We start from the raw sequence: 54528 nt of genomic DNA, 5'->3' as shown, positions 1-54528 counted from the left end.
ACGTCGATCATGGGGTTCAGCCACACCCATCTCAGCGGCACCGGCATCGGCGACATGCTCGACGTGCTGGTGGTGCCGACGCGCGGCCCGGTCCAGCTGCTGCCCGGCCCGCTCGACGATCCCGACGCGGGCTATCGCCAGCGCTTCTCCGCCGAACATGCCGAGCCCGGCTATTACCGCGTCGCCCTGGAAAGCGGGGTGCGCGCCGAGCTGACCGTCACCGAACGCACCGGCTATCATCGCTACACCTTCCCGGCGGGCGCGGGGCATATCCTCGTCGACCTGTCGCACCTGATCCTCGACAAGAGCGATGCCGCGCCGCTCGTCACCGATGCGACCCTGACGCTTGATCCCGACGGCACGCTGACCGGCGGCCGCACCGTCCACCGCTGGGCGAAGGGGCGGCGCATCCACTTCGCGATGCAGCTGTCGCGCCGGCCCGACCGGATCGTCTTCTACGGCGACGGCGATGCGCCGCAGCCCGCCGGCACGCGCGCCGTCACCGGCAAGCGGCTCAAAGCCTTCCTCCATTACGACGATGCCGGCGCCGCACCGGTCCTGATCCGCTGCGGCATCTCCGCGGTCGATGTCGCCGGCGCACGCGCCAATCTGGCCGCGGAGGCGAAGACGTGGGATTTCGACGCGGTCCGCGGCGCCGCGCGCACCCGCTGGGCGGGCGAACTCGGTGCGGTCGCGGTCGAGGGCGGCACCACCGACCAGCGCACGATCCTGTCCTCCGCGCTCTACCATGCGTTGCTCGCGCCGACGCTCTTCTCCGACACCGACGGCCGCTACGTCGGGCTCGACCGGCAGGTCCATAGCGTGCCCGCCGGCGATGCCGCCTACAGCACGCTGTCGCTGTGGGACACGTATCGCGCGCTCCACCCGCTGCTGACGATCATCGCGCCCGACCGGGTGCGCAGCCTCGTCGCCGATATCGTCCGCCAGACGCAGCAGAGCCCCTATGGCCCGCCGGTCTGGCCGTTGCAGGGGGCCGAGACGGGCTGCATGATCGGCTGGCACGGCGTCTCCGTCCTCGCCGAGGCGCAGGCCAAGGGCATCCCCGCGGACTATGCCGCCGCCTGGCCCGGAATCGCCAAGCGGTCGTTCGACTTCGCCGCGCCCGACCTCGACAACAGCAAGGGCCGCAACCTCTACGACGCGAAGGGCTATGTCCCCGCCGACGCCTGGTTCGAAAGCGTCAGCCGGACGCAGGAATATGCCTATGACGACTGGGCCTCGGCCCATCTCGCCCGCGCCGCGGGCAAGGGCGCGGAGGCCGACCGCCTGCTGAAACGCTCGGGCAACTGGCGCAACGTCATCGACGGCGCGGCCGGCTTCGCCAAACCGAAGTTCGCCGACGGCCGCTGGTGGAGCCCCTACGACCCGATCCAGCTCGGCCATATGCCAAAGCCCTGGTGGCGCGACTATACCGAGGCGAACGGCTGGCAGGCGACCTTCCTCAACCAGCACGACGTCTACGGCCTCATCGCGCACATGGGCGGCGATCGGGCGTTCGAGGCACGGCTGGACGCGCTGTTCACCGCGCCCTCGACGCTCCCCGCCAACGCCCCGCCCGACATCAGCGGGCTGGTCGGCCAATATGCGCACGGCAACGAACCCAACCACCACGTCGCCTATCTCTACGCCTACACCGGCGCGGCGTGGAAGACGCAGGCGATGGTCCGCCGCCTGCTGACCGAGATGTACAAAAACGATCCCGACGGCATCATCGGCAACGACGATTGCGGCCAGATGAGCGCGTGGTTCGTGCTGTCGTCGCTCGGATTCTACCCGGTCGATCCGGTCGAGGCGGTCTATGTGTTCGGATCGCCGCTGTTCGAACGCGCGACGATCGCTTTGCCCGCCGGCCGGCGCCTGACGATCGAGGCCCCCGGCAACCGCGCCGACACGCCCTACGTCCGCAGCGTCCTGCGCAACGGCAAGCCCTGGACGAAGAACTGGATCAGCCACGCCGACCTGATGCGCGGCGGCACCCTCACCTTCACGATGAGCGCGACCCCGGTGAAGAGCTTCGGCGCGGCCAAAGCGGACCGCCCGCCCTCGCACGGCCGCGGCGCGTGACGATCCGCTGCACAGACCCGTCGCACCGGCCCTCACCCGTCCGCGGCTCCGCCGCTCCCTCCCGCATCCGGTCGGCCATGCCCCCGGCATGGCCTGAACAGCACGGGGTGCTGTTCACCGGATGCGCCCGACGGGAGAGGGAGAAGACGCCGAAGGCGGCGCAGGGTGAGGACAGGTCCGTGCCCTCGGCTTTGCCGTCCCCACTATCCCCCCGCCACCGCCGGACGAGCGGACCGCCCGCCCTCGCACGGCCACGGCGCGCGACGATCCGCTGCGCGAACACATCGCACCTGCCCTCCGCCTTGTTGTCACCTTTATCCCCCGGCCGTCGCCGGGCAAGTCGATGGAACCACCGATGACCGACCTCACCCGCCGCACCCTGATCGCCTCCGGCCTCGCCGCCGGCGCCACGCCCGCGCTGGCGATCACGCCGGCCACGCCGCCAAAACCGTGGGGCGCCACCCCCTCGAAGCGCCAGCTCGCCTGGCATATGCGCGAACGCTACGCCTTCGTGCATTTCTCGATCAACACCTTCACCGATCGCGAATGGGGCTATGGCGACGAGAGCCCGACGCTGTTCGACCCCACCGATTTCTCCGCCGACCAGATCGTAGCCGCGGCGAAGGCGGGCGGCATGACCGGCATCGTGCTGACCGCCAAGCATCACGACGGCTTCTGCCTGTGGCCGACGATGCTGACCGACCATTGCATCCGCAACAGCCCGTACAAACAGGGCAAAGGCGATATCGTCCGCGAGATGGAGCAGGCGACGCGCCGCGCCGGCATGGCGTTCGGCCTGTACCTGTCGCCCTGGGACCGCAACCATCCCGAATACGGCCGCCCGGCCTATATCGATTACTATCGCAAGCAGGTGGTCGAGCTCTGCACGCGCTATGGCGAATTGTTCGAATTCTGGTTCGACGGCGCCAATGGCGGCGACGGCTATTATGGCGGCGCGCGCGAGACGCGGACGATCGACGCGCCGAAATATTACGACTGGCCCTCGATCATCGCGCTCGTCCACCAGCATCAGCCGATGGCCTGCACCTTCGATCCGCTCGGCGCGGAGATCCGCTGGGTCGGCAACGAGGACGGCATCGCCGGCGATCCGTGCTGGCCGACGATGCCCGACCATCCCTATGTCCAGTCGGAGGGGAACAGCGGCGTCCGCGGCGCGCCGCTCTGGTGGCCCGCCGAAACCAACACCTCGATCCGCCCCGGCTGGTTCTACCACCCGGACGAGGACGCCAAGGTGAAGAGCCCGGCGCGCCTGATCCGCTTCTTCGACGAATCGGTGGCGCGCGGCACCAACATGCACCTCAACCTGCCGCCCGATCGCCGCGGCCGCATCCCCGATCATGACGTCGCCGTGCTCACAAGCTTCGGTGACGCGATCCGTGCCAGCTTCGCCACCGATCTGGCGCAGGGCGCGGTCGCCAGCGCCACCGCGACGCGCGACGGCGCCAGCACGCCCGCAAAGGTGCTCGACGGCAATCGCGACACCTATTGGTCGACGCCCGACGGCGTCACCACGCCGACGCTGACGCTCGACCTGCCGCCCGACCGCCGCTTCGACCTCATCCGCATCCGCGAATATCTCCCGCTCGGCGTCCGCGTCACCCGCTTCGCGATCGAGGCGGAGGTCGCCGGCCGCTGGCAGCGGCTCGCCGAAAAGGAATGTATCGGTGCGCAACGCATCATCCGCCTCGACGCGCCGGTCGCCGCGCGCCGCATCCGGCTGGTGATCCTCGACGCCCCCGCCTGCCCCGCGATCAGCGAGGTCGCGCTGTTCCGCAGCGTCGCGCCCGTCGCCGTCGCCGCGCCGCGCAGCACCGACGCCGCAATCCTGTCGCCGCGCGACTGGACGGTGGTCGCCGCCAGCGCCCCCGGGGCCGAGGCGCTGCTCGACGGCGACGGTTCGTCGGTGTGGAGCCAGCCCGCGCCGGCCACGACGCCCGCGTCGGTCACGCTCGACCTCGGCAAGGCGCAGACGGTGGCCGGCTTCAGCCTCACGCCATGGCGCCATCCGGATAAGCAAAGCGCCCCGCCGCGCGGCTATCGCGCCGAAACCAGTCTCGACGGCAAGACATGGACGCCGGCCGCAGAAGGCGAGTTCCAGAACATCGCCTATGCGCTGGCGACGCAGCGGATCCCGTTCACCGCACCCCGCCCGATGCGCTACCTGCGCCTGACCTTCGCGGCGACCGCGGTGCCGGCGGCGAAGCTGGCGATCGCCGACATCGGCGCCTTCGTGCGGTGACGCATGCCGCCGTCACCCCGGCAAACCACCGGGGTGACGGCGCGGACGGCTCAGATCCCCTCGGGAAACACGGCGCGCCCGCCTGTCTCCAGCTCGCGCGTCAGGTCGGCGAGGCACCGTTCGACCAGCGCCGCATCCGGGCTGCGTACGACGAAATTCGCGCCCGTCCGCCCTTCGCGGAAGAAGGGGTAGGAGCCGATCGACACGCCCTCGTGGCTCTTCTCGGCATCGCGCAGCAGGTCGGCGACCTCGCTCTCGGCGACCCAGCAGCCGATCGTGCCGGAGACGACCGGGCGTCCGCCCTCCAGCGTGCCGGTCAGCGCGTCGAGCATGCCCGCGGTGATGTGCGGCACCCCCGCCATGATGAAGATGTTGCCGATGCGGATACCCGGCGCGCCCGACACGCGATTGGGGATCAGCCCCGCACCCGCCGGCACCCGCGCCATCCGCGCCCGCGCTTCGGTCAGCCCGCCGCGCGTCGCATAATACCGCTCCAGCACCGCCATCGCCTCGGGATGATGCTCCACTCCGACGCCCAGCGCCGCGGCGATCGCGTCCACGGTGATGTCGTCGTGGGTCGGCCCGATGCCGCCGGTGGTGAACAGATAATCGTTGCGCGCGCGCAGGATGTTGACCGCCTCCGCGATCGCATCGGGACGGTCCGGCACCACCCGCACCTCGGCGAGGCGGATGCCCTGGACGTTGAGCCAGCTCGCAAGCTGCGCGATGTTCTTGTCCTGCGTCCGGCCCGACAGGATCTCGTCGCCGATCACGATCAGCGCGGCGGTCCAGATACGGTCGTGATCGATGCCCTGCTCCATGCCCCTGCCATAGCCTCGCAAAATCGGCGCCGCCATGCTATATCGCCGCCATGACCGAATACGTGACCGTCACCTCAGACGCGCCGGAAGGGCGCACCGGCGCCATCAAGCTGCACGGCCCCGCGGCCTTCGCGGGCATGCACAAGGCCGGCCGGCTCGCCGCCGAGACGCTCGACATGCTGACCCCGCACATGGTGCCGGGCGTCACCACCGCAGAGCTCGACCGGCTGATCTACGACTTCATCACCGCCGCGGGCGGCGTGCCGGCGACGCTCGGCTATCGCGGCTACACCCATTCGACCTGCATCTCGATCAACCATGTCGTCTGCCACGGCATTCCCAGCGAAAAGACGCTGAAGTCGGGCGATATCGTCAATGTCGACGTCACCCCGATCGTCGACGGCTGGCATGGCGATTCGAGCCGCATGTACCTGATCGGCGACGTGCCGCTGAAGGCGCGGCGGCTGGTCGAGGTGACCTATGAATGTCTGATGCTCGGCATCGAGCAGGCGAAGCCCGGCGCGCACATGGGCGACGTCGCCAACGCGATCCAGCGCCACGCCGAAAAGCATCGCTACGGCGTCGTCCGCGATTTCTGCGGCCACGGCCTCGGCCGGCTGTTCCACGACGCGCCGGAGGTCGTCCATGTCGGCAAGCCCGGCACCGGTCCGGAACTGCGCCCCGGCATGATCTTCACGATCGAACCGATGATTAACATCGGCCGCCCCGACGTGAAGCTGCTCGACGACGGCTGGACCGCGGTGACGCGCGACCGCTCGCTGTCGGCGCAGTTCGAACATTCGATCGGCATCACCGACGATGGCGCGGAGATTTTCACGCTCTCCCCCGCGGGTTATCACCAGCCGCCCTATTCGTAAGGGACATTCGGCCGTCGCTGGGGCGTTCACCCCTGCGATACAGCCGAAGGACCTGATTGCATGACGGACGACAGAGACGCGCGCGGCCGTGCCGTGCCGAGCGGCCGGCTGTCGCGGCTGGGCGCGTTCGGGCGGCTCGCCGCGGGCGTCGGCGGCGGGGTGGTCGCGGAGGGCGCGCGCCGGCTTGCCGCGGGAGAGCGGCCGCGGATGGGCGACATGCTGCTCACCCCCGCCAATGCGATGCGCGTCGCCGACCAGCTCGCGCATCTGCGAGGCGCGGCGATGAAGCTCGGCCAGATGATCTCGATGGACGCCGGCGACATGCTCCCGCCCGAACTGTCCGCGATCCTCGCGCGGCTGCGCAACCAGGCGCATCACATGCCGCCGCAGCAGCTCGACAAGGTGCTCACCGTGGAATGGGGCCGCGACTGGCGCCGCCGTTTCGCGCATTTCCAGGCGCATCCGATCGCCGCCGCCTCGATCGGCCAGGTCCATCGCGCGCGCCTGCCCGACGGCCGCGAACTGGCGATCAAGGTGCAATATCCCGGCGTCAAGCAGAGCATCGACGCGGACGTCGACAATGTCGCGACGTTGCTCCGCGTCTCCGGCCTGTTGCCGAAGGAACTCGACGTCGCCCCCCTGCTCGGCGAGGCGAAGCGGCAGCTGCACGAGGAGGCCGACTATATCCGCGAGGGTGGCATGATGACCCGCTATCGCGACCGACTCGCAAACGAGCCCGGATTCGTCGTCCCCGAACTGCACGCCGATCTCACGACACCCCGTGTGCTCGCGATGACCTATGTCGCTGGCGAACCGATCGAAATGCTGGAGCACGCCGACCAATCCATCCGCGACACCGCCACGCAAAACCTCATCGGCCTCACCCTCCGCGAACTCCTCGACTGGCAGCTGATGCAGACCGATCCGAATTTCGCCAATTACCGCTGGCAGCCGGAGACGGCGCGCATCGTCCTGCTCGATTTCGGCGCCGCGCGCGACATTCCGGCGGCCACCGCCGACGGCTATCGCACCCTGCTCGCGGCCGGCCTGTCGGGGGATCGCGATGCGGTGCGCGCGGCGGCGATCGGTGCCGGCTTCCTCGGCGCCGCCGCCGCGCAGGCGCACCGGCCGCTGGTCGATGCGATGATCGACGTCATTCTCGACAACCTCAATCGCCCCGGCCCGTTCGACTTCGGCGACCGCGCCTTCGTCGGCGTGGTACGCGAACAGGGGATGGAGATGGCGCGCGATCGGTCGACCTGGCACCTGCCGCCGGCCGACACGCTGTTCGTCCAGCGCAAGATCAGCGGCACCGCCCTGCTCGCCGCCCGGTTGAAGGCGCGCGTCGACATCCGTGCGATGGTGGAGGAGCGTATCCAGATAGTCGGTGTGAAGCAGGCCCGGCGCGCGCCCTAACGGCGCGCGCGGCGTACTTCCGACTGACGCGCCGCCGCGATCGTATCGACCACCAGTTCGTAGAAGGCGGGCGAATAGCCGACCGCGAGGAACGCCTTCACTTCGGCCGATGCAATCGAATAGCCGCGCTTCCAGCTCAGCACCGCGATCCGACGCAGCGCCTCCAGCTTGGGATCGGCGAGCTGCGGGCTGATCCGCACGCCGAACACGAGGCCCAGCCAGCGCGACAGGCGACCCGGCTGGCGCAGCGTCGCCAGACCGTCCTGCCGGGCGATCCCGATCACCGACCGTTCCAGTTCCGTCAGCACCGGCCGTTCCTCCTCCATCTCCACGACACGGGGCGTCACCGGCGCGGGCGCCGGACGGGTCGGTGCGGTCGCCCGCGCATAGCCGGCGTTGCCGGGCTCGGCGAAAGCAAGAAAGGCCATGGCGTCACTCCCTTTTCGGACCGCAGGCGGGCGTGCCGCATCCGTCGGATGCCGCGCCCTGCCACAGGTGTGTTGCTACCCTTTTGCCGCCGATGACCGGCATGCGTCCGGATGTTCCCAAAAGCCGTGGCCGATTGCGGCTGCCAGCTTCTATACTGGGCGGTATAGAAGCAGTGACAGCCCTCGTCAACGGCTTTTGTACCGGTCGGTAACGAAAAGTGCGACGCGCCCGATCAGGCCTTGGTCAGCGCGGTCTTCGTCGCAGCCGTGCAGCGGTAGCGCGCGACGCTGCGCTCCTCATAGGCCGGCACCAGCACCGTCGACACGGTGCGGAAATCCGCCGTCGCCGCCTGCCGATCGAGCGTCAGCAGCACGTACCCCTTGTGGTCCTGATCGCAGAACAGCACCTCGTCGTTCGCCTGCTCGATCAGCGCGCCGATGCCGGGCAGCAGCGATCCATAGGACGGGCTGGTCACCGCGGTCGCGCCGAACTCCACCGCGACCGCCGTCTTGCGATCGTCGTGGAGCACGTTGGCCCAGGCGGCATGGCTGTCGCCGGACAGGACGATCGGCTGCGACCCCGCCCGCCGGAACGCCTGATACAGGCGCTCGCGCGCCGGCGGATAGCCGTCCCAGCTGTCGAAGTTGAACGGCAGCCCGGCGCGATAGGAGGCGATCGACGCCGTCAGCCGGTCGCGCCACATCGGCGGCAGCTTCGCCATCGTATCGGCGAAGCGCGCCGCGCCGAGCTGCCGTTCGATATCCGGCCCGGCGACCCTGGCCATCACCACCTGATTGCCGAGCACCTGCCACGGCTTGCCCGCCTTCACCGACGTCGCCAGCACGCCCTCCAGCCACACCTGCTGCTGCGCGCCGAGCAATTCCCGCTGCGGCAGCGCGCGTTCCGCCATCATCCGCGCATAATCGGCCGGCGCGATCCCAGCGCCCTTGGCCGCGACCTGCTGCGACCGCGCAAGCAGCCGCGTTTCCACCATCGCCAGCGTGGCAAGGTCGCCGAATTCGAACGACCGGTTGATCGCCTCCCACGGCTTGCCGGGCAGCGGATCGCGGATCGGCATCCATTCGAAATAGGCCTGCATCGCCGCCGCCTTGCGCGCCTTCCAGTCGCCCTCCTTCGCGGGATCGTGGTTTTCCGCGCCGCCGATCCAGCCGTCGTTGGCGACCTCGTGATCGTCCCAGACGCAGATGAATGCGGCGCGGGCGTGCGCCGCCTGCATGTTCGTGTCGCGCTTCACCTGCGCGTGGCGGGCGCGATAATCGGCGAGCGTCACGATCTCATGCGCCGGCTCGACGATCCGGCCGATCTTGGTCGCGATATCCGCGCCATAGCCGTCGGCACCATATTCGTAGATGTAATCACCGAGGTGCAGCACCGCATCGAGCCGCGGATGTTTCGCGATCGCGTCATACACGTTGAACAGCCCGCCGCCGTACAATTGGCAGGAGACGACGGCGAAGGTCAGGTCGGGGGTCGCCCCCACCGGCAGCGTCCGGAACCGCCCGACGGGGGACCGCCGGCCGCCCGGCCCCTCGAACCAATAATGATAGTCGGTTCCCGGCTTCAACCCGGTCGGCGTCGCCTTGGCGGTGAAGTCGCGCGCCGACCGCGCGGTCGCCCTGCCGCTCGCCACCGCTTTGCCATCCGCCTCCAGCGCGACATGCCAGGTCAGCGGCACGTCGCCTGCCGCCGCCGCATCCGCCGGCGTCGCCCGCGTCCACAGCACCGCGCCGTCCGCCGCCGGATCGCCGCTCGCGACGCCATGGTCGAAACGGACCGCCGCCCCGCCCTGTGCGAGGATGGTGCCGGGTAGGCCGAGCGCCGCGCCCGAACCGAACAGCCCGAGCGTCTGGCGGCGATTGATCGTCATCGTGGCATCCCCTGCATCCTCTGCTTCGCGGTTAGGATCGACGTGTGACTTTTCAAAGACTTGGCCGTGACACTGGCAAGACGAAGTCGTCACGCTGCCGTCATCACGGCATTCTACGGGGTCCGACAGCTAAATAACGGGGGAATAACGATGAAGCCTTTTGTCACGCGCCTGGCGCTCGCCGGGCTCGCCGCCACCTGCTCGACGACGGCGGTGGCGCAGGCGACCGTGCAGGCCGCGGCGCCGCTGGCTGCGGCGGAGGAGGCGAACGAGATTATCGTGACCGCCCAGAAGCGCGAACAGCGGATCGAGGACGTGCCGGTCACGGTCACCGCGCTCACCGGCGCGCGCATGGCGCAGATCGGCGTCTCCGAACTGGACGAGGTCGCCGCCTTCATCCCCGGTCTGCAAGTGCAGGAGCAGAGCGCCAACAACCCCGGCCTCGTCATCCGCGGCATCACCTCGGACTCCGGCTCGGCGCAACAGGGCGCGCGCGTCACCCTCTATTACAACGGCGTCGACATCAGCCGCTCGCGCGGCGCGTGGCAGGACCTCTACGACCTCGAACGGATCGAGGTGGTGAAGGGGCCGCAGGCGACGCTGTTCGGCACCGCCGCCGCGGTCGGCGCGATCAGCCTCGTCTCCGCCCGCCCGGTCGCCGGCACGCATGTCGGACTCGACGCCAGCTACGGCAATTACGACCGCACGCAGGTGTCGGGCTTCATCAACGCCGGCAACGACACGCTCGCCGGTCGCATCGCCTTCGCCTACAAATATCGCGACGGCTATGTCCGCAATATCGCCGGCGATCCGAACGTCCCCAACCAGAATCAGGGCCGGGTCGATCAGGACGATCTCAACGGGCAGGATCAGCGCGGCATCCGCGGCTCGCTGCGCTGGCGGCCGAGCGACACGGTCACCGCCGACCTCGTCCTCACCTATGACGGCCAGCGCAATCCCGGCACCGCGTTCAAGAGCCGCGCCTTCGCCCCCACCGGCGGCCAGACCGGCGACTACGGCTATGCCGAACTGTCGGGCTCGCCCTTTTCGCAAAGCGTGCTCGGCAAGCGCAAGCTCGGCCTCGACCGCAACGTCTACGACGCCAACTTTACCCTGACCGCCGAGCTGTCGCCGGGCGTCACCTTCACCACCGTCAACGGCTACCGCCGCTTCGACGCGCTCGAGACCTTCGACGCCGACGGCGGCCCTGCCTGGTATCTGGAATTCGCCGAGGATGCGAAGGGCGACCAGTGGAGCCACGAGAGCCGCTTCGCCTTCGAAGGCCGCAAATATCGCGCGGCCTTCGGCTGGAACGCCTTTTTCGAGAACGGCTATCAGCGCGTGCCCTTCTCGACCGAGGAGGGCACGTATCTCGCCTGTTCGGTGACGGCCGCCTATGCACCCATCCGGCAGAACCTGAACCGCGCCGGCGTGCCGACCGGCCCCGCCTGCATCGCCGCCGACGGCACCATCCCCGCGACCCGCGCCACCGCGCTACTGACCGGCGGACGTGCGACCGTCATCCCCTATGCCGCCGAATTCGCCAATTACGGCAACAACGACACCTATTCGGTCTTCGCCGACGCGACGTGGATCCCGACGCCTGCGCTGGAACTGACCGCCGGCGCCCGCATCCTGATCGAGGATCGCCAGTCCGGCTATACCTCCACCCAGCCCGATTCGCAGATCCTCGCCGGGCTCGGCATCTTCACCAGCCTGCTCGGCACCGCCAACACCAAAGGCGTGCGCTACGAGGCGGAGGAAAGCTTCATGGCGATCCTCCCCCGCTTCAACGCGCTGGTGAAGCTCAACGACGACGTCAACGTCTATGCCACGATCAGCAACGGCCGCCGCTCGCCGGTGGTCCAGCTCGCCGCCAGCCGCATCGTCCCGACCAGCGTCGCAAACGCCGGATCGATCCCCAACCGTCAGGTGATCGCAGAGGAAAAGGTGTGGAACTACGAGGGCGGCATCAAGGGGCGCGTCGGTCCGTTCAGCGGCGCGGCGTCGGTCTTCTACCAGACCTATGACGGTTTTCAGGTGTCGATCACCCAGAATGGCGTGACGACCACGCAAAGCGCCGGATCGGCGAACAACCTCGGCGTCGAACTGGAGGGCAATCTGCGGCTCGCCAACGTCCTGTCGCTGTTCGGCACCTTCGCCTATATCGATGGCGGCATCGGCAAGGATGCGAGCAACGGCGTGTTCGCGGGCAACCGGTTCCGGCTGCAGCCCGCCTATACCGCATCGGGCGGCGCCACGCTGCGGCTGCCGGTCACCGATCGCGCGACGCTCTATGCGACGCCCAGCGTCACCTATCGGTCGAGGGTGTTCTTCGAGCTGCCCAACAGCGCCGCGATTTCGCAGGGCGGCTATACGCTGGTCAATGTGCGGGCCGGCGTGGACATCGACAATGGCCGCTACACGATCGGGGGGTTTGCGCGAAACCTCACCGACAAGCGCTATCTGATCGATGCAGGCAATACCGGCGGCGGCTTCGGCGTGCCGACCTATATCGCCGGTGAGCCGCGCTTCTATGGCGCCGAGGTGGGCTTCCGCTTCTGACCGGCGCCGTGTCCGGGCGGCCTGAGCGCCGTCCGGACATGGACCTTGTCTGCGATCAGGCCGCCGGCGGTGCGAGCAGCTCCGGCTGGAGCAGGCGATGCAGATGCACGACGACGAACTTCATTTCGGCATCGTCGACCGTGCGCTGCGCATTGGCGCGCCACGCTTTTTCCGCACTGGCGTAATCGGCGAAGATGCCGACGACCTCCAGCTTCGAAGGATCGGCGAATTCGAGGGTACGGGGGTCGTTGACGCGACCGCCGAAGACGAGGTGCAGCTTGCTCATACGCGGTTCCCGGGTGAGAGGTTCAAGGCGCCGCGTTAGCGTGTTGCGCTGCAATATTGAACCCCGGAAGACGGGGAGCCGCCGATCATCGGCCGCTCCCCGCATGCCTCATGCCTTGTTGGCCGCGCCCTTGGCCGCGGCCGACCCCGCGCTGGTCGCCGCTTTGGCAATGCCCTGGAACAGCGACTTTACCTGATCCTTTGCCGCATCCTTCGACAGGCCGGCATTCTGCAGTTCGCTGTTGCCCGCCTCGCGCGCCGCCTGGAAGGCACTGCGCGCACGTTCGCTGAGGGAGCGGCCGACCGGAGCGAGCAATTCCTTTTCCTTGGCGGAGCGCGGGATCAGCGCCCCGGCCAGCGCGCCGATCGCGATGCCGCCCGCGACGATCGCCAGCGGATTGGATTCGATCGCGTCCGCGGTGCGGCGTGCCGCATCGCCGGCTGCATGCTTGGCGTCGTCGAGACGGTCCTGGGTATGGGCGTTCATATCTCTGGTCCTTTTACAGGTTAGTCTTGCGGGCCGAGGCCGGGTTCGTGATCGCGATGGCCGGGCTTGTGCTTGGGCTTGCGGCGGAACAGGCTGGCGATCCGATGCCGCGCGAGGAACAGCCCGGCGACCGCGGTGGCGCCGGCGACCGCACCGGGATTGCGAATCGCGGTATCAAGGCTCGCCTGCGCGGCCGCGCCGCCCTTGTCGGCAACGTCACGCGCGGCCTGCAGCGCCAGCGTCTTGGGGTTGAGCCTCACCTGCAACCGGCTCACCGTCAACGACAGCCGCTCGCGTGCCGCTGCCGCTTCCAGCTCTGCCGTCGCCAACCGGGTGGCGGGATCGAGCGCGCTCATTGCGGCGCCCCCGGGGACAGCCGCCCCTTGCCGATGATCGCCAGCACCGCGGCGATCGCCAGCGTGCCGATCACCACCGCGGCCGTCGCCAGCCCCGGACCGATCAAGGTCGCAAGGCTGAGGATCAGCCCGACCAGCAGCGCGATCAGCGCCGCCAGCCCCAATGTGCCGGCGATGACGAAGAAGATCGCGGCATTCTTGTAGGCGCTCATGCGTTCGCCGATGCGCGCCTTGACCAATGCCACCTCGGCACTGGCCAGTCCCCGCGCATCGTCGACGAGTTGCGAGACGAGGGCGCCGATGCCCTCGTCGTCCGTCACCGGCTCGATCACCGCCATGGGCCGGTCAGGCCTTGTCGCCGTCGATGCCGGACTGGACGAGGCGGGCGACCGCAAAGCCCAGCGCGGCCGCGACGCCGACCGCGACGCCGGGGCTCTTGCGGACGAACTCGCGCGCTTCGTCCAGCAGCTGGTCGACGTCCTTGGTCTTGATCTGGTCGGAAAAGCCCGACACGAGGCCGGCTGCCGAGCGGGCATATTCGCCATATTGCGCACCCAGCCGCTCGTCGACCTGACCCGCCGCATCGGTAATCATCTGCGACAGCTGGTCGAGCCCGCCGACGGCGCGCTCCTTGCCGGTATCGGCGAGGGTACGGATCTTGTCGGTCGCCTGGCTGCCGTATTTGGACGAATAGTCCTTCACGGTCTGCTTCACCTGCTCGGTCTTGCCGCCGGTCGCCGGGTCGAATTCGACGCCGGCATTTTTCAGCGGCTCGGCCGGCGTGAAATCGGTGGTGGCTGGCGGTGGCGTGATGTCGCCATCGGTGATCGGTTTCAGGTCGTTATCGGCCATGACGCGCCCTTTTCGGTTGTTCGACACCCTCAACCCCGGCCGACCGAGCGCGGTTCCCTGACGGCTCAGGAGATTGCCGCACCGCATCGGGCAGGGTAGAGGCGCCCTCACAGCCCCAAGACGTAGGAGCATCGTTACGTGACCGCAATCATCGACATCCATGGCCGCCAGATCCTCGACAGCCGCGGCAATCCCACCGTGGAGGTCGACGTGTTGCTGGAGGACGGCAGCTTCGGTCGCGCCGCGGTGCCGTCGGGCGCCTCGACGGGCGCGCATGAGGCGGTCGAGAAGCGCGACGGCGACAAGAGCCGCTGGGGCGGCAAGGGCGTCGACGACGCGATCGAGGCGGTGAACGGCGAACTGGTCGAGGCGCTGATCGGCCTCGATGCCGAGGATCAGGCCGACCTCGACCGCACGATGATCGAACTCGACGGCACGGAGAACAAGGGGCGCCTCGGTGCGAACGCGATCCTCGGCGTCAGCCTCGCCGCCGCCAAGGCCGCCGCGGAAGCGCGCGGGATGCCATTGTACAAATATGTCGGCGGCGTATCGGCGCACGTCCTGCCGGTGCCGATGATGAACATCATCAACGGCGGCGAACATGCCGACAATCCGATCGATTTCCAGGAATTCATGATCGTCCCCGTCGGCGCCGAGAACATCGTCGAGGCGGTGCGCTGCGGTTCGGAGATCTTCCACACGCTCAAGAAGGCGCTGCACGACAAGAGCCTGGCGACCGGCGTCGGCGACGAGGGCGGCTTCGCGCCGAACATCGCCAGCACCGAAGAGGCGCTCGGCTTCATCATGCAGAGCATCGAGAAGGCGGGCTACACGCCGGGCGAGGACGTGATGCTGGCGCTCGATTGCGCCGCGACCGAATTCTACAAGGACGGCCGCTACAACATCTCGGGCGAGGGCAAGGTGCTGGAGAGCGGCGCGATGGCCGAATATCTCGCCGACCTGACCCGCCGCTACCCGATCTTCTCGATCGAGGACGGCATGAGCGAGGACGATTGGGAGGGCTGGAAGGCGCTGACCGACCTGATCGGCGACAAGGTCCAGCTGGTCGGCGACGATCTGTTCGTCACCAACCCCAAGCGGCTGAAGCGCGGCATCGACGGCGGCTACGCCAATTCGCTGCTGGTCAAGGTCAACCAGATCGGCACGCTGACCGAGACGCTAGAAGCGGTGAACATGGCGCAGCGCGCGCGCTACACCGCGGTGATGAGCCACCGGTCGGGCGAGACCGAGGATGCGACGATCGCCGACCTCGCGGTCGCGACCAATTGCGGGCAGATCAAGACGGGGTCGCTGGCCCGGTCGGACCGGCTCGCCAAGTACAACCAGCTGATCCGTATCGAGGAAGAGCTGGGCGACGCGGCACGCTATGCCGGCCGCGACGTTCTGAAGGCTTGATCCGAAACGCGCGGCGGGCGAGGATGGCGGGCATGGCACGGGTAGCGAAGACATCGGCGTTTCGCAGGACGATGCGTCGGGCTGCCCTGCCCGCGCTCGGCCTGACGATCATGGCGTTCTTCGGTGCCTATGCGGTGCTCGGCCCGAACGGCATCCTCGCCTATGGCGATTACAAGAAGCAGCTGGTGCGCCGCGAAAAGCAGTTCGCGGCGCTGGACCAGAAGCGTGCGGTGCTGAAGAACCGGGTGGCGCTGCTCGACCCGGATCATGCCAATCCGGACATGGTCGACGAAATGGTCCGCAAGGAACTCAACGTCGCCCATCCGGACGAGGTCATCGTACCGCTGAAGTGACGCCCCGACCGCCCCGGAACCGGTTCCGGGGCGAGCCCAGCGTGCCGTCGGATCAGATGAATTCGATCTTCGACACCACGTAATACCGGTCGCCCGCCGGCACCGACACCTCGACGTCCTCGTCGACCTTGCGGCCGATCAGCGCCCGGCCCAGCGGCGAGTTGTACGAAATCCGCCCGGTCTTGGCATCCGCCTCGGTCTGGCCGACGATCTGATACTTCACCGGCTTGTCGTCATCGTCGAGCAAGGTCACGGTCGCGCCGAACACGACCTTGTCGCCCGACAGGTCGCGCGGGTCGATGATCTGCGCGCGGGACAGTTTGTCCTCGATATCGCTGATCGTCGCCTCGTTCTGGCCCTGCTGTTCCTTCGCCGCATGATATTCGGCGTTTTCCGACAGGTCGCCGTGCGCGCGTGCTTCCTCGATCGCATCCACGATCAGGGGACGCTCCGCTTTCAGACGCTTCAGGTCCGCGGTGAGCTTCTCATAGCCCTCCTGGAGCATCGGCATCTTTTCGACGGTCGCCATATCTACGTCCCCAATTCTCGCTACCCGTGCGGACCGACCCGGCCCGCCCGCACACATGTCATTATGTCGGGATCAGTTGTGCGACTGCGAATAGTAGGATTGCAACGGCCTGACTTCAAGATGCGTCACCCCGATTGCCGCCGCCGCCTGCACGCTGGCGGGCGCCGTGGTGAAATACGGGATCTTCTGCGCCAGCGCCGCCTGACGGATCGGCTTCGAATCCTTCAGACTTTGCCAGCCTTCGGTGGTGTTGAAGATGAGCGTGACCTCACCGTCCATGATCCGGTCGAGGATGTGCGGCCGGCCCTGCGCGACCTTGTTGACCTTTTCGACCGCAAGGCCGGCGAGTTCGAGGTAATCCGCCGTTCCGCCGGTCGCCAGCACCGTAAAGCCATGCGCCAGCAGCGACTTCACCGCGGGGACGATATGCGGCTTGTCGCCGTCCTTGACGCTGACGAAGGCGGTGCCGCCGGTCGGCAGGACGGTGCCGGCCCCCAGCTGCGACTTGGCGAAGGCGGTGGTGAAATCGGGATCGATTCCCATTACTTCCCCGGTGCTCTTCATCTCCGGCGACAGGACCGGATCGATGCCGGGGAAGCGGTTGAACGGGAACACCGCTTCCTTGACCGCATAATAATCGATGTGGCGGTCGATCGGCGGCAGGTCGCGCAGCATCTCGCCCGCCATGACGCGGGATGCGATCTTGGCGATGGGTACGCCGATCGCCTTGGCGACGAACGGCACCGTCCGCGATGCGCGCGGGTTGACCTCGATGAGATAGACTTCGCCGTCCTTGACCGCGAACTGGATGTTCATCAGACCCTTGACCGACAGGGCATGCGCCAGCGCGATCGTCTGCCGCTCGATCTCGGCGATCGTCTCGGCGCTGAGCGAATAGGGCGGGATCGAACAGGCGCTGTCGCCCGAATGGACACCCGCCTCCTCGATATGCTGCAGCAGGCCGGCGACGACGACGTCCTCGCCATCGCAGATCGCATCGACGTCGACCTCGATCGCGTCGCGCAGATACTGGTCGATCAGCACCGGGCTGTCGCCCGACACCTGCACCGCGGTCTGGATGTAATCGTCGAGCTGCTGGAGCGAATCGACGATCTCCATCGCCCGCCCGCCGAGTACGTAGCTCGGCCGCATCAGCACCGGATAGCCGATCCGCTCCGCCGCGGCGACCGCCTCGTCGCGGCTGCGCGCGAGGCCGTTGGCCGGCTGCTTGAGGCGCAGCTTGTTGACCAGGGCGGCGAACCGCTCGCGATCCTCCGCCAGGTCGATCGCATCGGGGCTGGTGCCGAGGATCGGAATCCCCGCCTTTTCCAGCGCGCGCGCCAGATTGAGCGGCGTCTGCCCGCCGAACTGGACGATCACGCCGACCAGTTCGCCGCGCGATTGCTCGACATGCAGGATCTCCAGCACATCCTCCGCGGTCAGCGGCTCGAAATACAGCCGGTCCGACGTATCGTAATCGGTGCTCACCGTCTCCGGATTGCAATTGACCATGATCGTCTCATAGCCGACGTCCGCCAGCGCGAAACACGCGTGGCAGCAGCAATAATCGAACTCGATCCCCTGCCCGATCCGGTTCGGCCCGCCGCCCAGGATCACCACCTTGCGGCGGTCGGAGGGCATGCTCTCGTCCTCGGGTTCGCCGAAGGACGGCGCCTCGTAGGTCGAATACATGTACGGCGTCTTGGCATCGAATTCGGCGGCGCAGGTGTCGATGCGCTTGAAGACGGGGCGCACGCCGAGCCGGTGGCGCAGCGCGCGCACCTCATCCTCGGTGACGCCGCCGGTCATCGCCACGACCGCGTCGTGGATCAGGCCCGATCCGCGTGCGATGCCGCGCTCCATGCCGCGCAGGTTCGCCGATTTCAGCGCCAGATAGGCGAGCCGCTTGTCGCTGAACCCCATCGACTTGAGCCGGCGCAGGCCCGCGGCCTCGATCGGCAGGCCGTTCTTGCAGACCTCCTCCTCGGCCGCGACGATCTCCGCCAGCCGCTCGAGGAACCAGGGGTCGAACTTCGCGATGCCGTGGATCTCGGCGACGGTGAAGCCCTCGCGCAGCGCCTGCGCGGCGACCAGCAGCCGGTCCGGCGTCGCCACCGCGAGCGCCGCCTCGATCTCCGCCCGCGGCGCACCGACCAGCCGGTCGACCGCGTTGAAGCCGGACAGGCCCGTCTCCAGCCCGCGCAGCGCCTTCTGCATGCTCTCGTGGATATTGCGGCCGATCGCCATGACTTCGCCGACGCTCTTCATCGCCGTGCCGAGCACCGCCTCGGCGCCCTTGAACTTCTCGAAGGCGAAGCGCGGAATCTTGGTGACGACGTAATCGATCGTCGGCTCGAACGACGCCGGCGTCGCGCCGGTGATGTCGTTGGTGATCTCGTCGAGCGTATAGCCGACCGCCAGCTTCGCCGCGACCTTGGCGATCGGGAAGCCGGTCGCCTTCGACGCCAGCGCCGAGGACCGCGACACGCGCGGGTTCATCTCGATGACGACGAGGCGGCCATCCTTCGGATTGACCGCGAACTGCACGTTGGAACCGCCGGTTTCGACGCCGATTTCCCGGAGTACCGCGATCGATGCGTTGCGCATGATCTGATATTCCTTGTCGGTCAGCGTCAGCGCCGGCGCGACGGTGATCGAATCGCCGGTGTGGACGCCCATCGGATCGACGTTCTCGATCGAACAGATGATGATGCAATTGTCCTTGCGGTCGCGCACCACCTCCATCTCATACTCCTTCCAGCCGAGGAGCGATTCTTCGATCAGCACCTCGGTGGTCGGCGACGCGTCGAGGCCCTTGCGGACCATGTCGACGAATTCGGAGCGGTTGTAGACGATGCCGCCGCCCGACCCGCCCATGGTGAAGCTCGGCCGGATGATCGCGGGCAGGCCGGTGATCTCCAGCCCCGCCATCGCCTCCTCGATCGTATGCGCGATCGCGGAGCGGGCGCTTTCCAGCCCGATCTTCGTCATCGCATCCTTGAACTTCAGCCGGTCCTCGGCCTTGTCGATCGCCTCGGCATCCGCGCCGATCATCGTGACGCCGAACTTCTCCAGCGTGCCGTCGTGGAACAGCGCCAGCGCGGTGTTGAGCGCGGTCTGCCCGCCCATCGTCGGCAGGACGGCGTCGGGCCGCTCCTTCTCGATGATCCTGGCGACCACCGCGGGCGTGATCGGCTCGACATAGGTCGCGTCGGCCAGCTCGGGATCGGTCATGATCGTGGCGGGATTGGAGTTGACGAGGACGATGCGATAGCCCTCCTCCTTCAACGCCTTGATCGCCTGCGTGCCCGAATAATCGAACTCGCACGCCTGCCCGATGACGATCGGCCCCGCGCCGATCACGAGGATGGAGGAGATGTCGGTGCGTTTTGGCACTATCAGCTCGCCTTAAATAGCTTGATTAAACCCTCGATGCCTTGGCTGAGGGTGACGAAAACAGAAAGTTTTTGAAGCAATCCCCAGACAATTTCGCTTTCGGGTTCCGGAGCTTCCGTCAAAATTAAAGCCGCGGCGACGAGAGCTTTTGCCTGAGAAGCTTCGCGATTATTTACAGTTGCCGCAGATATCTCGCGCTCTGCTCGATAGAGAAGACTGACCACTTGAGCCTTAGTCTTTGCATCAAGCTTGAATCCCACGGGCATACCAGTCCATAGATTCGAATCGATGGGGAGATTCTTTAGCGACTTAATAGCACCCTGCAATCCGCCACTAATTGCCTGCTCAGCAACTTGAGAAGCTCTCGCACGAGTATAGTTAACCATCTCGGGACCGATCGCCAAAATATCATCGACGCTAAGAAATGTTATATCTTTATTATCAAGCTGACCATGCTCAGAGTGATCGATAATTACACCATCAAGAGTATCGTTCTCGACATCGTGTTCGACAACAATACCATCTTTAATCATGTTATGAATAATGCGTCCGATTTGCTTTTTATCGGCTTCTGAACGATCAAAAGATCGTTCATATTTAACAATTATTGAAGCTTGGCTCTGCACGTCTGCAGTATTCAGAAATAAAGCTACCAGTCTATCCGCTAGCGTTTGATCGTCAATCACCGCAGCGATCCTACAAACCGCTCGAACAGATACAGACTATCCTGCGGCCCCGGCGACGCTTCCGGATGGTACTGCACGGAAAACGCCGACCGATCGGTCAGTTCCAGCCCCGCGTTCGATCCGTCGAACAGCGACACATGCGTTTCGCGCACGTTCGCCGGCAGCGAGTCCCGCTCGACCGCGAAGCCGTGGTTCATGCTGGTGATCTCGACCGCGCCGTCGCTCAGCCGCTTGACCGGGTGGTTGGCGCCGCGATGGCCCTGGAACATCTTGGTCGTCGTCGCGCCGACCGCCAGCCCGAGCAGCTGGTGGCCGAGGCAGATGCCGAACAGCGGCTTGCCCGTATCCAGCAGCTGGCGGATCACCGGCACCGCATATGCGCCGGTCGCGGCGGGATCGCCGGGGCCGTTGGAGAGGAAGATGCCGTCCGGCGCCTGCGCCATGACCTCGTCGAACGTCGCTTCGGCGGGCAGCACCGTCACCTTCGCACCGGCCTGCACCAGATTGCGGAAGATGTTGTGCTTGCTGCCGTAATCGATCGCGACGACATGCGGGCGACCGGCGCCTTCGCCTGCGCCATAACCGAAGCCGAGCCGCCACGGGCCACCTTCGCGCGTCTCGCCCCAGGCATAATGCGTCTGGGTGGATACCTCTTTGGCGAGGTCCATGCCCTCCAGCCCGGGCCACGCCTGCGCCATGGCGAGCAGCGCGTCGAGATCGAACTCGCCCGCCGCCGAATGCGCGACGACGCCGTTGGGCGCCCCGCCCGACCGGATGCGGCGGGTCAGCGCCCGGGTGTCGATCCCCGACAGGCCGATGCGGTTGTGCCGCTGCATCCAGCCGTCGAGCCGCTCGACGGCACGGAAGTTCGACGGCGCGGTCACGTCCTCGCGCACGATCATGCCGAGCGCATGCGGCGCGTCCGCCTCGATATCGTCGGGGTTGGCACCGACATTGCCGATATGCGGGAAGGTGAAGGTGATGATCTGCCCCGCGAACGACGGGTCGGTCATGATCTCCTGATAGCCGGTCATCGCGGTGTGGAAGCACACCTCGCCCACCGCCGCGCCTTCCGCGCCGAAGCCGCGGCCCCAGGCCACCTCCCCGCTCGCGAGAACCAGAACACCCGTCGCGCCGTCAGGCTTTGCGGGCATGGCAATGGGCTTGGCGTCGGCCATGGCTTGGCGGGCACTCCTGAAGGTTTCGTCTATGTCGCTAAGCCGCGCCCGCTAGACCCCCGCCCCCCTCAGGTCAACCGGTTCACGGCGGGCGCGTGTTCCGCTAGGGCAATCCGCTTCACCGTCTTCTTCGAGAGCTTCCCCATGATTCGCGACGACATCAAGGCCGCCCAGGTCACCGCCATGAAGGCCGGCGACAAGGAAGCCCGCAACGCGATCGGCCTGATCCAGGCCGCAATCAAGAACCGCGACATCGAATTGCGCACCGGCACCGCCCCCGCCGACGACGATGCGGTGGTGGTCGAGGTGCTGCAGAAGATGGTCAAGCAGCGCCGCGAATCGATCACCATGTACGAAACCGGCGGCCGGCAGGAACTGGCCGACGCGGAACGCGCGGAGGTCGCCGTGATCGAACGCTTCCTCCCCGCGCAGATGAGCGAGGCGGATACCGTCGCGGCGATCGAGGCGATCAAGGCGGAGCTGGGCGCGAGCGGCATGAAGGACATGGGCCGCGTGATGGCGGAACTGAAGGCGCGCCACGCGGCGAGCCTCGACATGAGCAAGGCGAGCGGACTGGTGAAGGCGTCGCTGGCGTAATTTCTCACGCGAAGGCGCGAAGACGCGAAGAAGGTTTTGGGCGCGCGGAGGCGCGGAGGACGCGGAGATGCTGCGCTACCGGCTGGCGCTGCCAGCACCCTTTGAGCTCCGTCATTCCGGCGAAAGCCGGAACCCACGGCATCGATGCGGTCGAATGTGCGGATCGACGTCACCGTCAGCGCGGCCATGGGTCCCGACGTTCGTCGGGATGACGGACCGGGCGATCCAAATGCTTCGTCCGCCACACTTCTCCGCGTCCTCCGCGCCTCCGCGCGCCCAAAAATCTTTTCGCGTCTTCGCGCCTTCGCGCGAACCAAAGCTTGCCCGGGTCGTCGCGTGAACGAGATCACCGTCGAGCCCTCGCGTGACCGAAAAACCTTTGCCCCCACACGCCGATCAAAGCATGTTACAATAGCCCCATGAGTCTCTCGCCCCAATTTCTGGACGAACTCCGCGCCCGCACCTCGCTGTCGGCGCTGATCGGCAAGACGACGAAGCTGCAGAAGGCCGGGCGCGAGATGCGCGGTTGCTGCCCGTTCCACAACGAAAAGACGCCGAGCTTCTACGTCAACGACGACAAGGGCTTCTATCACTGTTTCGGCTGCTCGGCGCATGGCGATGCGATCAAGTGGATGACCGACCAGCGCGGCCTGCCCTTCATCGATGCGGTGAAGGAACTCGCGCAGGCCGCCGGGATGGACATGCCCGCGCAGGACCGCGCCTCGGCCGCCAAGGCGGAGCGCGCCAAGGGCCTGCACGACGCGATGGCCGACGCCGCGACATGGTTCACCGAACAGCTGAACGGTATCGGCGGCGCGGAAGCGCGCGCGGTGCTGGTCAAGCGCGGCATCACGCCAGACACCGCCCGCACCTTCGGCATGGGCTTTTCCCCCGACAGCCGCGGCAAGCTCAAGACCGCGCTGAAGGACTATGGCGATCCCGCACTGGTCGAATGCGGCCTGCTGATCCAGGTCGAGGGTCCAAATGGACCTAGGGACCCGTACGACCGGTTCCGCGGCCGGCTGATGATCCCGATCCGCGACGCGCGCGGGCGGACGATCGCCTTCGGTGGGCGCGTGATCGGCGAGGGCGAGCCGAAATATCTCAACTCCCCCGACACGCCGCTCTTCGACAAGGGCCGCACACTCTACAATCTCGACCGCGCCGCCCCCGCCGCGCGCAAGGCGGCGCGCGTGCTGGTGGTCGAGGGCTATATGGACGTCATCGCCCTGGCGCAGGCCGGCATCCACGAAGCCGTCGCCCCGCTCGGCACCGCGCTGACCGAGGCGCAGCTGGAGCGCCTGTGGCGGATGGTCGACGTGCCGATCCTCTGCTTCGACGGCGACAGCGCCGGGCAGAAGGCCGCGTTGCGGGCGGCGGCGCGGGCGATGCCCTTGCTCGGCAACGGCCGCAGCCTGTCCTTTATCACGCTGCCGCAGGGGCAGGATCCCGACGATCTGGTCAAGGCGGGCGGCGCGCAGGCGATGGAGGCGCTGCTCCAGCAGCCGCAGCCGCTGGTCGACCGCCTGTGGCAGAGCGAGGTCGCCGCCGGGCCGCTCGACACGCCCGAACAGCGTGCCGGGCTCAAGCAACGGCTCGCCGAACTCGCCGCGACGATCGCCGACGCCTCGGTCCGCAAGGAATATGAGAGCGATTTCAAGAACCGCTTCTACGAACATTTCGCGCCCAAGCGCCGGGCCTTCACCCCGAACGCACCCCGCCCGCAGGGCAAGCGCGGCAGCGACGGCCAGTGGAAACAGCCGATCGCCCCGCCGACCGAGGATGTGAAGGCGTTCCACGCCGCCGGCATCGACCGGGTGCTGGCGAAGGCGATCCTCGCCGGCCTGATCCGCCACCCGGTCGAGATCGCCCGGCATATGGAGGTGCTCGGCAGCCTGAAGCTGGTCGGCGGACCGCTCGGCCGCCTGTTCGAGGCGGTGGTCGACGTCGCGCTCGAGGATCAGGCGCTTGATAGCGTCGGCTTGCGCACCATATTGGCGCGGAGCGGGTTCGATTCAGTCGCGAGCGATTTGCTGAGAGCCGATACGATGCCCTATTCGTTCACGCAGAGCGGCGGTGATCCGGACCGCGCCCGAGCCGACCTCGACGAGGCGATCGCCATCATGGTGGCGCGACCGGAGGTCGATCTGGCGTTGGGCGAGGCGACCGCTTCGATGCAGACGCACTTCACCGACGAGGCGTTCGAACGGCAGGTGGCATTGGTGAAAGAGAAACAGGCGTTGGAGCTTCGGCTTGCAAATTTGGTGCAGTCGAACGAAGACGCCCGAGCGTTGGGATCCGAGGGCAATTGATGGCTAAAGTTAACGGTAACGGTGGCGATGAGGGTGGCGACGTGACCGACGCGCCGCTGATCGACCTCAATGACGCCGATATCAAGAAGCTGGTCGCCCGCGCCAAGAAGCGCGGCTACATCACCTACGACCAGCTCAACGAGGCGCTGCCGCAGGACCAGATGTCGTCCGACCAGCTCGAGGATATCATGTCCGCGCTCAACGAGATGGGCGTGAACATCGTCGAGAACGAGGAAGCCGGCGAGGACGGCGACGAGAAGGAGCAGGCGGAGGACGACGAGCCGGAGGCCGTCGAGGTCGACGCCGACGGCACCGCCGCGCCTGCGCTCGAGACCAAGAAGAAGGAAACCGTCGATCGCACCGACGATCCGGTCCGCATGTACCTGCGCGAGATGGGGGCGGTCGAGCTGCTGTCGCGCGAGGGCGAGATCGCCATCGCCAAGCGGATCGAGGCCGGCCGGGACACGATGATCCTCGGCCTGTGCGAATCGCCGATCACCTTCAACGCGATCATCGACTGGTCGACGCAGCTCAACGAAGGCACGATGCAGCTGCGCGAGATCCTCGATCTCGATGCGATGCTGTCGAAGGGGCCGTCGGCCGAGCAGGTCGAGGGCGCCGAGGACGACGATTCGGCGGAGATCAGCGAAAAGACCGCCGGCGCGAGCTTCAAGGACGAGCCCGAGCCCGAGGAAGCGTCGGCCGACGAGGACGACGAATCGGGTGAGCCGCGTGCGCCGCGTCCGTCCGACGACGAGGACGAGGACAATACGCTCAGCCTCGCGCAGATGGAGGAGACGCTCAAGCCGCAGGCGCTGGAGCGGTTCGCCAACATCACCGCGCTGTACAAGAAGTTCAGCAAGATCCAGCAGTCGCGCCTCGATGCGATGACCGCGGGCGGCGAGCTGTCGGCGGCGGACGAGCGCAAGTATCACAAGCTGCGCGAGGAGCTGACCGCCGAGGTCGAGAGCGTCCAGTTCCACAACGCCAAGATCGAATATCTGGTCGACCAGCTCTATGCCTACAACCGGCGCCTGACCGCGCTGGGCGGCCAGATGCTGCGCCTCGCCGAGCGTCACAAGGTCAGCCGCAAGGACTTCCTCGACCGCTATGTCGGCCACGAACTGGACGACACCTGGCTGCAGTCGATCGGCAAGCTCGACAAGAAGTGGACGGCCTTCGCCACCAACGAGGGCGAGGCGGTCGATCGCATCCGCGGCGAGATCAACGAGATCTCGCAGCAGACCGGCATGGCGCTCCCCGAGTTCCGCCGCATCGTCAACATGGTGCAGAAGGCGGAGCGCGAGGCGCGGATCGCCAAGAAGGAGATGGTCGAGGCGAACCTGCGCCTCGTGATTTCGATCGCCAAGAAGTACACCAACCGCGGGCTGCAGTTCCTGGATCTGATCCAGGAGGGCAACATCGGCCTGATGAAGGCGGTGGACAAGTTCGAATACCGCCGCGGCTACAAGTTCAGCACCTATGCGACGTGGTGGATCCGGCAGGCGATCACGCGCTCGATCGCGGATCAGGCGCGGACGATCCGCATCCCGGTCCATATGATCGAGACGATCAACAAGCTGGTCCGCACCAGCCGCCAGTTCCTCCACGAGCAGGGCCGCGAGCCCACGCCCGAGGAAATGGCGGAGCGCCTCTCGATGCCGCTCGAGAAGGTCCGCAAGGTGATGAAGATCGCCAAGGAGCCGATCAGCCTCGAAACGCCGATCGGCGACGAGGAGGACAGCCACCTCGGCGATTTCATCGAGGACAAGAATGCGGTCATCCCGGTGGATGCGGCGATCCAGGCGAACCTCAAGGAGACGGTCACCCGCGTCCTTGCGAGCCTGACCCCGCGCGAGGAGCGCGTGCTGCGCATGCGGTTCGGCATAGGCATGAACACCGATCACACGCTGGAGGAAGTCGGCCAGCAATTCTCGGTCACCCGGGAACGCATCCGTCAGATCGAGGCGAAGGCGCTGCGCAAGCTCAAGCACCCGAGCCGCAGCCGCAAGATGCGCTCGTTCCTCGACCAGTAACCGGCACGGGCGGGAGGATGCTCCCGCCCCTGTCAGCGTACCTCTATACCTGTCACGCGATCAGTCGGGGATCTGCCCGAACGGCAGCAGCCTTGCCGCGAGCGCCTTGGTCGCCGCCGCATTCCCCGCCTGGATCGAGGCGAGCATCAGCCCCGCCGCCTTGCGCATCGCCCGGTCGAACATCGTCGGAGCCGCGGCCCGGCTGGCGAGTTCGGCAAGCGCCCTGCCCTTCGGATCACCCGCATCCTGTTCCAGCCGCAGCAGCGCCGCGACGCCGGGATAGATCGCCCGATCGCCACCCGCTGCGACCGCACGGTCCAGCGCCGACAGGCCGGCGCTCTTCTGGGCGCCCAGCGCGGCGCGGCCGATCATGCCGCCCAGCTTGAACACCGCCCCCATATGCCACGCTCCCAGCCCGAGCTGCGGTTCGGGATCGCGCGGCGCCCGCGCCGCAAGCGTCTCGAACATCCTGCGCGCGGCGATGGCATCGGCGCGGCTGCCGTTGATCTTGGCGCGATAGCTGCGCGCGGTCGCCTGCATCAGCAGCGCCTCGCGATCCTCCGGAGCCCGTGCCAGCGCCGCCGCAGCGAGCCGCTCGGCCTCGGCGATACCCTGCAGCGCCGCCGCCTTGCTGCGGGCGGCGAAGGACGCCTGGGTCAGGATATCGCGCGCGCTCTGTGCCGACGCAGGGGCCGCGGCGATGCCGATCGTAATCGCGACCATCGTCGCCAGCCTGACGTTCTTCAAAGCAGCATCGGCCCATTCTCCCGGGTCCGATGACAGCATATCGCCGGCGGGTCCGCAACGCCGAGGACCGACGAACCGCCTGATTCACATCAGCACGCAACCACGAAAAAGGGCGCGGGAGGTATCCCCCCCGCGCCCTTTCGACTGTCCGGAGACCGGCCGGGATTACTCCGCGGCGACGGTGCCCTTGGCAGGACGCGTGTCGCGGCGCTCGGCGATACGCGCCGACTTGCCGGTGCGGCCACGCAGATAATAGAGCTTAGCACGACGGACGGCGCCCTTGCGGACGACCTCGATCGAATCGATGTTCGGCGAATAGAGCGGGAAGACGCGCTCGACGCCCTCGCCGAAGCTGATCTTGCGGACGGTGAACGACGAGCCCATGCCCTTGTTCGACCGCGCGATGCACACGCCTTCGTAGTTCTGGACTCGGGTACGCTCGCCTTCGACGACCTTCACACCGACCTTCAGCGTGTCGCCGGGACGGAATTCGGGAATCGCGCGCTTGGCGGTCAGCTTTTCGATCTGCTCGGCTTCGAGCTGCTGGATCAGGTTCATGACTTCGTGTCCTTCGTTCGCCGCGCGCCAGAGGGAGGATGGACCCGAACGCCCTCATGGCGCTCCCAAAGGTCCGGCCTCCGTAGCCGTGTATCGGTCTCGGCCTGTTGCTTGCGCCAGGCCGCGATCCTCGCATGATCCCCCGATCGCAGCACTTCGGGGATCGTGCGCCCTTCCCATTCATATGGTCGGGTATATTGCGGATATTCGAGCAGCCCCGTTTCGAAGCTCTCGTCCACACCGCTTGAAGCCGCGCCCATTACGCCGGGGAGCAGCCGAATGCAAGCGTCGAGCAGCACCAGGGCGCCCATCTCGCCCCCCGACAGGATATAGTCGCCGATCGACACTTCCTCGATACGGCGGCCATCGAAGATGCGCTCGTCGAACCCCTCGAACCGCCCGCACAGGATGATCGCGCCGGGCCCCGCCGCAATCTCGCGAACCCGGGCCTGGCTGAGCGGGCGGCCGCGCGGGGTCATGGCCAGGATCGGCCGGTCGTCGGCGACACTGTCGATCGCCGCGGCGAGCACGTCGGCCCGCAGCACCATCCCGGCGCCGCCGCCGGCGGGCGTGTCGTCGACCGAGCGGTGCCGGTCGGTGGCGAAGTCGCGGATCTGGACCGGATCGCAGCGCCAGCCCCCCTCGCGCAGCGCCCGCCCCGCGAGCGACACGCCGAGCGGGCCGGGAAACATCTCCGGATACAGCGTCAGAATGGTGGCGGCGAAGGTCATCGGGTCCAGTTTTCCACGCGCAGGCCGGGGATGTCGGCGAAGTCGGCTTCGTTGTTGGTGACGAGAATGGCCCCTTGCGCCATGGCGTGCGCGGCAATCAATCGATCGAAGCTGCCCCGGCGAAAGGGAAGCCGGGCATACATCCGGGCGGCGAGATGATCGAACGGCGCGATGTCGAACGTGCGCGACAATTGGTCCAGCACGACGAGTGGCGGTCTTTTCCCGTTCCAGCTCCCCAGCGCGATCTCCGCGAACACGATCGACGAAATGCCAATATCGCTGGGATCATGCGCGGTAACGTGTTCCAACAGGACGTCGGGCGTTCCGCCCAACATCGCGATCAGCACGTTGGTGTCCAGCATGAACCTCAACGCGGACCGCCCTCGGCGCGTGGCGTCCCCTCGGCAGGGTCCCAAGCGCGGGGCGCATCGTCGAACAGACGTTCTTCGGGCGTCAGCGGCTCGATCCCCGGACACGATCCCCAGATGCCGGTCAAATCGATCGTCCGTCGATCAGGAGCGGGCTCGAACGCGAATTTGCCCTGCTCCTCGCGCAGCACCATCTCGTCGCCGTCCTTCAGCCCCAGCGCCTTCGGCAGACGCAGCGCGACGGAATTGCCTGACTTGAACACCTTGGCGCGATATTCGTTACCCATGACTGCCTCCGTATAGACGGGATGTATATACATGAAATTCGCGGTGCAAGGCTGATGGACGATTGCATCATCATCGGCGCGGGGCCGGCGGGGCTGACCGCGGCGATCTATCTGGCGCGCTTCCATCTTTCGATCCGGCTGTTCGACAGCGGGTCGAGTCGCGCGGCGATGATCCCGTGTACGCGCAACCATGCCGGCTATCCCGAGGGCATCGCGGGCAAGGCGCTGCTCGGCCTGATGCAGGCGCAGGCGGCGCAATATGGCGCGCATCGCGAGGAGCAGCGGGTCACCGGAATCGAACCCGACGGCGAGAACTTCCGGATCGTCACCGATACCGGCAGCTACATGGCGCGGACGGTGCTGCTGGCGACCGGGGTGGTCAATCACCGGCCCAACATCCTGCCCGAGGTGCACGACCCGGCGCTGGAAAGCGGGCTGATCCGCTATTGCCCGATCTGCGACGGCTATGAGGTGACGGACAGGCGCGTCGGCGTCGTGGGAACGGGCGATCACGGCACGCGGGAGGCGCTGTTCCTGCGGGGCTATACGCGCGACGTGACGCTGATCTCGCCCGAGGCGGAGCATCTGCTGGACGATGCCTGTGCCGCGAAGCTCGACGCGGCGGGGATCGTGCGGGTGCAGGGGCCGTGCGGCGGCTGGGCGATCGAGGGCGACCAGTTGGCGCTGGATACGGCGCGGGGGCGGATGCGGTTCGACAGCGTCTATCCGGCTCTGGGATCGCGGATACGGTCGCATCTGGCGGTCGCGGCGGGTGCGCGGGCGAGCGACGAAGGGTGCCTCGAGGTGGACGATCACCAGCGCACCAGCGTGCCGGGGCTGTTCGCGGCGGGCGACGTGGTCAAGGGGCTCGACCAGATCAGCCATGCGATGGGCGAGGCGGGCGTCGCCGCGACGACGATCCGCAATCTGTTGAGCGAACGCCAGCCGATCCGGCGCTGAGCTCAGTCGACGAAGTCGGCGTTCACCACCAGCCGGTCGGCATCCCATTCGGGAACCGCGTCGGCGTTCATCGGGATCATGAACCGCTTGCCGTCGGGAAGCTCGATCTCGATGACGTCGCCCGCACCGAAATTCTCGATAAGGACGACGCGACCGAGATCGTCGCCAGCGGTCGACACGGCGGGAAGACCCATCAAATCGGCGTGGTAATATTCCCCCTCGCCGAGCGGCGGCAGCGCCGAGCGCGGAACGGTCAGTTCGGTGCCGCGCATCGCCTCGGCCGCATTGCGATCCGCGATCTCGGCGAAACGGGCGATCGTGCCGTTGTTGCCGGCCTGCGACGCCTTCAGCGTCAGCGTGCCGTGGTTGAAGCTCTTGTAGCTGCCGAAATCCTCGGCAAAGACCTTGAGGCGCACCTGGCCGTGAATGCCGTGCGCGCCGATCACCACGGCCAGCGTGACGGCGGGTTCGCCTGCGGCTGCCTTAGCGGCCGGCGTGCTCGGGCGATCCGTCGCCTCCTGTGGGGGCATCGTCGTCACCTTCCGCGGGTTCGGTGCTGGAGACGCCCTGATTGGTGGCGTCGTCGGTCGTACCGTCCTCGTCGGGCGCGGTACGGGGGTCGGGTTCGGTGACCATGGTGCGTCAACTCCTTCGTCTGGAAGGGGTCAACGCACCATGACCGGTTCCGATGCTTAGGCCTCGGTGGTCTCGGCGGTCGCCTCGTCGGCCGGAGCCTCCTCGACGGCGGCCGGAGCGGCGGCGGCGGCCGCAGCGGCCTCTTCCTGCGCCTTCAGCTTCTCGGCACGCTCCTCGGCGCGCTCGGTCGCCTTCTCGCCCGGCTTGCCCTTGTTCGGGTTCGAACGGGCGGCACGCTCACGCACGCCGGCGACGTCGAGGAAGCGGGCGACGCGGTCGGTCGGCTGCGCGCCGTTCTGCAGCCAGTACTTCGCACGCTCGGCGTCGAGCACGATGCGGTTCTCCGCGTCCTTGGCGAGCAGCGGATTGTAGTTGCCGATCTTCTCGATGAACTTGCCGTCGCGGGGCGAACGCGCATCGGCGACGACGATGCGGTAATAGGGACGCTTCTTGGAGCCGCCACGCGACAGACGAATGCTGAGAGCCATGTGATATTCCTTCGTTCTAAGTCGTTTAAGTTGGGTTGTTACTTTTTCTTGAGAAGATTTTCGAAGCCGGGCGGCAGCTTGGGCATGCCGTCCTGACCGCCGCCGAGGCCGGGCAGACCCTTGGGCAGGCCGCCGCCGGCCTTGTCCATCATGTCGCCGAGGCCGGCGCCGCCGAGCGCATTGCCGAGGCCGCCCATGCCGCCTTTGCCGAGCATCGCCATCATGCCCTTCAAGCCGCCCATCTTCTTGATCTTCTTCATGGCGGTGGACATTTCCTGATGCATCTTCAGGAGCTTGTTGATCTCCTGCACCGTGGTGCCGGAGCCCTTGGCGATGCGGATCTTGCGCTTGGCGTTGATAAGCTCGGGCTTGGCGCGCTCCTTGACGGTCATCGAACCGATCATCGCGTCCATGTGGATCAGCATCTTGTCGCCGCCCGCGGTCGCGAGCGCACCCTGCGCCTTCTTCATCCCCGGCATCATGCCCGCGAGCGCGCCGAGGCCGCCCATGCGGCGCATCTGCGCGAGCTGGCCGCGCAGGTCGTTCATGTCGAACTGCCCCTTGGCGAGCCGCGCGGTCATCCGCTCGGCGTCTTCCTGCTGGATCGATTCCGCCGCGCGCTCGACGAGGCTGACGACGTCGCCCATGCCAAGGATGCGGCCGGCGACGCGGCTGGGGTGGAAGGCTTCGAGCGCGTCGAGCTTTTCGCCGACGCCAGCGAACTTGATCGGCTTCCCCGTCACGGCGCGCATCGACAGCGCCGCGCCGCCGCGCGCGTCGCCGTCCATCCGGGTCAGCACCACGCCGGTCAGCGGCACCTGATCCGAGAAGTTCTGCGCGACGTTGACCGCGTCCTGGCCGGTCAGCGCATCGACGACGAGCAGGATCTCCTGCGGCGTCGCGATCTCGGCGACCGCCTTCATCTCGTCCATCAGCGCCTGATCGACGTGGAGGCGGCCGGCGGTGTCGAGCATCAGGACGTCATAGCCCTGCAGCTTCGCCGCCTGCAGCGCGCGGCGGGCGATGTCGACCGGCTGCTGGCCGGCGATGATCGGCAGCGTCGCGACCTCGATCTGCGTACCCAGCGTCGCGAGCTGTTCCTGCGCGTTCGGGCGGTTGACGTCGAGCGACGCCATCAGCACCTTCTTGCGCTCGCGCGCGACGAGGCGCTTGGCGATCTTGGCGGTGGTGGTGGTCTTGCCCGAGCCCTGCAGGCCGACCATCATTACCACCGCGGGCGGCGTCACCGCCAGCTCCAGCTCCGATTCGTCGGCGCCGAGCATCTCGACCAGCGCGTCGTTGACGATCTTGACGACCTGCTGCCCCGGCGTGACCGAGCGGAGCACGTTCTGGCCGACCGCCTGTTCGGTGACCTTGTCGACGAAGCTGCGCGCGACGGGCAGCGCGACGTCGGCCTCGAGCAGCGCGACGCGCACTTCGCGCATCGCGGTCCGCACGTCGGCTTCGGTCAGCGCGCCACGGCCGCGAAGGCGGTCGAATACGCCGCCAAGCCGGTCGCTCAGACTGTCGAACATCGCCTCAAGACCCTCATCATACCCGCAACGCAAAAGACGCCGGCGGGCGAAACCTCGCCGGCCAGCGTGCACCCGTGGGCGCGCCATCGATCGCATTCCGTGGTGGAACGTTCGGAGCGCTTAGGGGAAATCGGCCGCGGACGCAAGGTCAGCTGTCGGCGGGGCGCCTCCAGGCCAGTTTCGTCATCCCCGCGGAGGCGGAGATCTATAGTCGCGACGCTCACCGAACGAGCCGCACGGCCAGCCAATATGGATTCCCGCCTTCGCGGGAATGACAAGCAGAGAGGACGGCGTGGGCAAACCTCGCCCCCTTGCCCCAACGTCACCCCGCACTTCATCCGATTACCAGCCGGCATCCGGTCGCGCGAGATAGGCCTGCTCCGCCTCGGTCGATTGCCGCCCGAGCGCTGCGTTGCGGCTGGGGAAACGGCCATATTGCGCAATTACGTCGCGGTGATCGCGGGCGAAGGCGATATTCTCATCGATGCCGAGCGCCTCGAACTTGGCGACGGACAGGTCCTGCATCGCCATGTCCTCCGCGTGCATCAGCGGCATGTAGAGGAAGACCCGGCGATCGGGCGGGTAGCGATCCTCCCAGCCGCGCTCGATCGCCGACAGGGTCAGTTCGACCGCGAGGCCGTCGGCGGCGAAGGCTTCGGGCGTGCCGCGGTGGATGTTGCGCGAGAACTGGTCGAGCAGGATGATCGCGGCGAGCACGGTGTCGGGATCGTCGCGCCAGCCCTCCGCCCGGCCGCGCAACACGCCGTCGCGCACCGCGCCGAAACGATCCGCGATCGTCCGGTCGAGCGCCTCGTCCCTGGCGAAATGCTGTTCGGTGGTCATCCCGAACCAAAAGTCGAGGACGGCGGCGGACATGTCATGGACTTGACCGTGTCGGTCGATTAGATCGCGCGGCATGCATGCTCCTGCGCCAGAGGTGATTTCCCTCGGCTGCCGTCTCAACATCGCCGAGAGCGAAACGATCCGCGCGCTGATCGCGGGACGGGATACGGTCGTAGTCAATTCCTGCGCGGTCACCAACGCCGCGGTGAAGGCGACGCGCAGCGCGATCCGGCGGGCGCGGCGCGACCGGCCGGGCGCCGAGCTGGTCGTCACCGGCTGTGCCGCGCAGATCGATCCGCAGGGCTTCGCCGCGATGCCCGAGGTGGACCGGGTGATCGGCAATGGCGACAAGCTGTCGCCTGCCGCCTGGGCCAGCGCCGAGCCGGTCGTGGTCGGCGACATCATGCAGCTGCGCGACACCGCGCCGCACCTCGCGGCAAGCTTCGGCAGCCACGCGCGCGCGTTCGTCGAGGTGCAGAACGGCTGCGACCATCGCTGCACCTTCTGCGCGATTCCCTTCGGGCGCGGCCCGAGCCGGTCGGTGCCGGCCGGCGCGGTGGTCGACCGGATTGCCGGGCTGGTCGATGCCGGGCATCACGAGGTGGTGCTGACCGGGGTCGACCTGACCAGCTACGGCCACGATCTGCCCGGCGCGCCGACGCTGGGGCTGCTGGTCGAGCGCATCCTGCGCCATGTGCCCGCGTTGCGGCGGTTGCGGCTGTCGTCGCTCGATTCGATCGAGATCGACGACCGATTGTTCGCGATCGTCACCGGCGACGCCCGGGTGATGCCGCACCTCCATCTGTCGTTTCAGGCGGGCAGCGACCTGATCCTCAAGCGGATGAAGCGGCGTCACAGCCGCGCACAGGCGGTCGACGTGGTGCGGCGGTTGCAGGCGGCGCGGCCCGATATCGCGATCGGCGCGGACCTGATCGCGGGCTTCCCGACCGAGGACGAGGCGATGTTCGCCGATACGCTCGCGCTGATCGACGATGCGGACATCGTCCATGCGCACATCTTTCCCTATTCGCCGCGCGCCGGTACGCCGGCGGCGCGGATGCCGCAGGTCGACGGTGCGGCGATCCGGTCGCGGGCCGGGCGGCTGCGCGCGGCGGCGGCGGCGCGCAGGGCGGCATGGCTGGCGCGGCAGGTCGGCCGCGTGCAGGACGTGCTGCTCGAACGGCCCGGCGACCGCGGCCATGCGGGGAATTTCGCGGAGGTGCGCCTGTCCACCCCCGCATCGTCCGCCACGCTTAACCATGCCCGTCCGGGCGACATCGTCGGCGTCCGCATCACGGCCGCGACAGACACCTATCTCATCGGAACAACGGTATGAGCACCACCCCCACCTGGCACGAACGGCTGCTCGGCGGCTTCAGGAAGACGTCGGACCGGCTGGTCGGCAATCTCGCCGGCCTCGGCGGCGCGCGGCTGGACGAGGAGACGCTGGACGAGATCGAGGAGGCGCTGATCGCGTCCGATCTGGGCCCGGACACCGCGGGCAAGATCCGCACGCGCCTGGCCGAGGGGACGTTCGAACGCAACATGGAGGAGCTGGGCATCCGGCTCGTCGTCGCGGAAGAGGTCGAGAAGGCGCTGGCGCGCGTCGCGACGCCGCTGGAGGTCACCGCCTTTCCACGGCCGCAGGTGATCCTGGTGATCGGCGTCAACGGATCGGGCAAGACAACGACGATCGCCAAGCTCGCGCATCTGCTGATGGAGCAGGATTACGGGGTGATGCTGGCGGCGGGCGACACGTTCCGCGCCGCGGCGATCGGCCAGCTGCGCACCTGGGCGGACCGGGTCGGCGTGCCGATCGTCACCGGGCCGGAGGGCGGCGACGCCGCCGGCGTGGTGTGGGACGCGGTCAAGAAGGCGACCGAGACGGGCATCGACGTGCTGATCGTCGACACCGCCGGCCGCCTGCAGAACAAGCGCGAGCTGATGGACGAGCTCGCCAAGATCCGCCGCGTGCTCGGGCGGATCAACCCGGCGAGCCCGCATGACGTGGTGCTCGTGCTCGACGCGACCACCGGCCAGAACGCGCTGAGCCAGATCGAGGTGTTCAAGGAGGTCGCCGGCGTCACCGGGCTGGTGATGACCAAGCTCGACGGCACCGCGCGCGGCGGCGTGCTGGTCGCGGCGGCGGAGAAATACGGCCTGCCGATCCATGCGATCGGCGTCGGCGAGGGCATGACCGACCTGCGCCCGTTCGATGCCAACGAGGTCGCGCGGATCATCGCCGGAGTCGATGCGGGGGGGCGGAAGTGAACGCCCCGGGCCAGTCGCCGTCGTCCCCCGGCCTGCGGATGGGGGTCGAATACGGGCCGCTGCTCGTGTTCTTCGCGGTCAATTTCCTGTTCCCCGCGACCCTCGCGATGCGATTGGTGGCATCGGGCACGGGCTTCCTGTCCGACCTCGACCGGGCGGGGGCGCTGGTCATCGCGAAGGTGATCGTCGCGACCACCGCCTTCGTCGTCGCGACGGTGATCGCGATGGTCGTGTCGAAGACGCGGCTCGGCCATATCTCGCCGATGCTGTGGATTTCCGGGGGGTTCGTCGTCGTGTTCGGCGGGCTGACCGTCTATTTCCATGATCCCCGGTTCATCCAGATGAAGCCCAGCTTCGTCTACGGCATGTTCGCCGCGGTGCTGGGGTTCGGGCTGCTGACCGGGCGGCCGCTGCTGCAGGGGCTGCTCGGCACCGCCTACCCGGGGCTGACCGCCGACGGGTGGCGCAAGCTGACGCGCAACTGGGCGCTGTTCTTCCTTGCCATGGCGGCGCTCAACGAGGCGGTGTGGCGCAACACCAACTGGGATTTCTGGGTCGGGTTCAAGCTGTGGGGGGCGATCCCGCTGACCCTGCTGTTCGCCTTCGCCAACATCCCGATGCTGCTGCGGCACGGGTTGAGCGTGGGCGACGCGCCGGACGTACCGGTGGAATAGCCTCACCATTGAGAGCGTAGCGAAGCGATCTAGAGCCGGACCAAGACGCTCTGGATGGCTTCGCTACGCTCGCAATGACGATGAAAGGCGACGAATGAGGGGGCGACACGTCGCCATGCCGCCCCTCCCAAACCTTATGCCGCGTCGAAACGCTTGCCGGCTTCGTCCCAGTTCACGACGTCCCACCACGCCTTCAGATAACCGGGGCGGTCGTTCATGTAGGTCAGGTAATAAGCGTGCTCCCACACGTCGTTACCGAGGATCGGCGTGCCCGGCTCCTTGGCGTCGTCCATCAGGGGATTGTCCTGATTCGGCGTCGAGGTGACCTTGAGCGCGCCGCCGGCATCCTTGATGACCCAGGCCCAGCCCGAGCCGAACTGGCCGGCGCCCTTGGTGTTGAAATCGTCCTTCAGCTTGTCGAGGCCGCCATAGGCGTCGATCGCGTCCTTGAGCGCGCCCGACGGCTGGGTCGAGCCCTTCGGCCCCATGATCTTCCAGAAGAAATCGTGGTTCCAGAAGCCGCCGCCGTTGTTGCGGACCAGCGGCGGCAGCGTCGAGATCATGCCGAGGATGTCCTCGATCGACTTGCCTTCCAGCTTGGGATCGGCGGCGACGCCCTCGTTGAGCTTGGCGGTATAGGCGGCGTGATGCTTGTCGTGATGGAAGGTCATCGTCTCCTTGGAGATGACCGGCTCCAGCGCGTCATAGGCGTACGGCAGCGGCGGAAGTTCGAATGCCATGGAAAAGGCTCCTTTCGAGAAGGTGGGACGATGTCGTCCCCGCGTTAACGCGAAACGCGGCCTAACGCTCCCCGCCCGTTACGCAAGCGTCATGAGTTTCCGGCGTTGATGAGGTCGTGGCGGCGCAGCGCGTGGCGGAGCTGGTCGTAACTGAGCCCCAGCGCCTCCGCGGTCGAGCGCTGGTTGAAGCGATGCTCGGCGAGCGCCCGCGCCAGCAGCTCGCGTTCGAACCGGGCGACGCGCGACTTGAAATCCGACGGGCCGGTGTCGCAGGCGACGACGGGATCGTCCTCGACCTGCCGCGGTTCGGCGGGCGCGGATGCGGAGGCGGGCGCATCCGCTTTGGGACGGGCGGGACCGCCCCCTGCCCCGCCGGTCGGCCGGAACGGCGAGGCGAAGGGATCGATCTCGATCGAATCGACCGGCCCGTCGCCCTCCCAGCGATAGACGGCGCGCTCGACGACGTTGCGCAATTCGCGGACGTTGCCGGGCCAGCGATGGGTCAGCAACTGATCGACCGCGCGCGGGCCGAAGCCGGGCCAGCGCTCCCAGCCGATCTCCGACGCCATCCGTCGGCCGAAATGATCTGCGAGCACCGCGATATCGCCGGACCGCGCGCGCAGGGGCGGCAATGTCACCACCTCGAACGAGAGCCGGTCGAGCAGGTCGGCGCGGAATTCGTGCGCGTCGACCTTGTCGGGCAGATGCTCGTTGGTCGCCGCGACGATGCGGACGTCGACGCGCAGCGGCCGCGACGAGCCGATGCGGTTGATCTCGCCATATTCGACCGCGCGCAGCAGCCGGTCCTGCGCCGCCATCGACAGCGTCCCGAGTTCGTCGAGGAACAGCGTGCCGCCGTCCGCCTCCTCGAACCGGCCGGCGCGCGATTTGGTCGCGCCGGTGAAGGCGCCCGCCTCATGCCCGAACAATTCCGCCTCGATCAGCGATTCGGGCAGCGCCGCGCAATTCATCACGACCAGCGGCTGGTCCCAGCGCGGCGACAGGCGGTGGAGGCGCTCGGCGACCAGCTCCTTGCCGGTGCCGCGCTCGCCGATGACCAGCACCGGCCGGTCGAGCGCCGCGGCGCGGCTGGCGCGTTCCAGCGCATCCAGAAAGGCCCCCGACTGGCCGATAACCTGTGTCGTCCGCTGCATCGCCAACTTCTGGCGTAAAATGCCAAGGTTACGCAAGCGTTCATCCGTGGTTCATGCGGATAATACACCGGGAAATGGCTGATTTCCGCCATTCTCGGAATTGGCACGACCCATGCAATGCTACTGGCATACCGCCGCACGGTGGTGACAAGGTTCAGTATTCAGGAGGTTTCCATGTTCAATTCCGAGATCGGTCGCAAGTTCGCCGCCATCGTCTGCACGGCCCTGTTCAGCGCGCTCTGCGTCGCTGGCGCGGTGGGTCCGGCGACCGGCGTGAACGACGCGACCGTCGTCAAGGCCGCCCGCCTCACGGCATAAGCGGCCCCAAACCGGGGCGGGCCGATTTCCCTCGCTCCGCCCCGGCCATGTTACCAGGAGCACAGATCACGATGGGCATTTTCTCCCGCACCCGCGATATCGTCGCCGCCAACTTCGCCGACCTGCTCGAAAAGGCGGAAGACCCGGCGAAGATGATCCGCATGATTATCCTCGAGATGGAGGAGACGCTGGTCGAGGTCCGCGCCAGTGCGGCGCGCACGATCGCCGACCAGAAGGAGATGCGCCGCCACATCAACAAGCTCGACCAGCTCCAGGCGAACTGGATGGAAAAGGCCGAACTGGCGCTGAGCAAGGACCGCGAGGATCTCGCCAAGGCCGCGCTCGGCGAGAAGCAGAAGGCCGCCGACATGGCCGAGCAGCTGATGATCGAGGTGAAGGTGCTCGACGATGCGCTGCGCGCGTCGGAAGAGGATATCGCCAAGCTCCAGAAGAAGCTGTCCGAGGCGCGCGCCAAGCAGTCGAACGTGCAGACCCGGCTGGAGAGCGCGAACAACCGCTACCGCCTGCGCGAGATGTACGCCGGTCCGAAGACGCACGAGGCGTTCAGCCGCTTCGACATCCTCGAACGCCGCGTCGACGATGCCGAGGGCCGCGCCGAGGCGCTGGGACTGGGCGTGCCGAAGACGCTGGAGGAAGAGATCGCCGAGCTGCGGCAGGGCGACAAGGTCGACGCCGAACTCGCCGCGCTGAAGGCGCGTCTGGGCCGCGGCACCGGCGGGGAGGGTTGAGATGAACTTCGAAGGAGTCCTGGCAATCTTCCTCGCGCTGATCGGCCTGCCCTGGTTGATCTTCCATTATGTCACCAAGTGGAAGCAGGCGCCCAAGATCACCGACGAGGACGAGAAGCTGCTCGACGAGATGTTCAATCTCGCCCGCCGCCTCGAGGAACGCGTCAACACCGTCGAGCGGATCGTCGCCGCCGACAACCCCGACTTCAAGCCGAGCCTGAGCGCTCAGCCGACCACCTATCAGCTCGACCGGAGGAATTGAGATGGCCGCCCGCACCAAATTCTACCTCGACAAGCAGGATGCCAAGTGGATGGGCGTCTGCGCCGGCATCGCCGACTATACCGGCTTCGACATCACGCTCGTCCGGGTCGCGATGATCGTGCTGACGCTGGCGACGTCGGGCTGGGTCTTCGTCGCCTATCTCGCCGCCGGCTGGCTGGCGCCGAAGAAGCCAGTCGGCCTGTACGAGACGCAGGAGGACGCGAAGTTCTGGCAGGGCATGCGCTCGAACCCGAAGCGCTCGACCGCCGAAGTGCGCAGCAAGTTCCGCGACATCGACCGCCGGCTCGCCGACATCGAGCTGCATTACACCAGCCGCAACAACCGGCTGGCCGAGGAAATCGACAGCCTGCGCTGAGCCGGGGACGCTCGCGAGGGGCCAGAGGGAGAGATACGATGGATATGGGTTGGATGGTGCCGGTGGGGATCGTCGGCGCGGTATCGGCGCGCCACGCCTTCACCACCTGGGTCAAGGCCAAGCATGGCTACCCGCTCGATGACGAAGGCCGCCGCAACCGCCGCCGCCACTGGCGCGGCATGGCGCAGGACGGCGACGGGATCGAGGCGGAGCGCAAGATCATGCTGCTCACCAACGAGAACGACAAGCTGACCGGACAGGTCAGCCGCCTGGAGGAACGGATCGCCGTCCTCGAACGCATCGCCACCGATCCCGCCGAGCGCACCGCCCGCGAGATCGAAGCGCTCCGCGACCGGTAAGGGAACAGCATCATGTCTCCGGAAGGCACCTTCCTCATCCTCGCCCTCGTCCTCATCTCGACGGGTGGCTGGCTCATCAACAACTGGATCCGCGCCCGCCACGGCTATGCGCCGAGCGACGACTGGGGGATGACGGTGAAGCGTAATCCTGACGACCAGCGCACGATGCAGCTGCTCGCCAGCGAAAACGATCGCCTGACCGGGCAGGTCAGCCGCCTCGAGGAGCGGATCGCCACCCTCGAACGCATCGCCACCGATCCCGCCGAGCGTACCGCCCGCGAGATCGAATCACTCCGCGACCGCTAAGGAATACGCAGGATGGGACCCGACCACTTCTTTTCCATGTTCGCCGGCGCGCTGATAACGCTCGCGATCCAATGGTATGCCCGCCGCAAGGTGCGGCAGGCGACCACCGCCCCCGATCTCGCCGCGCGGCACGACATCGAACTGCTCGATGCCGAGAACGCCCGCCGGGTCGGCCAGATCGACCGGTTGCAGGAGCGGCTCGCCACGATCGAGAGCATCGTGACCGACCGATCGCACCGGCTGGGTCATGAGATCGAACAGCTGCGCGCAGGCTGACCGCCCCTTTTTTTCGAAAGCCACGATCATGTCCCCACTCATCATCCCGGTTCTGGCTCTGTTGATCCCGATCGTCGCGATCATCGGCGGGATCGTCGTCAAGCCCTGGTTCGCGCTCCAGCAGCGACGGATGGACATCGAGGCGACCAAGGTCGCCGAGAAGGCGGCGCAATATGCCACCCAGACCGAACGGCTGGAGGAGCGCGTCCGCGTCCTCGAACGCATCGTCACCGACCGCGGCGTCGATCTGGCGCAGGAAATCGACGCCCTGCGCGACGCCCGTCACGACGGACGCAGCACCGCGCCGTCGCGGCTTCCCATCAACTGACCCCTGCCGGAAGGAGGCAGACCATGTTCGATCCCAACGTCTATCTGACCGTATCGCTGTCGTCGCTGGCCGGGCTGGCGATGGTCACCACCGCAGGCCTGTCGGGCTGGCGCGGCTGGCTGGCGCTCAAGCACCAGCAGCTCGACCAGACCGCCGACCCCTTGCCCAACGTCGCCTCGGCCGGATCGCGGATCGAGATCGCCGACCTCAAGGAGCGGATCAAGAAGCTGGAGGCGATCGCGGCGGGCGTCGACCTCTGACGCCGGCGGGCGACCCGATGCGGTTGCCCCCGCCCCGCCCCGGCTGTACCGCGCGAGGCATGACCAGCATCGCCGACGTCCACGACGAATACGACTTCCTCGAACCCGACGATCGCTATCGCCTGCTGATCGATCTGGGCCGCGCGCTGGAGCCGATGCCCGACGCGCTGAAGACCGAGGCGACGCTGGTGCGGGGCTGTTCGGCGTCGGTGTGGGTCTACCCGACCCGCCGCGACGACGGCACGCTCCACTTCCTCGCCGACAGCAATGCGGCGATCACCAAGGGGATCATCGCGCTCGTCCTGCTGACCGTGCAGGACCGCGCGCCGGCGGCGATCGCCGCGACGGACATTGAGGGCGCGCTGGCGCCGTTCGATCTGGGCAAGCAGCTGAGTTCGAACCGGACGCAGGGCATCCCCAACATGATCGCGCTGATCCGCGAGACGGCGGCACGCTACGTCTGAGGCCGATCGGCGGCGTCGCCGTGATCGTTTCCCGCGACCTCATGGCGTCATTCCCCACGCAGGCGGGGTCCATGCACGCCAAGGTCGCTGGAGCGGGATGACATCAAACTGATCCGTCATTGCGAGCGCAGCGAAGCAATCCAGGGCGTCCTGGTACGGCTCTGGATTGCTTCGCTGCGCTCGCAATGACGAACATTCAGATCAATCTCATGTCATCCGATTCGAATGGCGCCGCAACGGCAACGGCAACGTCTACGGATCCCCGCCTGCGCGGCGATGACGGACCCGCTTCGCCGCACCGGCGACGACGCATACGACGTGTCAGCGCGGCTCGTCGGCCACGACAGGCGTGCGCTCCAGCCGGGCGGCGAGTTCGACGATATCGGCCTCGCGCGGCACGACCAGCCATTCGCCGGGGCGGCGGCCGTCGACCAGCGCGACGCCGGCACGCGGACAGATACCGAGGCAGCGCGTCTCGACCACGCCGAGCGTCGCCTTGCGGCCCTTCTTCAGCCCGAGGATCTTGCGCAACAGCTTGGCGAGCGGGGTGCGGCCCTTCTTGCCAAACCCGCCGTCGAGCTTCTTCGAACATTTGCCGCAGACCAGCACCGCACCCTGCCAGTCGCTGCGGACCCGCTTCAGCTGGGGCGCCACTCGCGGCGCTCCTCGGCGGATCGCAGCACCTCATAGGCGGCCTGCACGGTCTGGAAGCGCACTGCGGCATCGGCGTCGCCGGGGCGGACGTCGGGATGGTTTTCCTTGGCCATGCGCCGCCAAGCCGCTTTCACCGCATCGAAATGGGCGTCGCTCTCCAGCCCCAGCGCCTCCAGCGCGCGCATCTCGTCGCGCGAGCGGCTGCCGTCGCCCGATCCGCCCCAGGCATAATGGCTGGCATTGGCATAGCCCTTGGCGGTGCTGCTCTCCGACGCCTCGCGCTGCGCCGCCTCTTCCGCCGACAGGCCCTCGAAATAATTCCAGCCGCGATTGTACTCGGCGGCATGGGTTTCGCAGAAATACCAGCGATCGGGGCTGTTCGGCGATTTGGGCGCGGGACAATTGCCGGGCGCGTCGCAACCGTGGCGGTCGCACAATCGCACCGTCGTCGCGTCGCGGCTGGAGCCATAGCCTCGCCAGCGGGGGAAACCCCAGTCGTTCGAACGGATCGTGCTGCGCGCCATCGCCGCTCACATAAGCGTTGAACGGCGGCGTGCAACGTCCATTGCGCGAGGCGGAAAGTCGTCAGAGGGTCTATAAGCCGGGTTCTGTCCACTCCCGAAGGAGATGGGCGACCATTCCTCTAGGACGACGCTTGCGCGCCGCCTCAAGCAACCAACCCGGGCGACGAGCTGGAACGAAGCCCATGTGCCGCCCCTATTCGGTCTTGCTCCCGGTGGGGTTTGCCGTGCCGCCCCTGTTGCCAGGCGCGCGGTGCGCTCTTACCGCACCCTTTCACCGTGACCGGTCCGAAGACCGGCCGTCTGCTCTCTGTGGCACTGTCCCTGGGGTCGCCCCCGCCGGGCGTTACCCGGCACCGTCGTTCCGCGGAGCCCGGACTTTCCTCGCGCGCCCGAAAGCGCCCGCGGCCGCCCGACCCTCTGACCGGGGCGCCCTAGCGCGGGAATGCGCGCGAGGAAAGCGTGACATCGAACTGATCCGTCATTGCGAGCGCAGCGAAGCAATGACGACCATTCGGATCAATCTGATGTCATCCGATCCTAGCCGTCCCCTTGCGGCCGTGGCAGCAGCAGCGCGAGCAGGATCATCCGGCATTCGGCATCGATCTCGCCATCGATCAGTTCGGGGCGGAAGCGGCGCTGGAACGCCATGATCGCCGCCATCGCGTCGGTGACGTCATAGCCGAAGCGTTCGAGCGCGAGCAGGAAGCCGCCCTGCGTCCACATCGGGTCCATCAGGTTGCGCGTCGGCCGCGGCAGCGCGAGCCGCAGTTTCGCCAGCCGCGCCCAGGGGAACAGCTCGCCGGGATCGCGCTTGCGCGTCGGCGCGATGTCGGAATGGCCGACGATATTGCCGCGGGTGATGCCGTGGCGTTCCTTGATCGCGGCGACCAGCGGGACGAGCGCGTCGATCTGTTCGTCGGTGAACGGGCGATAGCCCCATTCGTGGCCGGGATTGACGATCTCGATCCCGACGCTCGCCGAATTGACGTCGGCGACGCCGCGCCAGTGCGAACGGCCGGCATGCCAGGCGCGCTTGTCCTCGGCGACCAGCCGGCACACCGTGCCGTCCTCCTCGACGAGATAATGGGCGGAGACCTTCGCCTCCGGATCGCGCAGCCGTGCAAGCGCGGACGGGCCGTCCTGCATGCCGGTATAATGCAGCACGATCATGCTGATCGGCAGCGTCCGCTCGTCGAAGTTCGGCGAGGGCGTGTCGAGGATGGTCATGCCCGTGTTCTAGCCGAGCCGCGCGCCCGACGTAAGGGGCGTCAGGCGGCGGCGCGGCGCGCGGAACCGGTCGGTCCGACGCGTTCGTACAGGCCGCGCAGGCGGCGGCTCGGCTCGAAGGCGCGGGTCTGGCCGATCACCGTCTCGCCCGCGCCCAGCACCAGCGTCCCGCCCGGCCGGATCACGTCGGCGAAGCGGGCGAACACGTCCGCCTTGGTCGCGGTGGACAGATAGAGCAGCACGTTGCGGCACAGGACGACGTCGAACTTGCCCGAGGGCGGGCGGTCGGCGACGAGATTGTTGCGACGGACCGTCACCAGCCGGGTGAGGTCGGGCCGGGCGACCCAGTCGCTGCCGTCCGCCTCGAACCAGCGCATCATGCGGCGGATCGGCAGGCCGCGCTGGATTTCGAACTGAGTGTAGCGGCCGGCCTTCGCGCGGGCGACCGCGGCGTCCGAGACGTCGGTGGCGACGATCTCCGGCATCGGCCTGCCCGTGGTCTGGCCCGTGTTCTGGCCCGCGTCCTCTCGTTCGGCGAACAGCATCGCGAGCGACAGCGGCTCCTGCCCGGTCGAGCAGCCGGCGCACCAGATCCGGGCGCGACGGCCGTCGGCCTCCGCCGCGGCGACCGCCTCGACCACCATGTCGAAGATCGGGGCGTCGCGGAAGAAGGAGGTTTCCTGGTTGACGAGCGCATCGACGATCTGGTCGCCGATCTTCTGGTCCTGCCCGTCGAGCAGCATGGTGATGAGCTGGTCGAGCGTCTGCAGATTATGGTCGCGCAGCAGCGGTTTCAGCGCGGTGTCGATCCGCCACGAGCGATAGCTGGTGATCTGCTGGCCGGTGCGCGCTTCCAGCAGCGCACTGAACACGCTCAGCGCGACCTGCGAAACCGGCGCCGACAGCGGTTGCTGGGCGGCGCTCACGGTCGCTGCCTCGTCGCGGCGAGACGGCCGATCGCGGCCGGCGACAGGATCGCGTCGGCGCAGCCCGTGTCCGCCACCGCACCCGGCATGCCCCAGACCACCGAACTCGCCTGATCCTGCACCACCACGCATCCCCCCGCCCGATGGACGTATCCGGCGCCATCTGCGCCATCGCGGCCCATGCCGCTCAAGACGATCGCGAGCATCCGCGACCCGAACACGCTCGCCAGCGAGGCGAACATCGGATCGACCGACGGCATGCAGCCGCTGCCGCTCGGATCGCCGCTCAGCCGGATCGCCGCGCCCCCGTCGGGCAGGGCGACGCAGCGCATGTGCGCATCGCCGGGCGCGACGACGATCCGCCCGGGGCGCAGCCGCGTGTGATCGGCCGCGACGTCGCACGGCCGGCTTGCGATTACCGCGAGCTGTGCCGCGAAATAGGGCATGAACGAGGCCGGCAGATGCTGGGTGACGAGGATCGGCAGGCGGAATTCGGACGGGATCGCGCGCAGCAGCTGGCTGAGCGCGTGAATGCCGCCGGTCGACGCGCCGATCGCGACGACGTCGAATTCCTCGCCGACGACGACCGGTCGCGACGGCGCCACAGTGGGCACGCGCGATACGGTGGCCGCGGCCGACGCGCGCGGCACCGCCGGGTCGGCGAGACGGACGAGCTTGTCGACCAGCGCCGCGCCGAAGCCGCCCAGCCGTTCGCCGCTGGCGGGCTTGAACAGGGTATCGGCCGCGCCGAGCGCGAGCGCCTGCACCGTGGTGCTCGCCCCCTCGCTCGCCTGGCCGGAGACGATCAGCACCCGCGCCCCCTGCCCCGCCGCGATCAGATCGGGCAGTGCGGTGATGCCGTCGATGCCGGGCATCTCGATGTCGAGCAGGATGAACTGGACGCGGTTGTGCGCCAGAAACGCCAGCGCGCCGGTCGCCGTGCTGACGCTCGCCGCCACCACGAAACGGTCGGTCGCCGCGACGATCCGTTCCATCACCGCGCGCGCCACCGCCGAATCATCGACGATGAGGACGCGCGCCGATCCGGTTTCGGGGGGGACAAACGTATGCGCGGCAAGGGCCATCGCCGGACCTCCCGCGTCAGGCCATGCCGACGATCTGAAGTTTCGATTCCAGCGTGTCGCGATCGAAGGGCTTCATCACATATTCGTCCGCCCCGGCCTCGATCGCCGCACGGATATAGGCCATGCCGTTCTCGGTCGTGCAGAACACCACCTTCGGCCGCGACGCGATGGTCGAATCGCGCAGCGCGCGCAGGAAATCCATCCCGCTCATCACCGGCATGTTCCAGTCGAGCAGGATCACGTCGGGTGCCGACGCCATGCAGGCGTCCAGCGCCTCGCGCCCGTCGCACGCCTCCGTCACCGTAAAGTCGAGCGTTTCCAGGATGTGACGGGCGACCTTTCGGATCACTTTCGAATCGTCGACGACGAGGCAGGTCTTCATGGATAGGCCTTTTTACGAGCGGAGATCGCCGGAAGGGGAGTATGGCAGCGAAGCGTAAGCGTCGCGTTAAGCCGCGAGCGGTTGCGGCGATGCGCCCGCGGTCGCCACCGTCTGCGGCACCAGCGCGGCGAGATCGACGATCAGCAGCGGTTCGCCGTCCCGCTCGACCAGACCGACGCCGACCGACGCCCAGCCGCGATCGAGCGCGAGGCCGGACGACAGCGGCTGGCGTTCGAACGTCGCGACATCCTCCAGCGCATCGACGAGGATCGCATAGGGATGGCCATCGACGCGGGTGATGACCGCACGTCGGGCACCGTCGGGCGTGGCGTCGAGGCCCAGCGCGGTGCCGGTGTCGATCACGGTCACGACCCGGCTGCGCAGCGCGACGAGGCCGCGGACCGCCGCCTCGGCACGCGGCACCGCGACGATCTGCGCGATATCGACCACCGAATCGACCTGACCGGTTTCGATCGCGACGCCGCGGCCGGCGATCTGCGCGATGAGGAATAATTCCATCTCAGCGCCCTCCCACGGCGCACGCCAGCGCTTCGAGCAAGGCGGCGCGATCGTAGCGATAGATGCTGGCGCCGCCCGCCGGATCGATCGGATCGCGGCGCAGGCGCACGACATGGCGCGCGATACCCGGGGTGATCGCGTCGGCGTCCATGGTCAGCACGACGTCCGCTGGCGCATCGCGCGGCGGCTGGGTGACGCAGCGATAGCCGGACGCCTCCAGCATCGGCCGCAGGAAGGTTTCCATCCATCCGCTGCCGTCGACGTGCAGCCAGCACAGCCGGTCGCGCGCCTGCGGCTGCCATTCGGCGGAGAAGAGCGCGTGCGCGTCGAGCAGTTCGACCTGTTCGCCATCGATGATGACCACGCCCGCGATCGGCCCCGATCCGCGCGCCGGCGCGATCTCCGCGGGCAGCTGGACGATCTCGATCGGTTCGTCGATCGCATAGGCGATCTCGGTGGTGCCGTCGGTCAGGCGCAGCACCGGCACTTCGGTCCGATCGCCGATCGGCGCGGCGGAATGGAGCGGCACCAGCGCGCCGCCGATCGCGAGCCGCCACTGGCCCGCGGTCAGGCGGATGGCGTCGGTCGACACCGGTTCGACGCGGTCGATCGCGGCGAGCGGCAGGGCGCGGCGCTGGCCGTCCAGATCCTCGAAGAGCAGCGCGGGGATCGCCTCGACGCGGTCCCCGGCGACCTCCTCGTCCTCACTCGCGATGATGCGGGTGAAGCGCAGCCCGGCGATCGTGGCGATCCCCGATCCGTCGAGCAGCAGCATCGGCAGCCCGGAATCGGGCAGGGTCTGGCCGGCATAGACGCCGGTCGCCATCACCGACGGGGCGGCGGGCTTCACCACCAGTTCCTCGGTATCGATGACGTCGTCGATCGCCAGCGCATATTCGCCGTCGCGGGTCGAGATAATCGCCAGCGTCCGGTTCGCCTCGCCGTCGGGCGTGCCGATGCCGAGCAGCCGGCCGAGCGACACGAGCGGCAGGCGCCGGCCGCGCACCGTCGCCACCGCCGCATCGCCGATCGTGTCGATCCGCACCGATTCGCCGCGCACGCGCAGGATCTCGTCGACCGACTGGCGTGCGATCGCGAAGCGCTGGTCGCCGACGCCGACGACGATCGTCGACATGATCGACAGCGTCAGCGGCACGTAGATGACGATCGTCAGCCCGCGCCCGGGCTGGTTCGACAGATGGATCCGCCCGCCGATATGCTCGATATTGGCGCGCACAACGTCCATGCCCACACCACGCCCCGAAATGGCCGTCACCGTGTCGCGGCTCGACAGGCCGGGATGGAAGATCAGGTCGAGCCGCGCGGTCTCATCCATCGCGGCAAGGTCGGCCTCCGGCACCAATTTCTGCTGGCGCGCCTTGATCACCAGCCGCTCGACATCGATGCCGCGGCCGTCGTCGGCGATCTCGATCAGGATCTGGTTGCCCGACTGGCGGGCGGAGACGATCAGCCGCCCCGCCTCGCGCTTGCCCGCCGCCTTGCGATCCGCCGGCGCCTCGATCCCGTGGTCGACGGCGTTGCGGATGATATGGACGAGCGGATCGCGCATCAGCTCGATCATCTCGCGGTCGAGTTCGACGTCCGATCCGTCGATGCTGAGCGCGACCTGCTTGCCAAGTTCCCCGGCGGTGTCGCGGACCATCCGCGGCAGGGCAGAGAACAGCGCGTCGATCTTTTGCATGCGCGTGCGGGTAACGGTGTCGCGCATCTCCGCGACGGTCAGCGACAGGCGCTCCAGCGCCGCCTCGACCAGCGGATCGACCGCCTCGTCGCGCAGGCGGCGGGCGAGTTCGTTGCGCGCCAGCACCATTTCCGACATGCCGCTCATCATCCGGTCGAGCAGGTCGACGTTGAGGCGCACCGAGCGGCTGCTGGCCCGCGGCACGTTGGCGGTATGCGCCAGCGCGGCGGGCCGGGCATCCTCGGCGAGCGCGGCGATCAGCAGGTCCTCGCTCGAATCGTCGAGCCCGGCACCCGAATCGATTGCCTCGACGATCTCGCCGATACGGTCGACGATCGCCAGGACGGCGTTGACGAGCGCGGTGTCGGGAACGCGCTTGCCGTCGCGGACCGCGGCGAGCACGTCCTCGGCGGCATGGCTCAGCCGCGCGAGCCGCGGCAGGTCGAGGAACCCGCAGCTGCCCTTCACCGTGTGGACGAAGCGGAAGATCGCATCGAGACGCGCGCGATCGGTGGGATCGGCTTCCCACGCGACGATCTCCCCCGAAAGCGCTTCCAGCGTTTCGCGGGTCTCGGCGATAAATTCCTGCAGCAGGTCGTCCATGGGTCCCCGGATGTTGCCGGGTGGTCATGACGGAGGAGGAGTTAAGGCCCCGTTTACTGGGGAGGGCGATCCGGGACGGGCGATCGCGCACCGCCCGTCACCAGCTTTCGCCATGTCGAAGTGAAAGCTGGTGACCCCTACGGGAATCGAACCCGTGCTTCAGCCGTGAAAGGGCCGCGTCCTAACCGCTAGACGAAGGGGCCAGCGGGGGTGCTGCTAGAAGAGGGTCGGCGATCGGTCAAGGGGGCTGTTCATCAATTTGCCCATGCCGCATCCTCGAGATGCAGTTCGGCGGCGGGGCGGCTGCCCCAGTCGTCGATCTTCGCACGGCCTGCGAGCCACAGCCGGCGGTGCGGCGCAGCGCCGAGCAAGGCCTGACCCAGCGCGGTGTCGGCGGCGCGGAAGGCTACCGCCTTGAAACTGCGGCCGTCGTCGCCCGCCACGACCGCGCGGACATGGCCGTTGCCGACGACGTCGACCTTGATGATCCGCACCGGTCCGGCGGCGATCCGCGGCGCCGGCCAGCCCATGCCATAGGGTCCGCCGACGTCGAGCGATTCGACCAGCAGCGGATTGATCCCGCCGGGCGCGAGTACCGCATCGACCAGCAGCGCGCGGTCGCCCGTCGCGCGATCCACGCCGGCGGCGAGCCGTTCCTCGAGGAAATCGGCGAAGGCGGCGATTCGGTCGGCGGCGATCGTCAGCCCAGCGGCCATCGCATGGCCGCCGCCGGCGACGAGCAGGCCCTGTTCGCGCGCGGTGAGCACCGCCGCACCGAGGTCGACGCCCGCGATCGAGCGGCCCGACCCCTTGCCGAGCCCGTCCTCGCCGATCGCGATGACGATCGCGGGGCGACCGAGCTTTTCCTTAAGGCGCCCGGCGACGATGCCGATCACGCCGGGGTGCCACCCCTCCCCCGCGACCACCGCGACGCGGCGGTCGGCGGCGATCATCGTGTCGGCGGCGAGCTGCACCTCCATCTCGATCGCGCGGCGTTCCTCGTTGAGGCGATCGAGTTCCTCGGCGATGGTCCGCGCCTCGTCGGCGTCGCGCGTGGTGAGCAACCGGACGCCGAGGTCAGCGCGACCAACGCGACCGCCGGCGTTGATCCGCGGCCCGAGCGCGAAGCCGAGGTCGCTGCACGTCGGCGCACGGGTGAGGCGCGAGGCGGCGACCAGCGCGGCAAGACCGATGTTGCGGCCCTGCGCCATCACCTTCAGCCCCTGCGCGACGAAGGCGCGATTGAGCCCGCGCAGCTGCGCGACATCGGCGACGGTGCCGAGCGCGACGATATCGAGATGATCGATCAGCCGCGGTTCGGCGCGGTCGGCGAAGAAGCCGCGCGTCCGCAGCGTGCGGATCAGCGCGGCGGCGAGCAGGAAACAGACGCCGACCGCGGCGAGATGGCCATGCGCCGCGCCCTCGTCCTCGTCGAGGCGGTTGGGGTTCACCAGCGCATGCGCGAGCGGCAGCGCGGCGGCGCATTTGTGATGGTCGACGACGAGGACGTCGACGGGATGCGCATGCGCGGTCGCCAGCGCCTCGAACGCCTGCGCGCCGCAATCGACCGTGACGATCAGCGAGGCGCCCTCCTGCGCCAGTCGTACGAGCGCGTCGCCGGACGGGCCGTACCCCTCCAGCAGGCGATCGGGGATGTAGGGCCGCGCCTCGACACCGAGATCGCGCAGGACGAGGATCAGCAGCGCCGCCGAGGTCGCGCCATCGACGTCATAGTCGCCGAACACCGCGATGCTCTCGCGCGCCTGCACCGCATCGGCGAGCCGTTCGGCGGCTCGGTCCATGTCGCGGAAGATCGAGGGATCGGGCATGAACGCGCGGATCGACGGGTTGCGATGCCGGTCGAGCGCCTCGCGCGGCGCACCGCGGGCGAGCAGCAGCTGCGTCACGAGATCGTCGGTGCCGAACCCGTCGCGCCCGTCGGCGGCGAGGCTGCGCCATTGCCAGGGCTGGCCGAGAATCGATTCCGTTACGCCGAGGACGGGGGTCATGGATGCTGGGGTTTCCGGTGTGCGCGCGGGGCTGGCGCCAGGCGGTCGATACGCCACGTGCGCGGCGGCGGCAAACCCAGCCTTCGACAGCGGCGCGTCCGCCACCTATATGCGGGACAATGGCCGATTCCTTTGACCTGGGCGAAGTGCCGCAACCCGCGGTGCCGACGCCGCCTGCCTCTGGCCCCTATCGCGTGCTCGCGCGCAAATACCGTCCGCAGACCTTTTCCGAACTGATTGGGCAGGATGCGATGGTCACCACGCTGGGCAATGCGATCAAGCGCGACCGGCTGGCGCATGCGTTCCTGATGACCGGCGTGCGCGGGGTCGGCAAGACGTCGACCGCACGCCTGATCGCCAAGGCGCTCAACTGCGTTGGCCCGGATGGCAGCGGCGGCCCGACGATCGATCCATGCGGGGTGTGCGAGCCCTGCCGCGCGATCGCCGAGGGGCGCCATATCGACGTGATCGAGATGGACGCCGCGAGCCACACCGGCGTCGACGACGTGCGCGAGATCATCGATGCCGCGCGCTATGCCGCGGTGTCGGCGCGCTACAAGATCTACATCGTGGACGAGGTCCACATGCTGTCCAAGAACGCCTTCAACGCGCTGTTGAAGACGCTGGAGGAGCCGCCCGCGCACGTGAAGTTCCTGTTCGCCACGACCGAGGTGAACAAGGTGCCGATCACCGTGCTGTCGCGCTGCCAGCGGTTCGACCTGCGCCGCATCTCCGCCGAACAGCTGGCCGGGCATTTCGCCTTCGTCTGCAGGGAGGAGGGCGTCGAGGCCGAGCCGGAGGCGCTGATGCTGATCGCACGCGCGGCGGAAGGGTCGGCGCGCGACGGCCTGTCGATCCTCGACCAGGGCATCGCGCATGCCGGGCTGGAGGGCGGCGGCGTCACCGCGGCGGCGGTGCGGCAGATGCTCGGCCTGTCCGATCGCGGTGCGGTGCGCGACCTGCTCGGGCTGGTGCTCGCCGGCAATGCGGCGGCCAGTCTCGCCAGCCTGCGCCGGCAATATGATTATGGCGTCGACCCGCAATCGGTGCTGCGGGCGATGCTGGAGACGGTGCACGGCATCACGCTTGCCAAGGTCGGCACGGCCGAGGACCCGGCGCAGCCCGTCGAGGAGCGCAACGCGCGTGCCGAATGGGCCGCGAGGCTGTCCTTCCCCGCGCTGCATCGCCTGTGGCAATTGTTCCTGAAGGGGCATGACGAGGTCGCCAAGGCGGCGTTGCCGATCGAGGCAGCGGAAATGGCGTTGCTGCGCGCGATCCACGCCTCGACCCTGCCTGATCCGGGCGAGCTCGCGCGGCAGATCGCGAGCGGCAGGATTGCAGCGGCACCGGCGGCCGTGGCGGCACTCGCGCCCCCGGCTGCACCGGTCGCGGCCGAGCGGCAGGGCCCGCCCGCCGACTTCGCCGGGCTGGTCGAACTACTGGAGGACAACGGCCATCACGCGGTCGCGGCGCAGCTGAGCAACGGCGCGCGCGTCGTCCGCTATGCCGCGCCCGAGCTGATCCTGAGCGGATCGCGGCCGATGTCGGCGGATACGCTGCGCGACGTCGCCGACGCGCTGAAGAAGACGACCGGCCATGTGTGGAAGATCGCCTTGGAGGATGCGCCCGGCGCGCCTACCTTGCGGGAGCAGGCCAAGGCCGATGAAGAGGCGACGCGCCAGGCGATCCTCGACACGCCGCTGGTGAAGGCGGCGTTCGCGGCCTTCCCGGAAGCGGAACTGGAAGCCTGGCCCGGCAAACGGAGTATCGCATGAAGAACCTCGATGAAATCCTCGCGATGGCGCAGAACGTCCAGAGCGAGTTGCAGAAGGCGCAGGACCAGCTCGACACGATCGAGGTCGAGGGCGTCTCGGGCGGCGGGCTCGTAAAGGTGAAGGCGAGCGCCAAGGGGCGGATCATCAACATCGCGATCGACGATTCGCTGATCGAGCTCTCCGAGAAACAGATGCTCGAGGACCTGCTGGCGGCGGCGTTTAACGACGCTCGCACAAAGGCGGATGCGGTGTCGGGCGCCGAAATGTCGAAGATGACCAGCGGCCTGCCGCTGCCGCCGGGCTTCAAGCTGCCGTTCTGACCTGCGCCCTCTCTCCGAATGGGAGAGGGAAATGCCCCGGCTCTACTTCAGACAGCTGTCCAGTCCGGCGCGGCGCACCGTGCTGACGTAGCGGGCGAGCGTGTTGCCGTGGCGCCGGACGAAGCCGCGCGGATCGATCGCCGCGCGCTTCTTCGGCAGCGGCAGCACCGCGGCGATGCGACCCGCCTCGGTCGGCGACAGCCGGGTCGCGTCATGCCCGAAATAGCGCAGCGCCGCGGCATCCGCGCCATAGGTGCCGATTCCCGTCTCGGCGACGTTGAGATAGA

Annotated in this window: 60 protein-coding genes, 1 tRNA gene and 1 other RNA gene (2 of these 62 running past the window's edge); 26 read left to right on the top strand and 36 right to left on the bottom strand. The window is 67.8% G+C overall.

Annotated elements, in window-relative coordinates:
• Together B2515_RS01215 and B2515_RS01210 are read left to right on the top strand one after the other, a co-directional pair.
• Positions 1-2085, top strand: the 3' portion of a protein-coding gene (locus B2515_RS01215; RefSeq protein WP_293872758.1) for a GH92 family glycosyl hydrolase. 225 nt of this gene lie to the left of the window's left edge; only the last 2085 of its 2310 coding nucleotides appear in the window; its start codon lies off the left edge, out of view; its stop codon occupies positions 2083-2085.
• Between the two features lie 355 nt (positions 2086-2440).
• Positions 2441-4345 carry an alpha-L-fucosidase gene (locus tag B2515_RS01210; protein WP_293872757.1) on the top strand — a complete coding sequence of 635 codons (1905 nt, stop codon included), beginning with the start codon at positions 2441-2443 and terminating at the stop codon, positions 4343-4345.
• Positions 4346-4395: 50 nt separating this feature from the next.
• Here B2515_RS01210 and B2515_RS01205 read toward each other — a convergent pair whose 3' ends face one another.
• The gene (locus B2515_RS01205; protein ID WP_293872756.1) at positions 4396-5166 is read right to left on the bottom strand and encodes a competence/damage-inducible protein A; all 771 of its coding nucleotides are present in this window, start codon (positions 5164-5166) and stop codon (positions 4396-4398) included.
• A gap of 50 nt (positions 5167-5216) precedes the next feature.
• Here B2515_RS01205 and map point away from each other — a divergent pair, with 50 nt between their 5' ends.
• Together map and B2515_RS01195 are read left to right on the top strand one after the other, a co-directional pair.
• Positions 5217-6044 carry a type I methionyl aminopeptidase gene (gene map / locus B2515_RS01200; protein ID WP_293872755.1) on the top strand — a complete coding sequence of 276 codons (828 nt, stop codon included), beginning with the start codon at positions 5217-5219 and terminating at the stop codon, positions 6042-6044.
• A 60-nt stretch (positions 6045-6104) separates the two neighbouring features.
• Positions 6105-7460: an ABC1 kinase family protein gene (locus B2515_RS01195; protein ID WP_293872754.1), complete on the top strand. Its 1356-nt coding sequence runs from the start codon at positions 6105-6107 to the stop codon at positions 7458-7460.
• Here the strand turns inward: B2515_RS01195 and B2515_RS01190 are convergent.
• Together B2515_RS01190 and B2515_RS01185 are read right to left on the bottom strand one after the other, a co-directional pair.
• Entirely contained in the window at positions 7457-7888 is a 432-nt protein-coding gene (locus B2515_RS01190) for a hypothetical protein (protein WP_293872753.1), read from the bottom strand. The two genes, B2515_RS01195 and B2515_RS01190, sit on opposite strands and share 4 nt — an antisense overlap.
• A gap of 233 nt (positions 7889-8121) precedes the next feature.
• Positions 8122-9777 carry an alkaline phosphatase D family protein gene (locus B2515_RS01185; RefSeq protein WP_293872752.1) on the bottom strand — a complete coding sequence of 552 codons (1656 nt, stop codon included), beginning with the start codon at positions 9775-9777 and terminating at the stop codon, positions 8122-8124.
• Between the two features lie 150 nt (positions 9778-9927).
• Between B2515_RS01185 and B2515_RS01180 the strand changes: the two genes are divergently transcribed.
• On the top strand, positions 9928-12342 hold the full coding sequence (locus B2515_RS01180) for a TonB-dependent receptor (protein ID WP_293872751.1): 2415 nt from the start codon (positions 9928-9930) through the stop codon (positions 12340-12342).
• Between the two features lie 55 nt (positions 12343-12397).
• On the opposite strand, the gene B2515_RS01175 is transcribed toward B2515_RS01180, so the two are convergent.
• The 5 genes from B2515_RS01175 to B2515_RS01155 form a co-directional block, all read right to left on the bottom strand.
• Positions 12398-12628 carry a DUF4170 domain-containing protein gene (locus tag B2515_RS01175; protein WP_293872750.1) on the bottom strand — a complete coding sequence of 77 codons (231 nt, stop codon included), beginning with the start codon at positions 12626-12628 and terminating at the stop codon, positions 12398-12400.
• A 108-nt stretch (positions 12629-12736) separates the two neighbouring features.
• Positions 12737-13114, bottom strand: a complete 378-nt coding sequence (locus B2515_RS01170; protein ID WP_293872749.1) for a hypothetical protein — start codon at positions 13112-13114, stop codon at positions 12737-12739.
• 20 nt (positions 13115-13134) lie between these two features.
• A complete protein-coding gene (locus tag B2515_RS01165; RefSeq protein WP_293872748.1) occupies positions 13135-13470 on the bottom strand; it encodes a DUF3618 domain-containing protein in 336 nt (111 codons plus the stop codon).
• Positions 13467-13808, bottom strand: a complete 342-nt coding sequence (locus tag B2515_RS01160) for a phage holin family protein (protein WP_293872747.1) — start codon at positions 13806-13808, stop codon at positions 13467-13469. The genes B2515_RS01165 and B2515_RS01160 overlap by 4 nt, the downstream gene beginning before the upstream one ends.
• A 7-nt stretch (positions 13809-13815) precedes the next feature.
• Positions 13816-14322, bottom strand: coding sequence for a hypothetical protein (locus B2515_RS01155; RefSeq protein ID WP_293872746.1), 507 nt, complete (start codon positions 14320-14322; stop codon positions 13816-13818).
• A 138-nt stretch (positions 14323-14460) separates the two neighbouring features.
• Here B2515_RS01155 and eno point away from each other — a divergent pair, with 138 nt between their 5' ends.
• Positions 14461-15738 carry a phosphopyruvate hydratase gene (gene eno / locus B2515_RS01150; protein ID WP_293872745.1) on the top strand — a complete coding sequence of 426 codons (1278 nt, stop codon included), beginning with the start codon at positions 14461-14463 and terminating at the stop codon, positions 15736-15738.
• A gap of 71 nt (positions 15739-15809) precedes the next feature.
• Entirely contained in the window at positions 15810-16091 is a 282-nt protein-coding gene (locus B2515_RS01145; RefSeq protein ID WP_038660851.1) for an FtsB family cell division protein, read from the top strand.
• 52 nt (positions 16092-16143) lie between these two features.
• On the opposite strand, the gene greA is transcribed toward B2515_RS01145, so the two are convergent.
• The 4 genes from greA to carA form a co-directional block, all read right to left on the bottom strand.
• Positions 16144-16620: a transcription elongation factor GreA gene (gene greA / locus B2515_RS01140; RefSeq protein ID WP_293872744.1), complete on the bottom strand. Its 477-nt coding sequence runs from the start codon at positions 16618-16620 to the stop codon at positions 16144-16146.
• A 72-nt stretch (positions 16621-16692) separates the two neighbouring features.
• The gene (gene carB / locus B2515_RS01135; RefSeq protein WP_293872743.1) at positions 16693-20016 is read right to left on the bottom strand and encodes a carbamoyl-phosphate synthase large subunit; all 3324 of its coding nucleotides are present in this window, start codon (positions 20014-20016) and stop codon (positions 16693-16695) included.
• Positions 20017-20018: 2 nt separating this feature from the next.
• The gene (locus B2515_RS01130) at positions 20019-20702 is read right to left on the bottom strand and encodes a hypothetical protein (protein ID WP_293872742.1); all 684 of its coding nucleotides are present in this window, start codon (positions 20700-20702) and stop codon (positions 20019-20021) included.
• On the bottom strand, positions 20699-21880 hold the full coding sequence (carA, locus tag B2515_RS01125) for a glutamine-hydrolyzing carbamoyl-phosphate synthase small subunit (protein ID WP_293872741.1): 1182 nt from the start codon (positions 21878-21880) through the stop codon (positions 20699-20701). Before carA ends, B2515_RS01130 begins: the two co-directional genes overlap by 4 nt.
• Before the next feature lie 144 nt (positions 21881-22024).
• Here carA and B2515_RS01120 point away from each other — a divergent pair, with 144 nt between their 5' ends.
• From B2515_RS01120 to rpoD, 3 genes are all read left to right on the top strand, one after another.
• A complete protein-coding gene (locus tag B2515_RS01120; protein ID WP_293872740.1) occupies positions 22025-22477 on the top strand; it encodes a GatB/YqeY domain-containing protein in 453 nt (150 codons plus the stop codon).
• Positions 22478-22896: 419 nt separating this feature from the next.
• Positions 22897-24789 (top strand): DNA primase, encoded by a 1893-nt coding sequence (dnaG, locus tag B2515_RS01115; RefSeq protein ID WP_293872739.1) that lies wholly within the window; start codon positions 22897-22899, stop codon positions 24787-24789.
• Positions 24789-26825: an RNA polymerase sigma factor RpoD gene (gene rpoD / locus B2515_RS01110; protein ID WP_293872738.1), complete on the top strand. Its 2037-nt coding sequence runs from the start codon at positions 24789-24791 to the stop codon at positions 26823-26825. Before dnaG ends, rpoD begins: the two co-directional genes overlap by 1 nt.
• 60 nt (positions 26826-26885) lie before the next feature.
• On the opposite strand, the gene B2515_RS01105 is transcribed toward rpoD, so the two are convergent.
• From B2515_RS01105 to B2515_RS01085, 5 genes are all read right to left on the bottom strand, one after another.
• Positions 26886-27572 (bottom strand): hypothetical protein, encoded by a 687-nt coding sequence (locus tag B2515_RS01105; RefSeq protein ID WP_293872737.1) that lies wholly within the window; start codon positions 27570-27572, stop codon positions 26886-26888.
• A gap of 165 nt (positions 27573-27737) precedes the next feature.
• On the bottom strand, positions 27738-28130 hold the full coding sequence (rplS, locus tag B2515_RS01100; RefSeq protein ID WP_293872736.1) for a 50S ribosomal protein L19: 393 nt from the start codon (positions 28128-28130) through the stop codon (positions 27738-27740).
• Positions 28127-28861: a tRNA (guanosine(37)-N1)-methyltransferase TrmD gene (gene trmD, locus B2515_RS01095; protein ID WP_293872735.1), complete on the bottom strand. Its 735-nt coding sequence runs from the start codon at positions 28859-28861 to the stop codon at positions 28127-28129. The genes rplS and trmD overlap by 4 nt, the downstream gene beginning before the upstream one ends.
• Positions 28858-29223: a type II toxin-antitoxin system VapC family toxin gene (locus tag B2515_RS01090; protein WP_293872734.1), complete on the bottom strand. Its 366-nt coding sequence runs from the start codon at positions 29221-29223 to the stop codon at positions 28858-28860. Before B2515_RS01090 ends, trmD begins: the two co-directional genes overlap by 4 nt.
• 5 nt (positions 29224-29228) lie before the next feature.
• Positions 29229-29516, bottom strand: coding sequence for an AbrB/MazE/SpoVT family DNA-binding domain-containing protein (locus B2515_RS01085; RefSeq protein ID WP_293872733.1), 288 nt, complete (start codon positions 29514-29516; stop codon positions 29229-29231).
• Positions 29517-29570: 54 nt separating this feature from the next.
• On the opposite strand from B2515_RS01085, the gene B2515_RS01080 reads away from it, so the two are divergent.
• Positions 29571-30476, top strand: a complete 906-nt coding sequence (locus B2515_RS01080) for an NAD(P)/FAD-dependent oxidoreductase (RefSeq protein WP_293872732.1) — start codon at positions 29571-29573, stop codon at positions 30474-30476.
• Between the two features lie 2 nt (positions 30477-30478).
• On the opposite strand, the gene rimM is transcribed toward B2515_RS01080, so the two are convergent.
• The 5 genes from rimM to B2515_RS01055 form a co-directional block, all read right to left on the bottom strand.
• Positions 30479-31006 carry a ribosome maturation factor RimM gene (rimM, locus tag B2515_RS01075; protein WP_293872782.1) on the bottom strand — a complete coding sequence of 176 codons (528 nt, stop codon included), beginning with the start codon at positions 31004-31006 and terminating at the stop codon, positions 30479-30481.
• Complete coding sequence (locus B2515_RS01070; RefSeq protein WP_293872731.1) at positions 30960-31112, bottom strand: hypothetical protein; 153 nt, start codon at positions 31110-31112, stop codon at positions 30960-30962. Before B2515_RS01070 ends, rimM begins: the two co-directional genes overlap by 47 nt.
• Positions 31113-31168: 56 nt before the next feature.
• The gene (gene rpsP, locus B2515_RS01065; RefSeq protein WP_293872730.1) at positions 31169-31600 is read right to left on the bottom strand and encodes a 30S ribosomal protein S16; all 432 of its coding nucleotides are present in this window, start codon (positions 31598-31600) and stop codon (positions 31169-31171) included.
• Between the two features lie 38 nt (positions 31601-31638).
• The gene (gene ffh, locus B2515_RS01060) at positions 31639-33135 is read right to left on the bottom strand and encodes a signal recognition particle protein (protein WP_293872729.1); all 1497 of its coding nucleotides are present in this window, start codon (positions 33133-33135) and stop codon (positions 31639-31641) included.
• Between the two features lie 342 nt (positions 33136-33477).
• On the bottom strand, positions 33478-34011 hold the full coding sequence (locus B2515_RS01055; protein ID WP_293872728.1) for a DUF924 family protein: 534 nt from the start codon (positions 34009-34011) through the stop codon (positions 33478-33480).
• Between the two features lie 40 nt (positions 34012-34051).
• On the opposite strand from B2515_RS01055, the gene mtaB reads away from it, so the two are divergent.
• Genes mtaB through B2515_RS01040 form a run of 3 tightly spaced genes read left to right on the top strand, consistent with a single transcriptional unit; the run spans position 34052 to position 36923 of the window.
• The gene (gene mtaB, locus B2515_RS01050; protein ID WP_293872727.1) at positions 34052-35314 is read left to right on the top strand and encodes a tRNA (N(6)-L-threonylcarbamoyladenosine(37)-C(2))-methylthiotransferase MtaB; all 1263 of its coding nucleotides are present in this window, start codon (positions 34052-34054) and stop codon (positions 35312-35314) included.
• On the top strand, positions 35311-36249 hold the full coding sequence (ftsY, locus tag B2515_RS01045; protein ID WP_293872726.1) for a signal recognition particle-docking protein FtsY: 939 nt from the start codon (positions 35311-35313) through the stop codon (positions 36247-36249). Before mtaB ends, ftsY begins: the two co-directional genes overlap by 4 nt.
• A 38-nt stretch (positions 36250-36287) precedes the next feature.
• Positions 36288-36923, top strand: coding sequence for an inner membrane-spanning protein YciB (locus tag B2515_RS01040; protein ID WP_293872780.1), 636 nt, complete (start codon positions 36288-36290; stop codon positions 36921-36923).
• A gap of 134 nt (positions 36924-37057) precedes the next feature.
• Here B2515_RS01040 and B2515_RS01035 read toward each other — a convergent pair whose 3' ends face one another.
• On the bottom strand, positions 37058-37663 hold the full coding sequence (locus tag B2515_RS01035) for a superoxide dismutase (RefSeq protein ID WP_293872725.1): 606 nt from the start codon (positions 37661-37663) through the stop codon (positions 37058-37060).
• Between the two features lie 89 nt (positions 37664-37752).
• Positions 37753-38817, bottom strand: a complete 1065-nt coding sequence (gene pspF / locus B2515_RS01030) for a phage shock protein operon transcriptional activator (RefSeq protein WP_293872724.1) — start codon at positions 38815-38817, stop codon at positions 37753-37755.
• A gap of 174 nt (positions 38818-38991) precedes the next feature.
• Between pspF and B2515_RS01025 the strand changes: the two genes are divergently transcribed.
• The 10 genes from B2515_RS01025 to B2515_RS00980 all read left to right on the top strand — a co-directional run bounded on the left by B2515_RS01025 (position 38992) and on the right by B2515_RS00980 (position 42515).
• Positions 38992-39135, top strand: coding sequence for a hypothetical protein (locus B2515_RS01025; RefSeq protein ID WP_293872723.1), 144 nt, complete (start codon positions 38992-38994; stop codon positions 39133-39135).
• A 71-nt stretch (positions 39136-39206) separates the two neighbouring features.
• Complete coding sequence (pspA, locus tag B2515_RS01020; protein WP_293872722.1) at positions 39207-39884, top strand: phage shock protein PspA; 678 nt, start codon at positions 39207-39209, stop codon at positions 39882-39884.
• Between the two features lies 1 nt (position 39885).
• Positions 39886-40146, top strand: a complete 261-nt coding sequence (gene pspB, locus B2515_RS01015) for an envelope stress response membrane protein PspB (RefSeq protein WP_293872721.1) — start codon at positions 39886-39888, stop codon at positions 40144-40146.
• A gap of 1 nt (position 40147) precedes the next feature.
• Complete coding sequence (gene pspC, locus B2515_RS01010; RefSeq protein ID WP_293872720.1) at positions 40148-40522, top strand: envelope stress response membrane protein PspC; 375 nt, start codon at positions 40148-40150, stop codon at positions 40520-40522.
• A gap of 44 nt (positions 40523-40566) precedes the next feature.
• Positions 40567-40881, top strand: a complete 315-nt coding sequence (locus B2515_RS01005; RefSeq protein WP_293872778.1) for a hypothetical protein — start codon at positions 40567-40569, stop codon at positions 40879-40881.
• A 12-nt stretch (positions 40882-40893) separates the two neighbouring features.
• On the top strand, positions 40894-41187 hold the full coding sequence (locus B2515_RS01000; RefSeq protein ID WP_293872719.1) for a hypothetical protein: 294 nt from the start codon (positions 40894-40896) through the stop codon (positions 41185-41187).
• A 12-nt stretch (positions 41188-41199) separates the two neighbouring features.
• The gene (locus tag B2515_RS00995; protein WP_293872718.1) at positions 41200-41463 is read left to right on the top strand and encodes a hypothetical protein; all 264 of its coding nucleotides are present in this window, start codon (positions 41200-41202) and stop codon (positions 41461-41463) included.
• Between the two features lie 28 nt (positions 41464-41491).
• Positions 41492-41791 carry a hypothetical protein gene (locus B2515_RS00990; RefSeq protein WP_293872717.1) on the top strand — a complete coding sequence of 100 codons (300 nt, stop codon included), beginning with the start codon at positions 41492-41494 and terminating at the stop codon, positions 41789-41791.
• 23 nt (positions 41792-41814) lie between these two features.
• Complete coding sequence (locus B2515_RS00985) at positions 41815-42051, top strand: hypothetical protein (protein ID WP_293872716.1); 237 nt, start codon at positions 41815-41817, stop codon at positions 42049-42051.
• Positions 42052-42110: 59 nt separating this feature from the next.
• Entirely contained in the window at positions 42111-42515 is a 405-nt protein-coding gene (locus B2515_RS00980; RefSeq protein WP_293872715.1) for a SufE family protein, read from the top strand.
• Between the two features lie 321 nt (positions 42516-42836).
• Here the strand turns inward: B2515_RS00980 and B2515_RS00975 are convergent, their stop codons facing one another.
• The 11 genes from B2515_RS00975 to recJ all read right to left on the bottom strand — a co-directional run bounded on the left by B2515_RS00975 (position 42837) and on the right by recJ (position 52146).
• Positions 42837-43169 carry a (2Fe-2S) ferredoxin domain-containing protein gene (locus tag B2515_RS00975; protein ID WP_293872714.1) on the bottom strand — a complete coding sequence of 111 codons (333 nt, stop codon included), beginning with the start codon at positions 43167-43169 and terminating at the stop codon, positions 42837-42839.
• Positions 43154-43693 (bottom strand): J domain-containing protein, encoded by a 540-nt coding sequence (locus tag B2515_RS00970; protein WP_293872713.1) that lies wholly within the window; start codon positions 43691-43693, stop codon positions 43154-43156. The genes B2515_RS00975 and B2515_RS00970 overlap by 16 nt, the downstream gene beginning before the upstream one ends.
• Before the next feature lie 57 nt (positions 43694-43750).
• An RNA gene (gene rnpB / locus B2515_RS00965) (RNase P RNA component class A) lies at positions 43751-44114 on the bottom strand.
• A 116-nt stretch (positions 44115-44230) separates the two neighbouring features.
• Positions 44231-44920 carry an N-acetylmuramoyl-L-alanine amidase gene (locus tag B2515_RS00960; protein WP_293872712.1) on the bottom strand — a complete coding sequence of 230 codons (690 nt, stop codon included), beginning with the start codon at positions 44918-44920 and terminating at the stop codon, positions 44231-44233.
• A 41-nt stretch (positions 44921-44961) separates the two neighbouring features.
• On the bottom strand, positions 44962-45846 hold the full coding sequence (locus B2515_RS00955) for a CheR family methyltransferase (protein WP_293872711.1): 885 nt from the start codon (positions 45844-45846) through the stop codon (positions 44962-44964).
• Positions 45843-46931 carry a chemotaxis protein CheB gene (locus B2515_RS00950; RefSeq protein WP_293872710.1) on the bottom strand — a complete coding sequence of 363 codons (1089 nt, stop codon included), beginning with the start codon at positions 46929-46931 and terminating at the stop codon, positions 45843-45845. The genes B2515_RS00955 and B2515_RS00950 overlap by 4 nt, the downstream gene beginning before the upstream one ends.
• A 16-nt stretch (positions 46932-46947) precedes the next feature.
• Positions 46948-47313: a response regulator gene (locus tag B2515_RS00945; RefSeq protein WP_293872709.1), complete on the bottom strand. Its 366-nt coding sequence runs from the start codon at positions 47311-47313 to the stop codon at positions 46948-46950.
• Between the two features lie 66 nt (positions 47314-47379).
• Positions 47380-47832, bottom strand: a complete 453-nt coding sequence (locus B2515_RS00940; RefSeq protein ID WP_293872708.1) for a chemotaxis protein CheW — start codon at positions 47830-47832, stop codon at positions 47380-47382.
• 1 nt (position 47833) lies between these two features.
• Entirely contained in the window at positions 47834-50137 is a 2304-nt protein-coding gene (locus B2515_RS00935) for a chemotaxis protein CheA (RefSeq protein WP_293872707.1), read from the bottom strand.
• A 128-nt stretch (positions 50138-50265) separates the two neighbouring features.
• Positions 50266-50340: transfer RNA gene (locus tag B2515_RS00930), tRNA-Glu, on the bottom strand.
• A 51-nt stretch (positions 50341-50391) separates the two neighbouring features.
• A complete protein-coding gene (gene recJ / locus B2515_RS00925; protein ID WP_293872706.1) occupies positions 50392-52146 on the bottom strand; it encodes a single-stranded-DNA-specific exonuclease RecJ in 1755 nt (584 codons plus the stop codon).
• Between the two features lie 119 nt (positions 52147-52265).
• Here recJ and B2515_RS00920 point away from each other — a divergent pair, with 119 nt between their 5' ends.
• The gene (locus B2515_RS00920) at positions 52266-53921 is read left to right on the top strand and encodes a DNA polymerase III subunit gamma/tau (protein WP_293872705.1); all 1656 of its coding nucleotides are present in this window, start codon (positions 52266-52268) and stop codon (positions 53919-53921) included.
• The gene (locus B2515_RS00915) at positions 53918-54241 is read left to right on the top strand and encodes a YbaB/EbfC family nucleoid-associated protein (protein WP_293872704.1); all 324 of its coding nucleotides are present in this window, start codon (positions 53918-53920) and stop codon (positions 54239-54241) included. The genes B2515_RS00920 and B2515_RS00915 overlap by 4 nt, the downstream gene beginning before the upstream one ends.
• Positions 54242-54283: 42 nt before the next feature.
• Here the strand turns inward: B2515_RS00915 and mtgA are convergent, their stop codons facing one another.
• A protein-coding gene (gene mtgA / locus B2515_RS00910) for a monofunctional biosynthetic peptidoglycan transglycosylase (protein ID WP_293872703.1) crosses the window boundary here: on the bottom strand, positions 54284-54528 show its 3' portion. 430 nt of this gene lie beyond the right edge of the window; the window shows 245 of its 675 coding nt (coding positions 431-675); its start codon lies beyond the right edge, outside the window; it ends in the stop codon at positions 54284-54286.

The sequence above is a fragment of the Sphingomonas sp. UBA978 genome, assembly GCF_002292295.1.
Taxonomy (GTDB): domain Bacteria; phylum Pseudomonadota; class Alphaproteobacteria; order Sphingomonadales; family Sphingomonadaceae; genus Sphingomonas.
This window is presented reverse-complemented; position numbering and strand designations above follow the sequence as displayed.

What these genes read in the sequence shown, in the direction of transcription:
- pspA (WP_293872722.1), top strand. Translation starts at nt 39,207, where the DNA reads ATGGGCATTTTCTCCCGCACCCGCGATATCGTCGCCGCCAACTTCGCC.
- B2515_RS00940 (WP_293872708.1), bottom strand. Translation starts at nt 47,832, where the DNA reads ATGGAATTATTCCTCATCGCGCAGATCGCCGGCCGCGGCGTCGCGATC.
- B2515_RS01040 (WP_293872780.1), top strand. Translation starts at nt 36,288, where the DNA reads ATGGGGGTCGAATACGGGCCGCTGCTCGTGTTCTTCGCGGTCAATTTC.
- ffh (WP_293872729.1), bottom strand. Translation starts at nt 33,135, where the DNA reads ATGTTCGACAGTCTGAGCGACCGGCTTGGCGGCGTATTCGACCGCCTT.
- B2515_RS01055 (WP_293872728.1), bottom strand. Translation starts at nt 34,011, where the DNA reads ATGTCCGCCGCCGTCCTCGACTTTTGGTTCGGGATGACCACCGAACAG.
- B2515_RS01210 (WP_293872757.1), top strand. Translation starts at nt 2,441, where the DNA reads ATGACCGACCTCACCCGCCGCACCCTGATCGCCTCCGGCCTCGCCGCC.
- rpsP (WP_293872730.1), bottom strand. Translation starts at nt 31,600, where the DNA reads ATGGCTCTCAGCATTCGTCTGTCGCGTGGCGGCTCCAAGAAGCGTCCC.
- B2515_RS01195 (WP_293872754.1), top strand. Translation starts at nt 6,105, where the DNA reads ATGACGGACGACAGAGACGCGCGCGGCCGTGCCGTGCCGAGCGGCCGG.
- trmD (WP_293872735.1), bottom strand. Translation starts at nt 28,861, where the DNA reads ATGACCTTCGCCGCCACCATTCTGACGCTGTATCCGGAGATGTTTCCC.
- rpoD (WP_293872738.1), top strand. Translation starts at nt 24,789, where the DNA reads ATGGCTAAAGTTAACGGTAACGGTGGCGATGAGGGTGGCGACGTGACC.
- ftsY (WP_293872726.1), top strand. Translation starts at nt 35,311, where the DNA reads ATGAGCACCACCCCCACCTGGCACGAACGGCTGCTCGGCGGCTTCAGG.
- B2515_RS01005 (WP_293872778.1), top strand. Translation starts at nt 40,567, where the DNA reads ATGGGTTGGATGGTGCCGGTGGGGATCGTCGGCGCGGTATCGGCGCGC.
- rimM (WP_293872782.1), bottom strand. Translation starts at nt 31,006, where the DNA reads ATGCCCCCACAGGAGGCGACGGATCGCCCGAGCACGCCGGCCGCTAAG.
- B2515_RS01090 (WP_293872734.1), bottom strand. Translation starts at nt 29,223, where the DNA reads ATGCTGGACACCAACGTGCTGATCGCGATGTTGGGCGGAACGCCCGAC.
- B2515_RS00945 (WP_293872709.1), bottom strand. Translation starts at nt 47,313, where the DNA reads ATGAAGACCTGCCTCGTCGTCGACGATTCGAAAGTGATCCGAAAGGTC.
- B2515_RS00935 (WP_293872707.1), bottom strand. Translation starts at nt 50,137, where the DNA reads ATGGACGACCTGCTGCAGGAATTTATCGCCGAGACCCGCGAAACGCTG.
- B2515_RS01025 (WP_293872723.1), top strand. Translation starts at nt 38,992, where the DNA reads ATGTTCAATTCCGAGATCGGTCGCAAGTTCGCCGCCATCGTCTGCACG.
- B2515_RS01205 (WP_293872756.1), bottom strand. Translation starts at nt 5,166, where the DNA reads ATGGAGCAGGGCATCGATCACGACCGTATCTGGACCGCCGCGCTGATC.
- B2515_RS01085 (WP_293872733.1), bottom strand. Translation starts at nt 29,516, where the DNA reads ATGGGTAACGAATATCGCGCCAAGGTGTTCAAGTCAGGCAATTCCGTC.
- pspB (WP_293872721.1), top strand. Translation starts at nt 39,886, where the DNA reads ATGAACTTCGAAGGAGTCCTGGCAATCTTCCTCGCGCTGATCGGCCTG.
- B2515_RS01000 (WP_293872719.1), top strand. Translation starts at nt 40,894, where the DNA reads ATGTCTCCGGAAGGCACCTTCCTCATCCTCGCCCTCGTCCTCATCTCG.
- B2515_RS01190 (WP_293872753.1), bottom strand. Translation starts at nt 7,888, where the DNA reads ATGGCCTTTCTTGCTTTCGCCGAGCCCGGCAACGCCGGCTATGCGCGG.
- pspF (WP_293872724.1), bottom strand. Translation starts at nt 38,817, where the DNA reads ATGCAGCGGACGACACAGGTTATCGGCCAGTCGGGGGCCTTTCTGGAT.
- B2515_RS00995 (WP_293872718.1), top strand. Translation starts at nt 41,200, where the DNA reads ATGGGACCCGACCACTTCTTTTCCATGTTCGCCGGCGCGCTGATAACG.
- B2515_RS01070 (WP_293872731.1), bottom strand. Translation starts at nt 31,112, where the DNA reads ATGGTCACCGAACCCGACCCCCGTACCGCGCCCGACGAGGACGGTACG.
- map (WP_293872755.1), top strand. Translation starts at nt 5,217, where the DNA reads ATGACCGAATACGTGACCGTCACCTCAGACGCGCCGGAAGGGCGCACC.
- B2515_RS01080 (WP_293872732.1), top strand. Translation starts at nt 29,571, where the DNA reads ATGGACGATTGCATCATCATCGGCGCGGGGCCGGCGGGGCTGACCGCG.
- B2515_RS00950 (WP_293872710.1), bottom strand. Translation starts at nt 46,931, where the DNA reads ATGGCCCTTGCCGCGCATACGTTTGTCCCCCCCGAAACCGGATCGGCG.
- B2515_RS01185 (WP_293872752.1), bottom strand. Translation starts at nt 9,777, where the DNA reads ATGACGATCAATCGCCGCCAGACGCTCGGGCTGTTCGGTTCGGGCGCG.
- B2515_RS01145 (WP_038660851.1), top strand. Translation starts at nt 15,810, where the DNA reads ATGCGTCGGGCTGCCCTGCCCGCGCTCGGCCTGACGATCATGGCGTTC.
- B2515_RS00985 (WP_293872716.1), top strand. Translation starts at nt 41,815, where the DNA reads ATGTTCGATCCCAACGTCTATCTGACCGTATCGCTGTCGTCGCTGGCC.
- recJ (WP_293872706.1), bottom strand. Translation starts at nt 52,146, where the DNA reads ATGACCCCCGTCCTCGGCGTAACGGAATCGATTCTCGGCCAGCCCTGG.
- B2515_RS01180 (WP_293872751.1), top strand. Translation starts at nt 9,928, where the DNA reads ATGAAGCCTTTTGTCACGCGCCTGGCGCTCGCCGGGCTCGCCGCCACC.
- B2515_RS00990 (WP_293872717.1), top strand. Translation starts at nt 41,492, where the DNA reads ATGTCCCCACTCATCATCCCGGTTCTGGCTCTGTTGATCCCGATCGTC.
- rplS (WP_293872736.1), bottom strand. Translation starts at nt 28,130, where the DNA reads ATGAACCTGATCCAGCAGCTCGAAGCCGAGCAGATCGAAAAGCTGACC.
- mtaB (WP_293872727.1), top strand. Translation starts at nt 34,052, where the DNA reads ATGCATGCTCCTGCGCCAGAGGTGATTTCCCTCGGCTGCCGTCTCAAC.
- B2515_RS01175 (WP_293872750.1), bottom strand. Translation starts at nt 12,628, where the DNA reads ATGAGCAAGCTGCACCTCGTCTTCGGCGGTCGCGTCAACGACCCCCGT.
- greA (WP_293872744.1), bottom strand. Translation starts at nt 16,620, where the DNA reads ATGGCGACCGTCGAAAAGATGCCGATGCTCCAGGAGGGCTATGAGAAG.
- B2515_RS01165 (WP_293872748.1), bottom strand. Translation starts at nt 13,470, where the DNA reads ATGAGCGCGCTCGATCCCGCCACCCGGTTGGCGACGGCAGAGCTGGAA.
- B2515_RS00960 (WP_293872712.1), bottom strand. Translation starts at nt 44,920, where the DNA reads ATGACCATCCTCGACACGCCCTCGCCGAACTTCGACGAGCGGACGCTG.
- B2515_RS00970 (WP_293872713.1), bottom strand. Translation starts at nt 43,693, where the DNA reads ATGGCGCGCAGCACGATCCGTTCGAACGACTGGGGTTTCCCCCGCTGG.
- B2515_RS00920 (WP_293872705.1), top strand. Translation starts at nt 52,266, where the DNA reads ATGGCCGATTCCTTTGACCTGGGCGAAGTGCCGCAACCCGCGGTGCCG.
- B2515_RS01120 (WP_293872740.1), top strand. Translation starts at nt 22,025, where the DNA reads ATGATTCGCGACGACATCAAGGCCGCCCAGGTCACCGCCATGAAGGCC.
- B2515_RS00980 (WP_293872715.1), top strand. Translation starts at nt 42,111, where the DNA reads ATGACCAGCATCGCCGACGTCCACGACGAATACGACTTCCTCGAACCC.
- B2515_RS01035 (WP_293872725.1), bottom strand. Translation starts at nt 37,663, where the DNA reads ATGGCATTCGAACTTCCGCCGCTGCCGTACGCCTATGACGCGCTGGAG.
- pspC (WP_293872720.1), top strand. Translation starts at nt 40,148, where the DNA reads ATGGCCGCCCGCACCAAATTCTACCTCGACAAGCAGGATGCCAAGTGG.
- B2515_RS01170 (WP_293872749.1), bottom strand. Translation starts at nt 13,114, where the DNA reads ATGAACGCCCATACCCAGGACCGTCTCGACGACGCCAAGCATGCAGCC.
- B2515_RS00915 (WP_293872704.1), top strand. Translation starts at nt 53,918, where the DNA reads ATGAAGAACCTCGATGAAATCCTCGCGATGGCGCAGAACGTCCAGAGC.
- B2515_RS01160 (WP_293872747.1), bottom strand. Translation starts at nt 13,808, where the DNA reads ATGGCGGTGATCGAGCCGGTGACGGACGACGAGGGCATCGGCGCCCTC.
- dnaG (WP_293872739.1), top strand. Translation starts at nt 22,897, where the DNA reads ATGAGTCTCTCGCCCCAATTTCTGGACGAACTCCGCGCCCGCACCTCG.
- carA (WP_293872741.1), bottom strand. Translation starts at nt 21,880, where the DNA reads ATGGCCGACGCCAAGCCCATTGCCATGCCCGCAAAGCCTGACGGCGCG.
- B2515_RS01155 (WP_293872746.1), bottom strand. Translation starts at nt 14,322, where the DNA reads ATGGCCGATAACGACCTGAAACCGATCACCGATGGCGACATCACGCCA.